Raw genomic sequence first — 56,182 nt, forward strand, 5'->3', positions numbered from 1 at the left:
TCCCCGACGGACGCCGCGCTCGCCGCTGATCTGGCGCTGCCGATCGAGGAGCTGGAGCTCACCGTTCGGTCGTACAACTGCCTCAAGCGCGAGGGCATCCACTCCGTGGGTGAGCTCGTGGCTCGTTCCGAGGCCGACCTCCTGGACATCCGTAACTTCGGTGCGAAGTCCATTGACGAGGTCAAGGCCAAGCTTGCGGGCATGGGGCTTGCGCTCAAGGACTCGCCTCCCGGGTTCGACCCGACCGCAGCCGCCGACGCCTTTGGTGCCGACGACGACGCGGATGCCGGGTTCGTGGAGACCGAGCAGTACTAAGAGCTCGGGCTCGGCGGTTGGAATGTGGCTGCGGGCCGGCTTCGGCTGGTCGCGCAGTTCCCCGCGCCCCTCTGGGGCGCGGCCCTTCCGGGCGTCTGAAAAGGCGCCCGGATCTCCGACAGGCGACCGCCTGCTCGGATACTGACCTCGGTACCTGACACGGCCGGGGCAGACACACAGGAGAGACAAAATGCCGAAGCCCACCAAGGGTGCCCGTCTGGGCGGCGGTGCCGCGCACGAGAAGCTGCTCCTCGCGAACCTCGCGAAGGCGCTCTTCGAGCACGGCCGTATCACCACCACCGAGGCGAAGGCCCGCCGTCTGCGGCCGTACGCCGAGCGTCTGGTCACCAAGGCGAAGAAGGGCGACCTTCACAACCGCCGCCAGGTGCTGCAGGTCATCACGGACAAGAGCATCGTGCACACGCTCTTCACCGAGATCGGCCCGCGCTACGAGAACCGTCCGGGTGGCTACACCCGTATCACCAAGATCGGTAACCGCCGTGGCGACAACGCGCCCATGGCTGTCATCGAGCTGGTCGAGGCGCTGACGGTTGCTCAGGAGGCCACCGGCGAGGCCGAGGCCGCGACGAAGCGCGCTGCCAAGGACGTCGAGGTCACCGAGGCTGCTGAGACCAAGGTCGACACGACCAAGGCCGACGAGGCTGCCGCCGAGGAGTCGAAGGACGCGTAAGCGTTCTGCCGGGGGCTGTTCCGTTTGCGGCTGCGGCGCCGTCGTGGCTGGTCGCGCAGTTCCCCGCGCCCCTTTGGGCGTTGGCGGGCCCGTTCCCTTCGGGGAGCGGGCCCGCTTCTGTGTTCCTGAGAGGATCTCGTTGTGAGTGATGAAGCAGCACCCGGCTACGTCCGTGTCCGCCTCGATCTGTCCTACGACGGTGCCGAGTTCCATGGCTGGGCCAAGCAGGCCGGCGGGCGGCGGACCGTGCAGGGGGAGATCGAGGATGCCCTGCGGACCGTCACGCGGTCGGGCGGGACGACGTACGAACTGACCGTGGCGGGGCGTACCGATGCCGGGGTGCATGCTCGGGGGCAGGTGGCGCATGTCGATCTGCCGGAGGCGGTCTGGCGGGAGCATCACGAGAAGCTGCTCAAGCGGCTTGCCGGACGGCTGTCCAAGGACGTGCGGGTGTGGGCGCTGCGGGAGGCGCCCAGTGGGTTCAACGCGCGGTTCTCGGCGATCTGGCGGCGCTATGCGTATCGCGTCACCGACAATCCCGGGGGCGTCGACCCGCTGCTGCGCAGCCACGTCCTCTGGCACGACTGGCCCCTCGACGTCGACGCCATGAACGAGGCCGCCGGGCGGCTCCTCGGCGAGCACGACTTCGCCGCCTACTGCAAGAAGCGGGAGGGGGCGACCACCATTCGTACCCTCCAGGAGCTGAGCCTCGTGCGGGGGGACGACGGGATCGTCACCGCGACGGTTCGTGCCGACGCCTTCTGCCACAACATGGTGCGGTCGCTGATCGGGGCGCTGCTGTTCGTGGGGGACGGGCACCGGCCCGCCGACTGGCCCGGCAAGGTGCTTGCCGCCGGTGTCAGGGACTCCGCCGTGCATGTCGTACGGCCGCACGGGCTCACCCTCGAAGAGGTGGGGTATCCGGCGGACGAGTTGCTGGCGGCGCGGAGCAAGGAGGCGCGGAACAGGCGATTCCTGCCCGGGACGTCCGGATGCGAAACCTGTTAGTTACCTGACATTTGAGGTCAGATAGCGCTCATGTCAGGACTTACCGGGCGTAAGTCACCTTGATGCCCCTTACAGCCCCCTTACCTCTCGTATATCTTTTCATCGCTCAACTATTTTGTTCGAGCTGCCCGGCCGTTGTTCGAGAAATCGACATGGGGAAGGCCGGGTAGGGGTGGGGGTCGTACGGGCCGTATCCGGGCCCGGGGGTGGGTTTTTCATGAGTTCAGTTGGTCCTGCGCGGACCGGGGGGCGGCGCAGCACGCGCCAGAACGGCAACGGTGGCGGACGGCGGAAGGCCGGGCGGGGTGACGGTGCTCCGCTGGGGCTGCTGCCGCTGCCGCCGACGGACAGGGAGAAGTACTCCTACACACGCCGGCGATTGTGGATCCTGACGATCAGTTCGCTGATCAGCTTCTGCTGCCTGGTGATGAGTCAGTTCAAGCTGGCCCAGTCCACGCCGCTGCTGTGGATCTACACGCCGCTGCTGGTCTTCACGGTCCTGTACTACCTGGTGTCGCTGCGGGTGAACGGTTTCACCCGGGACTTCGACATCGCGCACCACAAGCGGCTGGTGCACAACTGGCGGCCCGAGGTGTACCCGAGCGTCGACGTGTTCCTGCCGGTGTGCGGTGAGCCCATCGAGGTGCTGCACAACACCTGGCGGCATGTGCGGGAGATGGCCGACCGGTATCCCGGCGTCTGCGTCCCGTTCGTGCTCGACGACGGTGCCAGTCCCGAACTGGCCGCCATGGCCCGGGATTTCGGGTTCCGCTACGGCACCCGGGAGAACCGGGGCTGGTTCAAGAAGGCCGGCAACCTGCACTTCGGGTTCGGGCAGTCCGACGGCAAGTACATCCTGATCCTGGACGCCGACTTCACGCCGCGCGCAGACCTGCTCCAGGAGCTGCTGCCGTACATGGAGGCGGACCCGGGCATCGGAATCGTCCAGTCGCCGCAGTACTTCCGGGTGTTGGACTCGCAGAACTGGATCGAGCGCGGCGCGGGCGCTGTGCAGGAGCTGTTCTACCGGTCCGTGCAGGTCTCCCGGCAGGGCAGCGACGGCGCGATCTGCGTGGGCAGCTGTGCGGTGTACCGGCGGGCCGCGCTGGAGACCAACGGCGGTACGACGCTGATCGAGCACTCCGAGGACGTGCACACCGGCTTCGACCTGCGGGGCCTGGGCTGGGATCTGCGCTATGTGCCGATCGCCGTGTCCACGGGCGTGTGCCCGGACACCGCGGGTGCCTTCTTCAACCAGCAGTACCGCTGGTGCTCGGGGTCGATGAGCCTGCTCGGCAGCCGGAAGTTCTGGCAGGCGAAGATCAGGTTCTCCAGCCGCCTGTGCTACATGTCCGGCTTCTTCTACTACATCCACACGGCGCTGTTCACCTTCGCCGCCCCCGTCATCCCGATCGTGCTGCTGATCGTGATGCCGGAGAAGCTCATGGTCGAGCACCTGGCCCTGGTACTGCCCAGCATCATCTACACCACGATCATCTTCCCGATGTGGCACACCGCCCCCTACCGCCTGGAGGCCTGGGCGGCCCGCCTGATGTACGGCTGGGCCCATGTGTTCGCCATCTGGGACATCCTCCGCAAGAACCGCATGGGCTGGCAGCCCACCGGCTCCTCCGGCGCCAAGAAGAACAAGACGCGGCGCTTCTGGATCGGCATGTGGGTGTGGAGCGGCGGCACCGCGCTGATCTGGGTCGTGGGGGCGGTCTACCGCTCGTTCACCATGGACGCCCCGGACTTCGCCCTGATCCTGTCCTCCGGCCTCTTCTACGCCCTTGTCGTGGGCCGTGTCCTGGTCCAGCCCCGCGAGAAGGCGGTGGCCTGATGCGGCTGTTCACCCGCACGCGTACGACCCTGGCGGCCGCGCTGCTCAGCGGTGTGCTCGCCCTCAGCGGCTGCTCGGTCCCCGGCGAGGAGTCGGGCGGCTCCTCGCAGAACAGCGAGCAGGGCAAGGCGGATGCCGACTCGGCGGCGGGCCCCGGGACTGACGTGCCCTACGACGTCGTACCGCTGCTGAAGCCGGACAAGAAGTACTTCGGCGCCGCCGTGGACGGCGCGCCGACCTCCATGAAGAGCGTCGACACGTACACGAAGATGGTCGGCAAGCAGCCGAACCTCATCGAGTACTACGCCGCCTGGGGCGACGGCTTCGACGCCACCGGTGTGCGCAACGCCTGGCGTGACGGCGCCATGACGCTGATGTCGTGGGAGCCCTTCGACACGCCGGTCGCCGATATCGCGGCCGGCGAGTCGGACGCGTACATCAAGGAGTACGCGACCGCGGTCCGCAAGCTGAACCTGCCCGTCGTGATCTCCTTCGCCGACGAGTTCAACGGCCACTGGGAGAAGTGGGGCACGAAGGACGTGACCCCGAAGGACTACGTGGCCGCCTGGCGGCACATCCACGAGACCTTCATCGACGTCGGCGCCTCGAACGTCATCTGGGCCTGGTCGCCCAACATCGTCAACCCGGTCAAGAGCGTGAGGCTCAAGCCGTACTACCCGGGCGACGCCTACGTCGACTGGGTCGGCCTCATCGGCTACTGGACGATCGAGGAGGACAACGCCTTCGACAGCGTCTTCGGGGCGACCCGGGACCAGGTCCGCACCTTCACCAAGAAGCCGATGATCCTGCTGGAGACCGCCGCGATGGCGGGTGAGCGGCGGCGTGCCGACATCCGCAACCTGTTCGCGGGCGTGACGGCGGACGACGACATGCTCGGTTTCATCTGGTTCAACCACAAAAAGCGTGCCGACTGGCGACTGGAGGCGAGCCCGCTGGCGCTGACGGAGTTCAAGCGCCTGGCCGCCGACGACAGCTTCGGCTTCGACGTACGGAAGCCGTGATGACCTCCCGAAACGATCATTACACGCCTCAGCCCTACGATCCGTACGCCGAGGACGAGTCGGCCTCCGGCTGGTTCAACTCGAACGGGCAGCGCCCCTCTCAGCAGGGCTACGGGTTCGAAGCCGGCCAGTACGGGCACCAGCAGGAGCAGTACCAGGAGCAGTACCAGCAGCCGTACCCGGCGCAGATCCCGCAGCAGCCGCACGGGCAGCACGAGGACCAGCCGACGTACGCGCTGCGCACCGTCCAGTACCAGCAGGTGCCGGACGACGAGCCGGGTTACCACATCCCCGCGACGCCGGAGGCCGGCTGGGACATGGCGGGCAGCCGTCGGCGGGCTTGGGTGAGCCGGACCGTGCTGCTGTGCATCCTCCTCATCCAGACGGCCCTGTCGCTGCGGCTGTCCAACACGGCGTTCCAGGACGAGGCCCTGTACATCGCGGCCGGTCACGCCGAGCTCGACCATCTGCTGAACGGCGCGCCACTGCCCATCAACTACGCCGCCTACTTCTCCGGTTCGCCGCAGCTGTACCCGGTGCTCGTCGCGCTGGTCGACGGGCAGTTCGGACTCACGGGGGCACGGTGTCTCAGCCTGCTGTTCATGCTGGCCACCACCGGGCTGCTGTACTCCTTCACCCGGCGGCTGTTCAACGAGCGTGCGGCGCTCGCCGCGGCGGCGCTGTTCGCGGTGCTCCAGTCGACCGTCGTCATGGGGTACTTCGCGACCTACGACGCGATGGCGGTGTTCCTGCTCGCGCTGGCGACCTGGATCGTGGTGCGCACCGACCGCGCGCCGGTGATCGCCGTCCTGCTCGCCGCGCCCGTGGCGGTGCTCGCGGTCGGCGTGAAGTACGCGTCCGCGCTGTACCTGCCCACCATCTGTGTGCTCGCGCTGCTGACCGCTTGGCCGCACAAGGGTGCAAAATCGTTCCTGCGGATGATGCTGCTCGGCCTCGGCATCGGCGGTCTGATGCTCGTGGGGATGTACACCACGGACCTGCTCGCCGGTGTCCAGCAGACCACCACCGACCGTGACCACGGCTCCGACAGCGCCCAGTTCCTGCTCCAGCGCTCGGCGGAGTGGGGCGGGCTGATGTTCCTGACCGCTGTCGGCGGCGCCATCTCCTACGTACGGCGCAGCCGGATGAACGAGTCGCCGATCGCGCTGAAGCTGGGCAACCCCGGCTGGCGCTGGCGTGCCCTGCTCGGCCTGACGCTGTGCGGCACGGCCCTGCTCGCGCCCGCGTACCAGATCCAACTGGCCACCGTGGTCTCGCTGTTCAAGCACGTCGGCTTCGGTCTGCTGTTCGCCGCGCCGATGGCAGGCGTGGGCGTGACCCGTCTGATGGGCGCTCACTTCCGCTACCCCCAGCTCGGGATCATGCTCTGGACGGCGGTGCTGTGCCTCGGCATCTCGCAGGCGGACTGGCGCTTCGGCGTCTGGCCCGACTCCTCGAAGATGATCAGGACCATCGACACCCATGTGAACTCCAAGGGCCACTACCTCGCCTCGACGCCCGAAGTGCCCGTCTACTACCTGCGGGAAAAGACCACTCATCGCCAGTGGCAGGGCGTGTTCGCGCTGGAGTACACGGACGAGAAGGGCAAGTACCACACGGGCGACGACGCCTACCGCGCGGCGCTGCGCGAGGGCGAGTTCGACCTGATCGTCCTGGACGGACTCACCAACCCGCGGGTCGACGACGTCATCGCGGCCGCGGTCAAGGGCAATTCGCACTACCGGCTCCTCGGCAAGGTGCCCTTCAGCAACTCCAGCGGCACGGGCACGTACCGCATCTGGATCAAGACCTCCTGAGCTGTCGCCGCTCCACGGCAGAACGCTCCACGCCAAGAAAGGGGCCGTACCCATGCGGCTCACCGTCATCGGCACCGGCTACCTCGGTGCCACCCACGCCGCCTGCATGGCGGAGCTCGGCCACGATGTCCTCGGGGTCGACGTCGATCCCGACAAGGTCGCCGCGCTGCAGGCGGGCCGGGTGCCGTTCCACGAGCCCGGGCTGCCGGAACTGATCGCCAAGCACACGGCGAGCGGGCGGCTGCGGTTCACGACCGACTACACGCAGGCCGCGGCCTTCGGCGACGTGCACTTCGTGTGCGTCGGCACGCCGCAGCGCACCGGCTCCGAGGGCGCCGACCTGACGTACGTCGACTCCGCCTTCGCGGCGATCGCCGCGCACGCCGGCCCCGACGCGCTGCTGGTCGGCAAGTCGACCGTGCCGGTCGGGACAGCGGGGCGGCTCGCGGACACGCATGCCGGCGTCGAGGTCGCCTGGAACCCGGAGTTCCTGCGGGAGGGCTTCGCCGTCGAGGACACCCTGCGGCCGGACCGGCTGGTGTTCGGGGTGCGCTCGGAGCGTGCCGAAACGATTCTTCGAAACGTGTACGCGCCCGTCCTCGCCGCCGGGACCCCGCTCGTCACCGCCGACTTCCCGACCGCCGAACTGGTCAAGACGGCCGCCAACGCCTTCCTCGCCACCAAGATCTCCTTCATCAACGCGATGGCGGAGGTCTGCGAGGCCGCGGGCGGCGACGTCGGCGTGCTCGCCGAGGCGATCGGGTACGACGACCGGATCGGCAGGAAGTTCCTGCGGGCCGGCGTCGGCTTCGGCGGGGGCTGTCTGCCCAAGGACATCCGCGCCTTCGCGCACCGTGCCGACGAGCTGGGCGTCTCGCTGGCGTTCCTGCGCGAGGTGGACGCGATCAACATGCGGCGCCGCGACAAGGTTGTCGAACTGGCACGGGAGCTGTGCGGGGGAGGGGTCCTGGGGGCCCGCGTCGCCGTACTCGGGGCGGCGTTCAAGCCCGACTCCGACGACATCCGTGACTCGCCGGCGCTCAACGTCGCCGCGCGGCTGCGGCTCGACGGCGCCGACGTCACGGTCTACGACCCCGAGGCGATGGACAACGCCCGCAAAGGTGTTCCCGCTCCTCGGATACGCGCTGTCGGCCGAGGAGGCGCTGCGCGGCGCCGATCTCGTGCTGCATCTGACCGAGTGGCCGCAGTTCCGGGAGATCGACCCGCAGCGGGCCCGGTCGCTGGTTTCCCGTCCGCGGATCGTGGACGGGCGGGGGGTGCTCGACGCGGACCGCTGGACCGCGGCGGGCTGGCGGTTCCGGGCGCTGGGAAGGCCCGCGCCCGTAGGGGAGGGGCCTCGGTAGGGGCTCCTAGGGGAGGGAAAGAGAAAGCCATGACGGGACGTGACAACCACGACAGACACCCGGGCGTACCGGTCACCGTGGTCATGCCTACGTACAACGAGGCCGCGAACGTGGCGCGGATGGCCGAGCTGGTGCTCGGGCTGCCGATCGACGGGCTGCACCTGAAGATCGTCGACGACTCCAGCCCGGACGGCACCGGGAGGATCGCCGAGGAACTCGCCGAGAAGTACAACTGGGACGGCCGGCGCCGGATGAGCGTGCTGCACCGCACCGAGAAGGACGGTCTGGGGCGGGCGTACGTCGCGGGTATGAGCGCCGCGCTTCAGGAAGGTGCCGCGTACGTCGTCCAGATGGACGCCGACGGCAGCCACCCGGCGGAGGCGGTGCCGCGCATGCTGGGCACGGCGGTGGCCTCCGGGGTGGGCCTGGTCGTCGGCAGCCGGTACGTCGAGGGCGGTTCGCTGGACGAGGACTGGGGCGTGCACCGGGTGCTGCTGTCCCGGTTCGCCAACCGCTACGCCCGCACCGTGCTCGGCACGAAGATCCGGGACATCACGGCCGGCTTCAACCTGTGGTCGGCCGCGACGCTGCGGGACATCGACCTGGCCACCCTGGACAGCGCGGGCTACAGCTTCCAGGTCGAGCTGAAGTACAAGGCCGTACGGGCCGGGCACAGCGCCGTCGAGATCCCGATCCGCTTCGAGGAGCGGACGGAGGGTGTGTCGAAGATGACGCTTCGGACGCAGCTGGAGTCGGCGGTCGTACCGATCCGGCTGCGCCTGAAGCACAGGTGAGGCCGTGGGCGGCGGTCGACCGTGCGTCGGCCGCCGCTCGCCGCTACTCGCCCGCTGCCGCCGAAGCCTGGGCCTCGCCGCGCCGGCGGATCTGGCGGAACGTGAACTCCTCCAGGTTGTCGCCGGTCTGGAAGCCCGCCGTGTCCTTGTCCGTCATGTCCTTGCCGTTGGTGAAGCCGGTGATGGTGAAGTAGGCGTAACGGCCGTAGGAGTTGGACTTGGAGTAGCAGACGGCGGAGGCGCAGAAGTCCTTGATGCCCTTGCCGGACAGCGGCCGGACGATGTCCTTCTTGGTGTTCACCTGGCCCTTGACCTTCGCGGCCTTCGCCTCGGTGTCGAAGACGGCCACGCCCACCGTCACCGCGATGCCGTCCTTGACGTAGGAGACGCGCATGAAGCGGGTGCAGCCGTTGGCGCTGAGGATCTTCGGGAGCCCGCCCTCGGTGACCGCGGAGCAGTTCTTCGTGTCGTCCGTCGCGCCCTTCTTGTAGACCGTCTCACCCATGGTCAGCTGCGTGCCGGGGAAGAGGATCTGCGCGCCGAGCGGAGCGGTGTCCTTGGCCTTGCTGGAGATGAAGTCCTTCGGATCCAGCGGCGGCGGGGCGCTCGTCGGCTCGAACGACGGGGCGGTGGACTGGTTCGGCAGGTCCGCGGTCGCCGGGAGCTCGGAAGACGGCTTGTTCGAGGCCGAGTTGCCGTCGTTCGACGACACCACGGCCACGGCGACGGCAGCGCCGATCGCGACCGTGGCCAGTGCGCCGCCGCCGATGAACAGCAGCCGACGCCGTTTGTTACGGGTCTCGGACGCCTCGGCGAGTGCGGCCCAGTCCGGGGTCTGGTCGTCGGCGCCGCTGTTCCACGGCTGCTGGGATTGCGGTGTCCAGGGATCCCACTGGGACTGGGGTCCCCCCTGCTGCCCGTAGCTCATGGGGCGCATCTTAGACGGACCGAAGGCGTGCCGGTCCGCCCCAAGCGGCGCACAGGCCCCTAGCGTTCAGGCGGTGAGCGAGCACAAAAGCGACATCTCCGGGTGGTTGGTACGACGGGCGACGTGGCATCTGTGGGCGGTGCTCGGGGTCTTGCTGGGGGCCCTCGTGGTGCGTACGGCGCGGGTGACCTCGGACGGAGGGATGGACAACGCGATCGTCGTGCGGGCGGCGCGGGTCTGGCTGGGTGGGGGTTCGCCGTATGACGACCCCCACTTTCTCTATTTGCCGAGTGCGGTGCTGGCTGCGGCTCCGCAGGCGCTGATCCCGCGGGGTGTGCTGGGTGTGCTCGTGCCGGTGGTCGTGACCGGGTGTCTGGTGGGGGGCTGGGTCTGTGCGCTGCGGGTGCACGGGGTGCCGCTGCACAGCCGGTTCGCCGCCCTCGGACTGATCGGGCTCGCGGTCGGGTTCGCGCCGTTCGCGCACCTTGTTCTGCTGGGGAACTGGACCGCTACGGCTGTGCTCGCACTGCCGCTGGGGTTGTTGCTGGCGGCGCGCGGGCGGTGGGTGGCGGCGGGGGCGGTGATCGGGGCGGCGATCGCGCTGAAGCCGTTGCTGGCGCCGGTGGGGCTGCTGTTCGTCTTCGCGCGGCGGTGGCGGGGGCTGGGGGTGATGGTCGGGGTGCCGGTGGTCGCGTCCGTGGGGGCGGCGTTGCTGCTGCCGGATCCTGCGGGGTTCTTCACCCGGACTCTGCCGTTCCTTCTCGGCGGGGACGACGGCTTTGTACGGCTGTATGAGGCGTCGCCGGCTGCTGTGCTGCCGAGGGTGGGGGTGCCGGGGGTGTGGGCCGGGGGGATCGGGGTGGTCGCGGCGGGCGTGGGGGTCGGGTGTGCGTATCGGCGGTGGCGGGGCGGGGACGAGGGGGCGCGGCGGCTTGTCGAGACCGCGGTGGGGCTGATGCTCTCGGCGTTCCTCGTGTCCCGGCCGTCGTACGACCACTATCTGCTGGTCGTCGTGCCGCTGCTGGTGGCCGGGGTGCTGGGGGAGGGGGCGGTTGCCCGGGTGGTGTGGTTCTGGGTGGCGCTCGTGCCGCAGATTCCCGGGGTGACCTGGCCTTATCTGGAGGCGGTGCAGCGGCGGGCCTTTCGGGACGCGGTGACGCTGTGTGGTCTGGCGGTGACTGTCGCTTTCCGCGGCGTTCGGTCCGGGCGGGAGGTCTCGCCCCCGCCGCCCCTGCCCGTCCCGTCATCCCGGGGCTCCGCCCCTTCGGCCCCGCCAGGGGCTCCGCCCCGGGATCCCGCCGGGCACGCGGCTTCGCCCGTCGAGGAGCGGACTCGGTTGGGGGAGGGGTGAGCCTCGGCGCCGCTGGGGCGGGGGGCGTGGGCTTGTCCCGGCGTGTTGATGGTCACGTCCTGGGTGGGCGTCGGCTGCCGGTGGCCGTGGTGGGCCAGGTGTTCGGGGGTGAGGGCCCGGGCGCGGGCGGCGCAGCAGGGCCTGGTGCTCGCCTACGCTGGTCAATGGACAGCAGGGTGCGGTCGCCGGCCACCCGTTTTGACCCGGCCGTGGCGCCGCAGGTATCCTGCGTGTTCGTTGTGTATTGGCTCGCTCATTCTCACGGGAGTGGCCTCTACCTAGGTTCCCTGGAGCAGTTACCAGTGGGCGGCATACGGGCAGCGTCCCCGGCATTGTCGTCCCCAGCTGCACGATCGCTTCAGTGATGCCATGTGTCAGCACCCATCCACTGAAGAAGAAGGCTGCGAAGTGCGTACGTACAGCCCCAAGCCCGGCGATGTGACTCGCCAGTGGCACGTCATTGACGCTCAGGACGTCGTCCTGGGCCGTCTCGCCACCACCGCCGCGTCCCTTCTCCGCGGCAAGCACAAGCCGATCTACGCGCCCCACGTCGACACCGGTGACTTCGTCATCATCATCAACGCCGACAAGGTGCACCTGTCCGGTAACAAGCGGACCCAGAAGATGGCGTACCGCCACTCCGGCTACCCGGGTGGTCTGCGCTCCGTCCGTTACGACGAGCTCCTCGACAAGAACCCCGAGAAGGCCATCGAGAAGGCCGTCAAGGGCATGCTCCCCAAGAACACTCTGGGCCGTCAGATGCTCTCGAAGCTGAAGGTCTACAAGGGTGACCAGCACCCGCACGGCGCGCAGCAGCCGCAGCCGTACGAGATCACCCAGGTCGCGCAGTAAGTCCGGCCACCCCCTAAGACTGAAGAGAATCTGAGGAGAATCGTGGCCGAGACCACCCCTGAGCAGCCGGTCGAAGAGACTGAGCTCGTCGACATCGACAGCTACACCACCGAGTCCGAGGTCCCCGTCGAGGGCGAGTACACCTCGGAGTCGCTGGCGTCCCGCTTCGGTGAGCCCCAGCCGGCCGCCGGCCTGGGTCGCCGTAAGAACGCCATCGCCCGCGTCCGGATCGTTCCGGGCACCGGCAAGTGGAAGATCAACGGTCGCACCCTTGAGGACTACTTCCCCAACAAGGTGCACCAGCAGGAAGTCAACGAGCCCTTCAAGGTGCTCGAGCTCGAGGGCCGCTACGACGTCATCGCCCGCATCGCCGGTGGCGGTGTCTCCGGCCAGGCCGGTGCGCTCCGTCTCGGTGTCGCCCGCGCCCTGAACGAGGCCGACGTCGACAACAACCGCGGCCCGCTGAAGAAGGCCGGCTTCCTCAAGCGCGACGACCGTGCGGTCGAGCGCAAGAAGGCCGGTCTGAAGAAGGCCCGCAAGGCCCCGCAGTACAGCAAGCGCTAAGCGCAAGCTGCCTCTGCTCGTACTCCGGTACTCCGAACGCCCCGGCGGCACGCCACAGTGCCGCCGGGGCGTTCGTCTTATCGCCGGGCACGGGCGTATAACGGCACAAGACGTTCAAAGGCTTGTGTGATCCGATGCACCGGGCATGGAATGCCTGGGAGCGGCAGCCCCCGGTGGCCCGGTGGCCCATCGAGCGCGGGCTCCGCTTTCGGAACTGAAGTTTCCTCAGGAGGACAAGTGGGACGACTCTTCGGCACGGACGGCGTGCGTGGTGTCGCCAACGCGGATCTGACGGCCGAGATGGCGCTCGGTCTGTCCGTGGCGGCAGCGCACGTACTCGCCGAGGCGGGCACCTTCGAGGGCCACCGGCCGACAGCGGTGGTCGGGCGGGACCCGCGCGCGTCCGGGGAGTTCCTGGAGGCCGCCGTCGTCGCGGGCCTCGCGAGTGCGGGTGTCGACGTGATGCGGGTCGGCGTGCTGCCCACGCCCGCGGTCGCGCACCTCACCGGCTCGCTCGGCGCCGACCTCGGTGTCATGCTCTCCGCCAGCCACAACGCCATGCCGGACAACGGCATCAAGTTCTTCGCCCGCGGCGGCCACAAGCTCGCCGACGAGCTGGAGGACCGTATCGAGTCCGTCTACGACGAGCACCGGCACGGTGAGCCGTGGCAGCGGCCGACGGGTGCGTCGGTCGGGCGGGTGCGGTCGTACGACCAGGGGTTCGACGAGTACGTCGCCCACCTCCTCGGCGTCCTGCCCAACCGGCTGGACGGGCTGAAGATCGTCCTCGACGAGGCGCACGGCGCCGCGGCGGGCGTCTCTCCGGAGGCGTTCCGGCAGGCCGGGGCCGACGTCGTCACCATCGGTGCCGAGCCGGACGGGCTCAACATCAACGACGGCTGCGGGTCCACGCATCTGGACAAGCTGAAGGCCGCCGTCCTCGGCCACGGGGCCGCGCTGGGGATCGCGCACGACGGGGACGCCGACCGGTGCCTCGCCGTGGACCACACCGGCGAGGAGGTGGACGGCGACCAGATCCTCGCCGTGCTCGCGCTGGCGATGAGGGAGCGGTCCGAGCTGCGGTCCGACACGGTTGTGGCGACCGTGATGTCGAACCTCGGCTTCAAGCTGGCGCTGGAGCGCGAGGGGCTGAAGCTGGTGCAGACCGCCGTCGGTGACCGGTATGTGCTGGAGGAGATGAAGGAGCACGGCTACGCCCTCGGTGGCGAGCAGTCCGGGCATGTCATCATCCTCGACCACGCCACGACCGGTGACGGCACGCTGACCGGGCTGCTGCTGGCGGCTCGGATCGCCCAGACCGGGCGTACGCTGCGGGATCTCGCCGGTGTGATGGAGCGGCTGCCGCAGGTCCTGATCAATGTGCCGGACGTGGACAAGTCGCGTGTGAAGACGTCGGCGGAGCTCGCGGCGGCGGTCAGCGACGCCGAGCGGGAACTCGGCTCCACGGGCCGGGTGTTGCTGCGGTCGTCGGGGACCGAGCCGTTGGTGCGCGTGATGGTCGAGGCGGCGGACATCGAGCAGGCGCGGTCTGTGGCGGGGCGGCTGGCCGATGTGGTGAAGTCCGCGCTGGGGTAGTGGGCAGTGCCGGGTAGGGGGCGGGGGTTCTGCTCCGTCGCGAGCCACGGGTTCGTCGTGGCTCGTCGCGCAGTTCCCCGCGCCCCTAAAGGGCGCTGCTGCTCTGCCGTTGCCTTGCCCACAGCCACTTCTGCGCGAGCAGCGTGAGCGTGCCCGCCAGGACGATGCCCAGCAGGTTCAGCAGGAGCTGTTCCGTTGAGCCCCAGGCCTGCTTGTACTCGTCGTAGCTGAAGGCCACGGCGGCGTTCGCGGCGGCTGGGACCGTCGTCACCGAGATGGCGACGCCCACCAGCGCGCCCGACTTGGCCGAGGTCAGGGACAGCGTGCCCGCGCAGCCGGCGAGGACGGCCACGACGAACGAGAACCAGTCGGGCCGGTAGATGAAGTTGGTGTTGGGGCGATCGGCCTTCAGCTGCTCGTGGCTGAACAGGTTCAGGGCGTCCATGAAGTAGCTGAAGCCCACCGTCACCGCCATCGCGACGGCAAAGCCCACCAGCAGTGCGATCAGTGAGCGCAGTGCGAGCCGGGGCGTGCGCTGCACCATCGCCGTGCAGATGCCGGCCAGTGGCCCGAACTCCGGCCCGACCGCCATCGCGCCGACGATCAGGATGGCGTTGTCGAGGACCACACCGCAGGCCGCGATCATCGTGGCGAGGGTGATGAAGGCGAGGTAGGTGACGGAGAGCGTCGACTCCTCGTGCGTGGCGTCCGCGAGGTGCTCCCACAGCACCGCGTCCGCGCCCTCGCCCGGCGCCTCCTTCTCGGCCTTGTCGGCGCGCTTGGACAGCGACAGGTCGATGTTCTCGACGGCGATTGACCCCGACTCCTCGATGCCCAACTGCTGCAGATCGGTGAGGAGTTCGTCGCCCGCCTCGCGCGCCACGTCACACATGACCAGGTCCCCCGCGGGGTTGCGGGCGGCGCCCGGCAGGACGGCGAGGTGGGTCGTCCCCACCGTCCTCTCGATCAGGCGGACCACGTCGTCGGTCCGGTCGGCCGGGGTGATCAGGCGCAGATGCAGCATGACGCCTTTCTAACAGGCCCGTGCGACAGCCTCACAGCTTTCGCAGGCTCAGCCGCTGCACCTTGTGGTCCGGGCCCTTGCGGACGACCAGGGTGGCCCGGCCGCGCGTGGGGGCGATGTTCTCGACGAGGTTGGGCTTGTTGATCGTGCGCCACATCGTGCCCGCGTAGTCGAGGGCCTCATCCTCGGACACCTGGGTGTACTTGCGGAAGTACGAGGACGGGTTCTGGAAGGCGGTCTCGCGCAGCCGCTTGAAGCGGTTGAGGTACCAGCGCTCGATGTCCTCGGTGCGGGCGTCGACGTACACGCTGAAGTCGAAGTAGTCGGCGAGGCCGACCCGGGTGCGGCCGTCCTTGCCGGGGAGGGCGGGCTGGAGGACGTTCAGGCCCTCGACGATCAGGATGTCGGGGCGGCGGACCGTGAGCTTCTGGTCCGGGACGATGTCGTAGATCAGGTGGGAGTAGACGGGTGCCGTGACCTCGTCCTTGCCCGCCTTGATGTCGGCGACGAAGCGGGTGAGGGCGCGGCGGTCGAAGGACTCGGGGAATCCTTTCCGCGACATCAGGCCGCGGGCCTGGAGCTCCTTGGTGGGCAGCAGGAAGCCGTCCGTGGTGACCAGCTCCACGCGCGGGTGCTCGGGCCAGCGGGAGAGCAGGGCCTGCAGGAGACGGGCGACCGTGGACTTGCCCACGGCGACCGAGCCGGCGACCCCTATGACGAACGGGGTGCCGGACTGGGAGCCCTGTTCGCCCAGGAAGGTGTTCAGCGCCCCTCTGAGGCCGTCCGTGGCGCCGACGTAGAGGTTGAGGAGGCGGGAGAGCGGGAGGTAGATGTCGCGGACCTCGTCGAGGTCGATGACATCGCCCAGACCGCGCAGCTTCTCGACCTCCTCCGCCGTGAGCGGCAGCGGGGTCTTGTCGCGCAGCGCGCTCCACTCCGAGCGGGTGAGGTCGACGTAGGGAGTCGCCTCCGGCCTGGGCCGGTGGGCGCTCCGGGGCATCGAGGAGACCGGAGAGATCACAGTCCATTGTTACGGGAGTACGAACGGACGGTGAGGTGGGATCCGTCACGCCGCCGCGTTCTCGGGAGGAAACGGCTGCCTCCGGTCGGTACCCGGGCAAAGTGGGGAATGTCAGTGGCGTGCGTCACAGTTGTGGGAGAGGTGGGCCCAGCCCGGGATCCACCGACCTCGAGGGGGTGACCCATGACGTATGCGATCGAGGCGGAAGGCCTGGTCAAGCGGTTCAAGGACACCGAGGCGCTGGCCGGGGTCGACCTGGGGGCCCGGCGAGGCACGGTGCTCGGACTGCTGGGTCCCAACGGCGCGGGGAAGACCACCGCGGTGCGGATCTTCGCGACGCTGCTCCGGCCGGACGCAGGCCGGGCGCAGGTGGCCGGGCACGACGTGGTCCGGGAGGCCGGGGTCGTACGCGCCATGGTCGGGCTGACCGGGCAGTACGCGGCGGTGGACGAGAACCTGACCGGCACGGAGAACCTGCTGATGATCGGCAGACTGCTCGGTCTGCCACGGCGGGACGCGAAGGCGCGCGCGGCCGAGCTGCTGGAGCGCTTTCAGCTGACGGACGCGGCCGGGCGGGCCACGAAGACCTACTCCGGCGGCATGCGCAGGCGTCTGGACCTCGCGGCCAGTCTCGTCGGGCGGCCCAGCATCCTCTTTCTCGACGAGCCGACGACCGGCCTTGACCCGCACAGCCGCGGTGAGCTGTGGGACCTGCTGCGGGGCCTGGTCGCGGACGGGGCGACGGCCCTGCTGACCACGCAGTATCTGAACGAGGCCGATGTGCTCGCCGACGACATCGTGGTGATCGACAAGGGCCGGGTGATCGCCGAGGGCACGCCCGATCAGCTGAAGTCGCAGGTCGGGGGCCAGGTGCTGCAGCTGCGGCCGGTGGCGCCGGAGCATCTCGTACGGGCGCACCTGCTGGTCGCCGAGGCGGCCGGCCCGCAGACGCAGATCGAGGGCGAGATGATCACCGCCCCGGTGAACGATCCCGAGCTGATGCCCGCTGTCGTGCGCACGCTGGACCGTGAGGGGATCGCGGTGGGCGAGCTGGCGCTGCGGCGCTCGTCCCTGGACGAGGTGTTCCTGGCGCTGACCGGACACCGTGCCGAGCCGGGCGAGCCGGAGGGGAACGGCGGGGCGGCAGTACGGGACGACGACGAGAGCGAGCTGGAGAAGGCGGTGAGCCGGTCATGACCGCGGCCACCACGACCATCACGGCCCCGATCACCAAGTCGGGCCGGGTGCGACCGCTCGACGGGATGCGGCAGACCTTCACGATGGCCTGGCGGAGCCTGGTCGCCGTGAAGCACAACCCCCTCGAACTGGTCGACTACAGCATCACGCCGATCATGTTCGTGTTCCTCTTCACGTATGTGCTGGGCGGGCAGATGGCCGGGTCGCCCGAGGCGTATCTGAAGTACGCGCTGCCGGGGATCATCGTCCAGAACACCCTGTTCATGACCATGTACACGGCCATGGCGCTCAACACCGACCTCACCAAGGGCGTCTTCGACCGGCTGCGCAGCCTGCCGATCGCCCGCTCGGCGCCGCTCATCGGCCGCATCACCGCCGACCTCGCCAAGCATGTCTGGGCGCTGCTGCTGATGATCGGGCTCGGTCTGCTGCTCGGCTTCCGGATCACCGGGGGAGTGGGCGGGTTCCTGCTCGGGACGCTGCTGGTGGTCGTGTTCGCGGCGGCGGTGTCGTGGAGTGCGGTGCTGATCGGGATGCTGGCGGGGGACGCCGAGAAGGTGCAGGCCTTCGCGTTCACGATCATTTTCCCGATCACGTTCACGAGCAGCGCGTTCGTGATGGTGGACACCATGCCGGGGTGGCTGCAGGCGTGGAGCGACGTGAATCCGGTGACGCATCTGTCGGACGCGTTCCGGGGGCTGCTGCTGGGTGGGCCGGTGGCGGAGCCGGTGCTGTGGTCGCTGGTGTGGGCGGCCGGGATCGCGCTCGTGTTCTATCCGTTGGCCATGCGGTCCTATCGGGCGAAGACCTGACGGAGGTCTGCGTCAGGTGGCGGAGGCCGGCTGCGGTTCGGGCTTCGTACCCCCGTGGGAATTTCCGAATTCGGGCAGGCGGCGCGGAGTTCGGGGGCGATTTTCGTGACGATCGGACCGTAGGCTGCCGCGCATGTGCGGAATCGTGGGATACGTGGGGTCGCAGTCGGCGCTCGAGATCGTGATGGCCGGACTGAAGCGGCTGGAGTACCGGGGGTACGACTCGGCCGGGGTCGCGGTGCCGGCGGACGGGGGGCTGGCCGGGGCCAAGAAGGCCGGGAAGCTGGCGAATCTGGAGAAGGAGCTGGCCGAGCGGCCGTTGCCGACCGGGACCACCGGGCTCGGGCACACGCGGTGGGCCACGCACGGTGGGCCCACGGATGCGAACGCGCATCCGCATCTCGACAACGCGGGGCGTGTCGCCGTCGTGCACAACGGGATCATCGAGAACTTCGCCGGGCTGCGGGCCGAGTTGGAGGAGCGGGGGCATGAGCTGGCCTCCGAGACCGACACCGAGGTGGTCGCGCATCTGCTCGCCGAGGAGTTCTCGGTCTGCGCCGACCTCGCCGAGGCCATGCGGCTGGTGTGCCGGCGGTTGGAGGGGGCGTTCACGCTGGTCGCCGTGCATGCCGACGCGCCCGATGTGGTGGTCGGTGCGCGGCGGAACTCGCCGCTGGTGGTGGGCGTTGGGGAGGGTGAGGCCTTTCTCGCCTCGGATGTCGCCGCGTTCATCGCCCACACCCGGTCGGCGATCGAGCTGGGTCAGGACCAGGTGGTGGAGCTGCGGCGGGACGGGGTGACCGTCACCGGGTTCGACGGGCGGCCGGCCGAGGTGCGGTCGTATCACGTCGACTGGGACGCCTCGGCCGCGGAAAAGGGGGGCTATGACTACTTCATGCTCAAGGAGATCGCCGAGCAGCCCAAGGCGGTCGCCGACACGTTGCTGGGGCGCATCGACGCATCCGGTTCGCTGACGCTGGACGAGGTGCGCATCAGCGCCTCCGAGCTGCGGGAGATCGACAAGGTCGTCATCGTCGCCTGCGGTACGGCGTTTCACGCCGGGATGATCGCCAAGTACGCCATCGAGCACTGGACGCGGGTGCCGTGCGAGGTCGAACTGGCCAGTGAGTTCCGGTACCGGGATCCCATCCTCGATCAGCAGACCCTCGTCATCGCCATCTCGCAGTCCGGCGAGACCATGGACACCCTCATGGCGCTGCGGCACGCCCGTGAGCAGGGCGCCAGGGTGCTGGCGATCTGCAACACCAACGGGTCGACGATTCCGCGTGAGTCGGACGCGGTGCTGTACACGCATGCCGGGCCCGAGGTCGCGGTCGCTTCGACGAAGGCGTTCCTGACACAGCTGGTGGCGTGTTACCTCGTCGCGCTGTATCTGGGGCAGGTGCGGGGCACCAAGTGGGGTGACGAGATCGGCGTGGTCATCCGGGATCTCTCCCAGATCTCCGGTGAGGTCGAGCGGGTGCTGGAGACCATGGAGCCGGTACGGGAGCTGGCGCGGTCGCTGGCCGCGAAGAAGACGGTGCTGTTCCTGGGGCGGCATGTCGGGTATCCCGTGGCGCTGGAGGGGGCGCTCAAGCTGAAGGAACTCGCCTATATGCACGCCGAAGGCTTTGCGGCGGGGGAGTTGAAGCATGGACCGATCGCTCTGATCGAGGACGACCTGCCGGTGGTCGTGGTCGTGCCTTCGCCCCGGGGGCGGTCGGTTCTGCACGACAAGATCGTGTCCAACATCCAGGAGATCCGGGCCCGGGGTGCGCGGACGATCGTCATCGCGGAGGAGGGGGACGAGGCGGTGGTGCCGTACGCGGACCACCTGATCCGGATTCCGGCCACGCCGACCTTGCTTCAGCCGCTGGTGGCGACGGTCCCCTTGCAGGTGTTCGCCTGTGAGCTGGCGACGGCTCGGGGCAACGAGGTGGATCAGCCTCGGAATCTGGCGAAGTCGGTGACGGTGGAGTGAGGGGGCTTCGGGCCGGGCCGTTCAGCGTTCCGGCCCGTCGTCCCATCCGTCCGCCCGCCACGCCGCCGCCTGCGGCATGAACCTGTTCTCGGCCGCGTGTGCCGCCATACGTGCGTCTCTCTCCTTGGCCTCCGGTCCGTCCGGCAAGTGGAAGTCCCTGCCTGCCTGGGTCGAGCCGGCCTGTGTGCTGGTGGCGGTCGGGAGACGGCGGGCGGCGTAGCGGTCGAGTGCGGAGGGGACTTCGGCGGGCGCCGCGTCGGTGAGGGCGTCGCCCAGTGCGGCCGCGTCCAGGATCGCCTGGGCCGCGCCCTGCGCCTGGAACGGGACCATCGCGTGGGCGCTGTCGCCGAGGAGGGTCACCCGGCCGACGTTCCAGCGGGTGAGCGGGGAGCGGGTGTAGATGCCGTGGCGCAGTACTCGGCCCGCGCGTTCGAGGATGCTCAGGACCCGGGAGTCCCAGCCCGCGAACTCGCGTAACTGCTCTCCTGGTTCCGCCTGAGCGGTCCAGGACTCCTGTGCCGCCGCCTCCGTGGCGAACACGGCCACGACGTTGAGGAGTTCCCCGCGGCGCACCCAGTAGTGGACGAAGTGGCGGTCCGGGCCGAGCCAGACACCGAGTGGGGGGAGGCCCAGGCCGGCCACCTCGGCAAGGGGCAGCAGGGCCCGGTAGGCGGCGGTTCCCGAGAACACCGCCTCGTCCTTGCCGAAGAGCCACTGGCGGGCGGCGGAGCGGATGCCGTCCGCGGCCACCACCAGGTCCGCGCCCAGGCGCTCACCGGTCGCCGTCGTGACGTGGGCGGAGATGTCGTCCTGGGCGATGTCCACGACGGTCGTGTTCAGGCGCACCGACTCCGGGGGCAGCGCCGCCACCAGGGCCTGGTGCAGATCGGCGCGGTGAACCAGCAGATAGGGCGCCCCGAACTCGTCCTCGGCCGCACGACCCATCGCGTAACGGCAGATCTCCGACCCGTCGGACCAGGTACGGAAGCTCAGGTGGGAGGGGCGGGAGGCCGGTGCGGCGACCGCGTCGAGGACGTCCAGCCGGCGCAGCACCCGCGTGGCGTTGGGCGCGAGCTGGATTCCGGCCCCGACCTCGGTGAAGCGGGCTGCCTGTTCGACGAGCGTGACGTCCCAACCCGCCCGGCGCAGGCTCAGCGTCGCGGCCAGTCCTCCGATGCCCGCCCCGACGACGATCGCCCTCATGCGACGGCCCCACCGGGACGGCGGCACCCTGACGCCGGTCGCCGCCGCCCTGGAGCGTGCCCCTCAACTCCGTACGTCCCGCCAGGCATCCGGAATCCCCTCAGCCACGTCATGCGCCCCGACCGGCGCCCCGTCCGCCGCGAATCTCGCCGACAGGCCGTGGAGATACGCAGCCGCGCTCGCAGCATCCAATGCCGGGAGCCCCGTCGCCAGCAGTGATCCCGCCAAACCGGACAGCACGTCCCCGCTGCCGGCCGTGGCCAGCCATGGCGTACCCGTCGGGTTCACCCGGACCGGGCCGGTGCCCCCGGCGTCCGCCACCAGCGTCGTCGACCCCTTCAACAGCACCGTCGCCGCATACCGCCCCGCCAACTCCCGTACCGAAGCCAGCCGAGCCCCCTCGACCTCCTCCCGGGAGACACCCAGCAGCGCCGCCGCCTCCCCGGCGTGCGGGGTCATCAGGGTCGGTGCCGCACGGCCCCGTACCGCATCCGCGTCCGCCAGCCGCAGCCCGTCCGCGTCGAGAAGCACCGGCACGTCCGTCGCCAGCACCTCCGCGACCGCCGCCGCGTCGTCCCCGGCGCCGGGGCCGACGACCCAGGACTGCACGCGCCCGGCCTTCTTCGGTCCCCGGTCCGACACCAGCGTCTCGGGGAACCGGGCGATCACCGCGTCCCCGGCCGGACCGACGTACCGTACGGCCCCCGCCCCGCCCCGCAACGCCCCCGCCACCGCCAGGACGGCCGCACCCGGATAGCGCGCCGAGCCGGCCGCGATGCCCACGACACCGCGCCGGTACTTGTCCGTCTCCGCCGCCGGCGACGGCAACAGCAGGTCCACGTCCGCGTGTTGCAGCGCCTCCAGTTCCACCGCGTCGTCCGGCAGCGCCAGGCCGATGTCGACCAGGCGCACCACACCGGCGTAGTCCCGCGCCGGATCGATCAGCAGGCCCGGCTTGTGCGTGCCGAAGGTGACGGTGAGGTCGGCCCGTAGTGCCGTGCCGCGTACCTCGCCCGTGTCCACGTCCACGCCGCTCGGCAGGTCCACGGCGACCACCGCGGCCCGGGAACGCCGGGCGGCGGCGGCCAGCGGGGCCGCGTCCGGGCGCAGCCCGCCCTTGCCGCCGATCCCGACGATGCCGTCCACGACGAGATCCGCGTGCTCGATCAACTCCTCGGCGCCCTCGACCCCGGTCGCCCGGCCGCCGGCCCGCCGCAGCGCCGCGAGGCCCCCGGCGTGCGCCCGCTCGGGATTCAGCAGCACCGCCGCAACTCCCGCCCCGCGCCTGGCCAGTCGGGCCCCGGCATACAGGGCGTCGCCGCCGTTGTCGCCGCTGCCGACCAGCAGCACGACCCGGCTGCCGTACACCCGGCCCAGCAGATCCGCGCAGGCCACGGCGAGTCCAGCCGCCGCCCGCTGCATCAGCGCACCGTCCGGAAGCCGTGCCATCAGCTCCCGTTCGGCCGCCCTTACCGTCTCCACGCTGTACGCAGTCCGCATACGACCGAGTCTTCCGTACGCGGCGCGGCTCGTCGCATCCATGGACGCACTGGCGTGCCTTTGGCCGGCCGGGCGCGAGGGCCGGCGGGCTCAGCCCTCCGCCACCACCACCGCCGACGCCACCCCGGCGTCATGGCTCAGCGACACGTGCCAGGACCGCACGCCCAGTTCGGCCGCCCGTGCCGCGACCGTCCCCGCCACCCGCAGCCGGGGCCGGCCGCTGTCCTCGACGTAGACCTCGGCATCCGTCCAGAGCAGGCCCGCCGGTGCGCCCAGCGCCTTCGCGAGGGCCTCCTTCGCCGCGAAACGGGCCGCGAGCGAGGCGATGCCCCGGCGTTCGCCGCTCTGCAGCAGCAACTCGCTCTGCAGGAAGAGTCGTTCGGCCAGGCCGGGCGTGCGTTCCAGTGCCGCGCCGAACCTGTCGATCTCGGCCACGTCGATGCCGACCCCGATGATGCTCATGCCGAGCACCCTACGTTCGGTCGCCCGTTCCCCAGTCCGGTCTCCCGCGCCTCGTTAGGGTGACCCCGCCGCGCGGCGCCTCCCGCCGGGCAGGCCCTCACGCTTCTCTGTGCGCATGATCAGCGGACGTATCGCAAGCCGGAGCATCGCTGTGTTGCTCGCAGGCGCCACCCTGCTGCCCGTCGGCAGCGCCTCGGCCGACCCCGTACCCCCGGCTTCCGGGCCGGAGGCCGAACTCGTGCCCGGCGTACCCGACCTGCTCCAGCTTCGGCCGACCGACACGCCCGACCAGGCGCTGCCCCCGGAGGTGTACAAGCCCACCCCGGAGGAGGACGCCGTCGAGCCGAAGGACGCGCCGGACGAGTCGAACGACCTCGTGGAGTACATCCCTCCGATGGACGCCCTCGAGGGCGTGAAGTGCAGCCACGAGACGGGACCGCATCAGCGGCAGGTCGAGCGGTGGCTGAAGCGGCGCGTGGACGGCCTTCAGTCGCCCGCCGACTGCCGGGCCATCCGCGCATTCCAGATCAAGCACAAGATCAAGCCCGCCATCGGCTTCGCCGGACCTGTGACTTGGGCCACCATGCAGCTGGTCTCCGCCCGCAAGAACCCCAATGCCGCCAAGAAGTGCCCGGTACGGACGTACCGGATCGCCTGTGTCGACCTCGACCGGCAGCTGGCCTGGGTGCAGAAGGGCAAGAAGGTGGTGTTCGGGCCCGTGTCCGTCAGGAGCGGGCGCAAGGGGTACGAGACGCGGGTCGGGTCGCACCGCATCTACTGGCGGCACAAGAACCACGTGTCGAGCCTCTACAACAGCCCCATGCCCTACTCCCAGTTCTTCAGCGGCGGCCAGGCGTTCCACGGCGTCTACGGCAACATCTTCACCGCCGTCGGCTCCATGGGCTGCGTCAATCTGCGCCTGGACGAGGCCAAGAAGCTGTGGCGCGTGCTGAAGAACAACGACCAGGTGTACGTGTGGGGGCACCGGCCGGAGGCGTGACCCGCGGGCGCGGGTCCGGTGGCCGGGGGCACGGGTCCCGGCTCGGCGGCGTTGTCGTACCCCTCTGAGACACTGGGGGCGCCATGACAGAAACAGCTGCCCTGCGGACCGCCCCCATGCGCGCCCGCGCCGAGATCGATCTGGCCGCCCTGCGGGCCAATGTGCAGGCCTTGCGTGCCCACGCGCCGGGCGCGGCCCTGATGGCCGTCGTGAAGTCGGACGCGTACGGCCACGGGGCCGTCCGGTGCGCCCGCGAGGCCATAGAGGCGGGCGCCGCCTGGCTGGGGACGGCCACGCCGGAGGAGGCCCTCGTGCTGCGGGCCGCCGGGGTGGACGGCGTACGGATCATGTGCTGGCTGTGGACACCCGGCGGGCCCTGGCGCGAGGCCATCGAGGCCGACCTGGACGTCTCCGTCAGCGGGATGTGGGCCCTGCGCGAGGTCACCGAGGCCGCCCGGCAGGCCGGCGCTCCCGCGCGCGTGCAGCTCAAGGCCGACACCGGGCTCGGCCGGGGCGGCTGCCAGCCCGGTGACGACTGGACCGAGCTGGTGCGGGAGGCTCTGCGGGCCGAGGCCGACGGGCTGATCCGGATCACCGGGCTCTGGTCGCACTTCGCCTGCGCCGACGAGCCCGGGCATCCGTCCATCGCCGCCCAGCTCTCCCTGTTCCGCGAGATGGTGGCCTACGCCGAGGCGCAGGGTGCCCGGCCCGAGGTGCGGCACATCGCCAACTCGCCCGCCACGCTCACCCTCCCCGACAGCCACTTCGACCTGGTGCGCACCGGGATCGCCACTTACGGCATCTCGCCCAGCCCGGAGCTGGGCAGCCCCGCCGACTTCGGGCTGCGGCCCGTGATGACGCTCTCGGCGTCCCTCGCACTGGTGAAACATGTCCCGGGCGGTCACGGCGTCAGTTACGGCCATCACTACGTCACCCCGGGCGAGACCACCCTCGGCCTCGTCCCCCTCGGCTACGCCGACGGCGTCCCGCGGCACGCCTCCGGCGCCGGGCCCGTCCTGGTCGGCGGCAAGTGGCGGACGGTCGCGGGGCGGATCGCGATGGACCAGTTCGTCGTCGACCTCGGCGGGGACGAGCCGGCGGCGGGCGCACAAGCCGTGCTGTTCGGGCCCGGTGACCGCGGTGAACCCACCGCCGAGGACTGGGCGCAGGCCGCGGGGACCATCGCGTACGAAATCGTCACGCGGATCGGAACGCGCGTTCCACGCGTCTATAGGAATGCGTCCATGTGATGCGTCTTCGTGATGCGGCTATGTGACGCGGGCAATGTGATGCGTCCATCCGAATGCGGTTATGTGAATGGGGAACGAGGCGGGTAACCCGTAGCGGGACACCCGCACCACTCGGTACCCACGTCACACCGAGACACCGGGCACGACCCGGCGAAGAGGAGCGGTACGTGAGCGAGAGCAGCGCGGAGGTCGTCGCGGCCGTCGCCTCCGCCACGGGGGCGGCCGCGAACTGGCGCAGGGCGACCGGGTTCGCCGGCGCCGCGATAGGTGTGATCGCGGCCGGCGCGGCCGCCGGTGTCGCCATAGAGCGGATGACCGTGGGCCGCGGCATGCGGCAGAAGGCCCGGCTCGCCCTCGACTCGGCGGGACCGTACGGCTCGCTGCGCGGCATGCCCGGCAAGGCGTACGCCGACGACGGCACCGAGCTGTACTACGAGGTCGACGACGTCGACCCCGAGGCCGCACCCGCCCTCACCCCGCGTCGGCGACGGCTCTTCGGGCGCAAGGCACCCGCCCCGGTCACCGTCGTCTTCAGCCACGGCTACTGCCTCAGCCAGGACTCCTGGCACTTCCAGCGGGCCGCGCTCAGGGGCGTCGTGCGCACCGTGCACTGGGACCAGCGCAGCCACGGCCGGTCCGGGCGCGGCGTCGCCCAGACGGAGGAGGGCAAGCACGTCGACATCGAGCAGCTGGGGCGCGACCTGAAGGCCGTCATCGACGCGGCCGCGCCCGAAGGGCCGCTCGTGCTGGTCGGACACTCCATGGGCGGGATGACGATCATGGCGCTGGCCGACCAGTTCCCGGAGCTGATCCGGGACCGGGTCGTGGCCACCGCCTTCGTCGGTACCTCGTCCGGGCGGCTCGGCGAGGTCAACTTCGGGCTGCCCGTCGCCGGAGTGAACGCGGTCCGCCGGATCCTGCCGGGCGTGCTCAAGGCGCTGGGGCAGCGGGCCGAGCTGGTGGAGAAGGGGCGCCGGGCCACCGCCGACCTGTTCGCCGGGATCATCAAGCGGTACTCGTTCTCGTCCCGGGACGTCGACCCGGCCGTCGCCCGGTTCGCCGAGCGGATGATCGAGGGGACGCCGATCGACGTGGTCGCGGAGTTCTACCCGGCCTTCGCCGACCACGACAAGACCGAGGCGCTCGGGCTCTTCACGGAGATGCCGGTGCTCGTCCTGGCCGGTGTGGGCGACCTCGTCACGCCCAGCGAGCACAGCGAGGCGATCGCCGACCTGCTGCCGGACGCCGAGCTGGTCCTGGTGCCGGACGCCGGGCACCTGGTGATGCTGGAGCACCCGGAAGTGGTCACCGACCGTATGGCCGACCTGCTCACCCGCGCGGGTGCCGTGCCGGCAGGAGCTACCGTAAGTGGCTATGGAAGCACCAGCAGCACCGCACAACGCGGGTGACCTCGACCTGACCGTCACTTCTCCCGAGCAGATGCGGGAGCTGGGCCGGCGGCTCGCAAAACTGCTGCGCGCCGGTGATCTCGTGATGCTCAGCGGGGAGCTCGGCGCGGGCAAGACGACGCTGACCCGGGGGCTCGGCGAGGGGCTGGGGGTCAGGGGCGCGGTCACGTCGCCGACCTTCGTGATCGCCCGTGTGCACCCCTCCCTCGGTGACGGTCCGCCGCTCGTCCACGTCGACGCCTACCGGCTGTCCGGCGGCCTGGACGACATGGAGGACCTCGACCTCGACGTCTCGCTGCCCGAGTCGGTGATCGTCGTGGAGTGGGGCGAGGGCAAGGTCGAGGAGCTGACCGAGGAACGGCTTCAGCTCGTGATCCACCGGGCCGTGGGCGACACGACGGACGAGGTTCGGCACGTCACGGTGACGGGGCTGGGCGAGCGCTGGGCCGCGGTGGATCTGAGCGTGCTGTCGGCCTGAGCGTGCCGTGGGCCTGAGGGCGCTGTCGGCCTGAGCCGGACCGGGTGCCGGTCGGGCGCCTGATGAACATTCCGACAAGACGTCGGCAAGATATTGCGTTTGCGGTCTTGTGCGTGGTCACATGGTATCCAGTCCGTGGTTAGGTCTACCTAACTACGTCCGCCCCCGGCCCCAGGAGGCGTCCATGTCGGCATCCGAGAACAAGGCGCAGAGCGAGGCGCGGCCGCGGCCGTACGCGCCGGTCGCCGGGGTGTCCATGCGCGATCTGCTGGCGGCCGGCGCCGCTGCGAACGTGATCTCCACCCCGCCGCGTCTCCCTGACCCGGGGACGACCCGCGAGCCCGCCGATCACGGGCACCGCAACGCCGCTTAGCGGATCACGACAACCGTCCGGCCGATCGTCGCGAAGTCCCACATCGCGTTGCCGTCGGCCCGCGTTTCGCGGATGCCGCCCGTCTTCACGGTCGGAGCGGGCTGGGGCGCCGGGCCGTCGACGGCCGTGCTGAAGCCGATCGTGACGTTGTCCACGCTGGTGAAGCGGACGACGTGCTCCACGGCGAGGCCGTCGGTGCCGGTGACCGCGTTGGAGCGGGAGCTGACGGTGTAGGCGCCCGGAGCCGGGTCGACCGATCCGGGGGCCACACGGAACGTGCGCTTGACCTTCTCGCCCGTGTCGACCAGCCACACCCGGTCGTCGTCCACCGAGTAGACGACCCGTTTCCCCGCGCCGGACCCGGTGGGCAGCGCGTCGGGGTCCTTCCCGTCGCGGGGCGCCTTGGAGGTGCTCACCCTGGGAACGCTGTCGGCGACCGGCCGGCCCAGGTCGGCCGGGATGTTCGAGTAGGCCTGGAAGGCGAGGAAGCCGACGGTCGCAAGGGCAGCCGCGGTCAGCCCCGCCACGATTCCGGAGCTGCTGCCTGCCATTGGCCACCTCAGCGTTCGCGTCGTACCTGGTGATCGATTCCGACCGTAGCAGTCGTCAAGCGGCCGACCGGGACGGCGCTTCCCGGGGCGTGGGCGCCGTAGGCTGTTTGCGTGCTCTTGCTCGCTCTGGATACCGCCACCCCCGCCGTCACCGTCGCGCTGCACGACGGTACGGACGTAATCGCCTCGTCGAGCCAGGTGGACGCGCGCCGGCACGGCGAGCTGCTGCTGCCGGCCGTCGACCGGGTCCTCGCCGAGGCCGGTGTGAAGCTCGACGCCGTCACCGGCGTCGTCGTAGGCATCGGACCCGGCCCGTACACCGGGCTGCGCGTCGGCCTGATGACCGCCGACACCTTCGGGCTCGTCCTCGGCGTCCCCGTGCACGGCGTGTGCACGCTGGACGGCCTCGCGTACGCCGCCGACATCGAGAAGGGCCCGTTCGTCGTCGCGACGGATGCCCGGCGCAAGGAGGTCTACTGGGCGCAGTACGCCGACTCCCGCACGCGGCTGACCGACCCGGCCGTGGACCGGCCCGCCGACATCGCCGACCAGGTCGCCGGGCTGCCGGCCGTCGGCGCGGGCGCGCTGCTGTACCCCGACACCTTCCCCAGCGCCCACGAGCCCGAGCACGTGTCGGCGGCGGCCCTCGCGGCGCTGGCCGCCGAGCGGCTGGCGGCGGGCGAGGAACTTCCCGCGCCCCGGCCGCTGTACCTGCGCCGGCCCGACGCCCAGGTCCCCAAGAACTACAAGGTGGTCACCCCCAAGTGACCGAACCCGTGACGCCGACTCCCGCCGCTGCCGCCGGATCCGTGCTGCGCGAGATGCGCTGGTGGGACATCGACGCCGTACTCGGCCTGGAGAAGGAACTCTTCCCCGAGGACGCCTGGTCCCGGGGCATGTTCTGGTCCGAGCTGGCCCACTCGCGCGGGCCCGGGGCGACCCGGCGTTACGTCGTCGCCGAGAACGGTGGACGGCTCGTCGGATACGCCGGCCTCGCCTCCGCCGGAGAACTGGCCGACGTCCAGACCATCGCCGTCGCCCGCGACCACTGGGGGACGGGGCTCGGCGGCCGTCTCCTCACCGAACTGCTGCGGGCCGCGACCGACTTCGAGTGCGCCGAAGTGATGCTGGAGTGCCGCGTGGACAACGTCCGGGCGCAGAAGCTCTACGAGCGCTACGGCTTCGAGGCCATCGGCTTCCGGCGCGGCTACTACCAGCCGGGGAACGTGGACGCCCTGGTGATGAGACTGACCGACCCTGCAAACTCCGTACAAGGAACCGAGATCAATGGCTGACTCGCGGGACGAACCCCTAGTACTCGGCATCGAGACCTCCTGCGACGAGACCGGCGTCGGCATCGTCCGCGGCACCACCCTGCTCGCCGACGCCGTCGCCTCCAGCGTCGACGAGCACGCCCGCTTCGGCGGCGTCGTGCCGGAGGTCGCTTCCCGGGCGCACCTGGAAGCCATGGTCCCGACCATCGACCGCGCGCTGAAGGAGGCGGGCGTGAGCGCCCGCGACCTGGACGGCATCGCGGTGACGGCCGGCCCCGGCCTGGCGGGCGCGCTGCTGGTCGGCGTATCGGCGGCCAAGGCGTACGCCTACGCGCTGGGCAGGCCGCTCTACGGCGTCAACCACCTCGCCTCGCACATCTGCGTGGACCAGCTGGAGCACGGGGCGCTGCCGGAGCCGACGATGGCACTGCTGGTGAGCGGCGGCCACTCGTCGCTTCTGCTGTCGTCGGACATCACCTCCGACGTCCGCCCGATGGGCGCCACGATCGACGACGCGGCGGGCGAGGCCTTCGACAAGATCGCCCGGGTGCTGAACCTGGGCTTCCCGGGCGGTCCGGTCATCGACCGGTACGCGCGCGAGGGCGACCCCGGGGCGATCGCGTTCCCGCGCGGACTGACCGGGCCGCGCGATCCGGCGTACGACTTCTCCTTCTCCGGTCTCAAGACGGCGGTGGCCCGCTGGATCGAGGCCAAGCGGGCGGCGGGCGAGGAGGTGCCGGTGCGCGATGTCGCGGCGTCCTTCCAGGAGGCGGTCGTCGACGTGCTGACCCGCAAGGCCGTCCGCGCGTGCAAGGACGAGGGCGTCGACCACCTGATGATCGGCGGCGGTGTCGCGGCGAACACCCGCCTGCGGGCCCTCGCCCAGGAACGCTGCGAGCGGGCCGGCCTCCGGCTGCGGGTACCCCGGCCGAAGCTGTGCACGGACAACGGGGCGATGGTCGCGGCCCTCGGCGCGGAGATGGTGGCCCGGAACCGGCCGGCGTCCAGCTGGGACCTGTCGGCGGACTCCTCGCTGCCGGTGACGGACCCTCATGTGCCGGGCACGCCGTCTGCGCACGACCACGGCCACGACCATGTGCACGAGGTCAGCAAGGAGAACCTCTACTCGTGACGGTCGCGCTGATGTGGGAGGCGCGGGCGGTCCCCGGCAGGGGCGAGGCCCTGCTCGCCTGGGCCCGGGCGCAGGAGCTGGCCGCACGGCCCCTGCGCCGGGAGACCTTGCGCGCACCGCAGGACCGGGTGCTCGTCATCACGTGGTGGGATGCGGCGTACGACGCGGAGCTGCCCGAACTGCCCGAGCCCGACAGGGAGTTGGTGACTCGGACGGTGCATCGGTGGCGGTTCGAGTCGGTGGATGCCCGGCCGGGCCCGGTGTGAGTCCGGCGGGGCTCCGGCGCGGCGCCTGCGTCACCCCGGCCCCGACACCTCCGCCTCGCACCGAAGCCGCCGACCCGCCCCCACCTCCCGTACGGGGCCGGTGAGGTGCAGCCGTGCCGTATGCCGTACGTCCGAGCTCGACGCCGCCAACCGCAGTTCCAGAACCCCCGGTTCGACGATGCGGCGCCCCGAACGGTCGGTGAAGGACGACAGGTCCGCGTGGAAGCGGAAGGTCACCCGGCTCGCTTCACCCACCCCCAGGTCGACCCGCTGGTAACCGATCAGCCGCACATCCGGCCGTGTCACCGACGCCACCGGATCGTGCAGGTACAGCTGGACCACCTCCGCGCCCGCCCGGTCGCCGGCGTTGCGGACCGTCACCGACACCTCGTAGGAACCGTCCGTGCCGATCTCCGCCGGGTCGTCCCCGCCCGTGAAGCCGCCCCACGAGAATGACGTGTACGACCCTCCGCGCCCGAACGCGTACAGCGGCGTCGGGTCGAGATTGCTCACCTCTCCCGCCAGCCCCAACGGCGGCTGGAGGTACGTCCACGGCTGCCCGCCCGGCTCCCGCGGCACGCTCACCGGCAGCCGTCCCGACGGGTTGACCCGGCCCGACAGCGCTCCCGCCACCGCCGGTCCGCCCTCCTCCCCGGGGAAGAACGCCTGGACGACCGCCGCGAGCCGCCCCTGCCAGGGGCCCAGGGCGTACGGCCGACCGGTCAGCAGCACCAGCACCACCGGGACGCCGGTCGCGATCAGCGCGTCCAGCAAGTCACCCTGAGCACCCGGCAGCCGCAGGTCCGTCACATCGCAGCCCTCGCCCGACGTGCCCCGCCCGAACAGGCCTGCCCTGTCGCCCAGCACCGCCAGGCACACGTCCGCCTCCGACGCCCGTGCCACCGCCTCCTCGAAGCCTGCCGTGTCCGGGTCGGAGACCGCGCAGCCCTCGGCGAACGTCACCTTGGCGTCGGGGAGTTCGGCGCGCAACGCCTCCAGGAGCGTCGGGATCTCGATGCCCATCGGCACCTCGGGGTGGTGCGTAAGGACATGGGACGGGAAGGAGTAGCAGCCCAGCATCGCCAACGCGTCCGCCGCGCGCGGGCCCACGACTGCGATACGGGCGTCGGAGGAGAGGGGCAGGACGCCGTCCGGGTTGTCCAGGAGCACCACCGACTCCTCGGCCACGCGCCGGGCCAGGGCGCGGTTCGCAGCCGAATCCAGGTCGAGGTCCGCTGCCTTCGGCTCCGGCGTCCAGTCCTCGTCCAGGAGACCCAACTCGCACTTCTGGAGCAGGACCCGGCGGGCCGCCCGGTCCACCAGTTCCTCCGCGACCTCGCCCGACCGGACGGCCTCCAGAAGGGGTTTCCCGTAGCACTTCAGGGTGGGGAGTTCCACGTCGATGCCGGCCGCCAGCGCCGCGTGCGCCGCCTCCCCCGCACCGCCCGCCACTCGGTGCAGCGTCTCCAGGAAGCCGATGCCGAAATAGTCGGCGACCACCGTGCCCGTGAAACCCCATTCCGCCCGGAGGAGTTCGGTCAGCAGCGCCGGGTCCGCCGACGCCGGCACTCCGTCCGTCTCGTTGTACGCCGCCATCACCGACCGGGCCCCGCCCTCGCGCAGCGCCATCTCGAAGGGCGGGAGTGTCACGTCCGCGAACTCGCGGATGCCCGCCCGTACGGGTGCGAGGTTGCGGGCGCCCGCAGAGGACGCGTACCCGGCGAAGTGCTTGAGTGTGGCGATCACGCCGGCCGACTCCAGACCCCGGACGTAGGCCGTGCCGATCGTGCCGGTCAGGTACGGGTCCTCGCCGATGGTCTCCTCGACGCGGCCCCAGCGCGGATCGCGTACGACGTCCAGGACGGGGGCGAGGCCCTGGTGGACGCCGGCCGAGCGCAGGTCCTGGCCGATGCGGGCGGCCATCTCCTCGATGAGCGGGGGGTCGAAGGTGGCTCCCCAGGCGAGGGGTACCGGGTAGGCCGTGGCCTGCCAGGCCGTGAAGCCCGCCAGGCACTCCTCGTGGGCCACCGCCGGGATGCCGAAACGGCCCGCCCCGGCGATACGGCGCTGGGCGCGGGCCAGTGCCCGCGCGGCCGGCGCCGGGGCGACGGGAGCGGTGCCGAAGGAGCGGGTGAGCTGGCCGAGGCCATGGGTGATCAGCTCGGCCCAGTCGTAGTCGGCGGTCATGTCGTGCTGGTGCGGGGCGACTCCCTCGGCCCGTGCCTCGCCGTCCGTGGCGGCGCCCACCCACACGCCGTACAGCTGGGCGGTCTTCTCCTGCAGGGTCATCCGGGAGAGGAGGTCGTCGACGCGGGCGGCGGCGGGCAGGGCGGGGTCGCGCCAGGGGGCGGTGGTCATGAAACTCCTGTCCGGGCGGTGGTCATGAAACTCCTGGCCGGGGCGGCGGCTGGGAGGCCCTCACATCAGCCTCTCGCGAATGTTTCGCTATTCACCTCGAATGTTCCGGGAACCTAGGCGCGGTGAGAAGGGTTCGTCAAGAGGTCGCGCAGGGATACGATCGCCGCCATGACACCCTCGGAGCCCGCCGAAAGCCGGACCACAACGCGTGAAACCCGGACGACACCACCGTCGACCGGCCGGTCCACCCAGACCGCGACGCTCGCCGAGATCGCCCGCGAGGCCGGCGTGTCCGCGCCGACAGTTTCGAAGGTCCTCAACGGACGCGCCGACGTCGCCCCGGCCACCCGCACCCGCGTCGAGGAACTGCTGCGCGCCCACGGCTACCGCCGACGGCGGGCCGAGGCGAGCCGCTCACCCCTGATCGACCTGGTCTTCCACGAGTTGGAGAGCGCGTGGGCGATGGAGGTCATCCGGGGCGTGGAGAACGTCGCCCGCGACGCGGGGCTGAGTGTCGTGCTGAGCGAGAGCGCCGGGCGGCTCACCCCGGGCAGGACGTGGGCCGACCAGGTCGCCGCCCGGCGCCCGCACGGCGTGATCCTCGTACTGTCCGGGCTCGACGAGTCCCAGCGTGCCCTGCTGACCAGCCGTTCGATCCCGTTCGTGGTGATGGACCCGGCGGGCGACCCGGGCGCCGACGTGCCGTCCATCGGGGCCACCAACTGGCAGGGAGGGCTGGCCGCCACCCGGCATCTGGTCGAGCTCGGGCACCGCAGGATCGGCGCGATCACCGGGCCGTCCCGCATGATGTGCAGCCGCGCGCGCATCGACGGCTACCGCGCCGCTCTGGAGACGGCCGGGCTCCCGGTCGAGCCGGACCTGATCCGGCCCGGCGACTTCCACCACGAGACCGGCTACCGGCAGGGCCTGGAACTGCTGCGCCGCCCGGACCGGCCGACCGCCGTCTTCGCCGGCAACGACCTTCAGGCGCTCGGGCTGTACGAGGCCGCACGCGAGCAGGGGCTGCGCATTCCGGAGGACCTGAGCGTGGTCGGCTTCGACGATCTGCCGATCGCACGCTGGGTGGGGCCGCCGCTCACGACCGTACGGCAGCCGCTGACGGAGATGGCCGAGGCGGCGGCGAAGCTGGTCCTCGACCTCGCGCGGGAGGAGGGTGCGCCGGTGGCGACGCGGGTGGAGCTGGCGACGAGCCTGGTGGTGCGCAGCAGTACGGGGGCGCCGCCGGCGGCTTAGCCCCATGCTCGTCGAAGCCAGTCGGTTGGTCGACCGAAACTTTCGGATGTGCTTCGACGGGTCCTCCTGGAAGTCTGAGAATTTCCGAAGAAAAGGCGCTCTGCCGCTCCTGCCCGTAATAATTCGGACGTACGTTCCTGCCTGTGACGGGACTTGGGGCGAACGGGCGTGCAGCGGACGGGGACTTGGGCGGACGGGCGAGTCGGCGGCCGACGGCGCTGAAGGCGGCCGGACTCGTCTTCGCGGGCGCCCTGGTGCTGGGCGCGGCTGCCGTGAGCTGGGCGTACTGGCACCTGAACCACAACATCAAGAGCGTCGACATCGACAGCGCCCTCGGCGACGACCGCCCCCTGAGCGGCCGGACGACACCGGTCCCGTCGGCTTCCGCCTCCGCGCTGCCCACCGGCTCCCTGAACATCCTCGTGCTGGGCTCGGACTCGCGCACCGGCGAGGAGAACAAGAAGCTGGGCGGCGGCAGCAGCACCGGCGCCCGCTCGGACACGGCGATGGTGGTGCACATCGACGCCGGCCGCACCGGGGCGACCGTCGTCAGCATCCCGCGCGACACCCTGGTCACCCGCCCGTCCTGCCCGCTGCCGTCGGGCGGTTCGACGGAGGTGGCGTACAACGCGATGTTCAACAGCGCGTACGCGCTCGGCGGCCCCGTCTGTGCGGTCAAGACGGTCGAGTCGCTCACGAACGTCCGCATGGACCACTACATCGAGATCGACTTCTCGGGCTTCGCGAAGCTGGTGGACGCGCTGGGCGGCGTCACCGTCACTACGGACGAGGACATCGACGACGAGGACAGCCACCTGACCCTCGACGCGGGCACGCATCACCTGGACGGCACCCGGGCGCTGGCCCTCGCGCGCACCCGGCACGGCATAGGCGACGGCAGCGACCTCGGCCGTATAGGCCTGCAACAGCAGCTGGTGACGGCCCTGCTGGACCAGATCTCCGCCACCGACCTCCTCGCCGACCCGGCCCGCCTCTACCGTGTCGCCGACGCGGTGACCGGCAGCCTGACGACCGACACGGGTCTGGACTCACTCGGCGAGCTGACGGGCCTCGGGCAGAGCCTGCAGGGGCTGTCCTCGGACACCGTGCGGACGGTGACGATGCCGGTGGTGCCGGCGCCGTCGGACCGCAACCGGGTGGTGGCTCGGGAGCCGGAGGCGGGGGAGCTGTGGGAGTCGCTGCGGTGACAGCAAAAGATCTTCGAAAAAAGTCCGGGGAGCGTGTCGATCCGGCAGCCTCCCGTTCGACGCAGGGGTGAGAGCCGGGAAGGACCCGGTCATCGCCCCTGAGGAGTCACCATGCCGCGCTACCTGTCGCTCGTCCGGATCGACGAGTCCACCGCCCCCGCCGAGGGCCCGAGCCCCGAGATGATGCAGCGCATGGGGGAGCTGCTGGAGGAGATCACCAAGGCCGGCGTCATGCTCGACACCGCCGGTCTCACCCCGTCGGCGCAGGGCACCCGCGTGCACTGGGACGGCGCGAACGTCTCCGTCACCGACGGGCCCTTCACCGAGTCGAAGGAGGTCATCGGCGGCTACGCGATCACGCAGTGCAAGGACAAGGCCGAGGCGCTGGAGTGGGCCTCGCGGTTCGTGAAGGTCCACGGGGAGGGCTGGCAGGTCACCTGCGAGTTGCGGGAGATCGCCGAGGGCTGATCCGCCCTCCTTGGATACCCGGCCGTACGGGTGTTGCATGGTGGGCTGTGACCCCGCAGCCCACCGCAGACCCGCACGGCGCCATCGAGACCGTCTTCCGCATCGAGTCTCCTCGCGTGATCGCCGCCGTCGCCCGGGTGGTCCGCGACGTCGGGATCGCCGAGGAACTCGCGCAGGACGCGCTGGTCGCCGCGCTGGAGCAGTGGCCCCGCGACGGCGTCCCCGACAACCCGGGCGCCTGGCTCATGGCCGCCGCCAGGCACCGCGCCGTGGACCTGATCCGCCGCCGCGAGAACTACGCCCGCAAGCTCGCGCAGATCGGCCGCGACCTGGAGACGACGGCACCGCCCGAGGAGCCGTCCGCCCTCCACGACCCCGACGACATCGACGACGACCTGCTGCGGCTGGTCTTCACCACGTGCCATCCGGTGCTGTCGCCGCAGGCCCGCATCGCCCTCACCCTGCGTCTCCTCGGCGGGCTGACGACGCCGGAGATCGCCCGGGCGTTCCTGGTTCCGGAGGCCACGGTCGCCCAGCGGATCGTCCGCGCCAAGCGCACCCTGGCGACCAGGAACGTCGCCTTCGAGGTGCCGTACGGCCCCGACCGCGCGGCACGCCTCGGCTCGGTCCTGGACGTCATCTACCTGATCTTCAACGAGGGGTACGCCGCCACGGCCGGCGACGACTGGCTGCGCCCGTCGCTGTGCGAGGACGCGCTGCGGCTGGCCCGCGTGCTGTCGGGACTGATGCCCAAGGAGCCCGAGGTGCACGGCCTGACCTCCCTTCTCGAGTTCCAGGCGTCCCGCACCGCGGCCCGCACCGGCCCGTCCGGCGAGCCGATCCTCCTCAAGGAGCAGAACCGAGGCCGCTGGAATCGCATGCTCGTCGCCCGCGGCATCGCAGCGCTGGACCGCGCGGGCGCCACCGCCACGGGAGCGCCGGGGCCGTACGCCCTCCAGGCCGCGATCGCCGCCTGCCACGCGCACGCGTACACCTACGAGGAGACCGACTGGAAGACCATCGCCACCCTGTACGGCCTGCTGTCCGCCCGCTCCCCGTCCCCCGTGGTCGAGTTGAACCGCGCGGTCGCCGTGTCGATGGCGCAGGGGCCGGAGCCCGCGCTGGAGATCGTCGACGCGATCGCCTCCGAACCGGCGCTGCGGGACTACCACCTGCTGCCGAGCGTGCGCGGCGATCTGCTGCTGCGTCTCGGCCGTACGGCGCAGGCGCGGGCCGAGTTCGAGCGGGCGGCGCGACTGACGCGCAACGAGCGGGAGCGCGAGATGCTGCTGAAGCGAGCGGCCGGCGACGAGGGCGACGAGGTCTGACTACGCGGGCCGCCCGACCAGCATCGTCGGCGCCCCCGCCACCCGGGTCAGGAACACGGTCGCCGCGTTGTGCCCCTGAGGCTTGACCTTCTTGCGCAGCTCCTCCGGCTCGACCGCCGACCCGCGCTTCTTCACGGTCAGGATGCCGACCTCGCGCTCCCGCAGCAGTGCCTTCAACTTCTTCACGTTGAAGGGGAGTTGATCGGTGATCTCGTAGGCGGCGGCGTAGGGCGTCGGCCGCAGCTCGTCCGCCGTGACGTACGCGATGGTCGCGTCGATCAGGCCGCCGTCCAGTTGCTGGGCGACCTCGGCGACCAGGTGGGCGCGGATGGCGGCGCCGTCCGGCTCGTACAAGTACCGTCCGACCGGCCGGACTTCGGGGTCGGGGAGGCCTCGGGAGAGCAGGGAGCGCGGTCCCGGCAGCAGGGTGGCCCGAACGGCCCCGGGACCGGTCCCGAACCACAGCACCGCTTCCTTCACGTCCCCGCCGTCCGAGATCCACTCGGCCTCGGCCTCCGCCGGGATCGCCTCGTGCGGGATGCCGGGCGCGATCTTCAGCGCGGCACGGGGTGCCTTGCGGGCCGTCTCCACGGCCCAGGACAGCGGCGGCGAGTACGCCTCGGGATCGAAGATCCTCCCGCGGCCGCCCCGACGGGCGGGGTCGACGAACACGGCGTCGTAGCCGGAGACGTCCACCTCGGTGACGTCCGCCTCCCGCACCTCGATCAGGCGGGTCAGGTCGAGGACCTCCGCATTCGCCCGTGCCACGGCCGCCGTCACCGGGTCGCGGTCCACCGCCAGCACCCGTATCCCGGCCCGCGCCAACGCGATCGCGTCGCCCCCGATCCCGCAGCACAGGTCGGCGACCGAGCCCACCCCCAGCTCCTTCATCCGGTCGGCCCGGTACGCCGCGACGCTCGCCCGCGTCGACTGCTCCACGCCGTTCGGCGTGAAGTACATCCGCCCCGCGTCCACCGCCCCGAACTTCGCCACCGCCCGCTGCCGCAGCCGCGCCTGCCCGAGCGCCGCCGACACCAGCTCGGCGGGGTGCTCGCGGCGCAGCCGGGTGGCGACGGCGAGTTCGTCGGCGGGGTCGGTGTCGCGTACGGCGTCGAGGAGGGCGCGGCCCTCGGGGGTGCGGAGGGAGAAGAAGGCGGCGAGGTCGTTCACCGGGTCATTGTCCGCCAGCCGGCGGACCGGCCGCTCACTGTGGGCCAGTCGGTGGATGGTGCGTCTCGCCACGGCGGTGTCGGCCCGGCTTCGGGCCGGGCGCCTGCCAAGATCCCGCACCATGCGACTAGTAGTACAAAATGACAAAAGTAGCCCCAATGGGGCATCCGCAGGGCGGTGTGGCCGGGCGGCGGCAGGTTCACGGGCCCGCGGAGCAGTCGCCGTGCTCGCCGTCGCCGCCATCGCCGCGGGCTGCGCACCGGCGGGCACAGGCGCATCCGGGCCCGCACACCCCACCCCGAGCCGGCAGCCCCTCAAGGCGCCGCCCCCGGCCACCAGTGCGGGCCCGCACGCCGGGAACACCCCCGGCGCGCACCCGAAGAAGTTCAAGTCGGCGCAGTCCGTCGCCGCCCGAGCCGCCGCCGCAAAACGCTGGGGCCTGCCGAGAATCCCGCTCACGCCCCCGCCCCCACCCGCCACCAAGCCGAAGATCACCACGCGCGAGGGCTTCGAGGTCGACGGGCACGAGGAACTCGGTCTCCCGCCGGTGTTCACGACCATCCCCACCAAGCAGCGGGTCGTCTTCCTCACCATCGACGACGGCGCCGAGAAGGATCCCGTCTTCCTGCGGATGATGGACGACCTGCAGGTGCCGTACACCGCCTTCCTCAGCGACTACGTGATCAAGGACGACTACAGCTACTTCAAGCGGATGCAGCGCAGTGGCGTGGCCCTGAACAACCACACCCTCCACCACCCCTACCTCCCCGCCCTCTCCTACCGCCGCCAGCAGTACGAGATCTGCGGCATGCAGGAGATCATCGAGGAGCGCTACGGCAAGGCCCCGCTGCTCTTCCGCCCGCCCTTCGGGAACTACGACAAGGACAGCCTGCGCGCCGCGAAGTCGTGCGGCATCGAGTACGTCCCGCTGTGGAACGAGGAGGTCTTCGTCGACCACTGGGAGTACCGCGAGTGGGACCAGAAGATCCGATCGGGTGACATCGTCCTCACTCACTTCCGGGGCAGGGGGGACTGGAAGGGCACAATGCCCGACATGATCCGCCGGTTCCTGAACAAGGTGACGGCCGAGGGGTTCGCGGTGGCCCGGCTCGAGGACTACCTGTGAGGCGGACGCCCGGTCTGTGGGCCGTGGCGCTCCTGGTGCTGGCTTCCTCAGTGCTCGCCGGGTGCGCGCAGCCGACCGGCCCGGTCGGCCCCGGCGGGGCGAAGCCGGGCGACAGGGCGGCCCACAGCACACGGTCGGCGGACAGCCCGACGCACACGACACAGCCGTACCGCCGCTGGGGCCTGACCACCCCACTCGCCGCGCCACCGCCCCCGCCCGGCCGTCGGCTGCGGCTCGGGCCGCCCGGCGGCCACCCACTGCCCGTCGTGCATCGCGCGCCCACCCGTGACAAGGTCGTCTTCCTCACCTACGACGACGGCGCCGAGAAGGACCCCCGCTTCGTCGACATGGTCCGTGAACTACGGCTGCCCGTCAGCATGTTCCTCACGGACAGCGTGGTGGGCCCGGGCTACGGCCACTTCGCGCGCCTGCGCTCGGTGGGCGCGTCGATCCAGAACCACACCCTCGACCACGCCGCCCTGCGCAGTCTGCCGTACGCCGGCCAGCGCGCCGAGATCTGCGGCCAGCAGAACAAGCTCCGCGCCCGCTTCGGCATCCGCCCCCGCCTCTTCCGCCCGCCCTACGGCACGTACGACACGACCACACTCCGTGCCGCGGCCCACTGCGGGGTGACGGCGGTCGTGCTGTGGCGGGCGGCCATGGAGGGCGACGGCGAACTGACGTACGCGCACGGCCCCGGACGGCTGCGGGCCGGGGACATCGTGTCGGTCCCGTCGGCCGAGCCGGCGGGGCTGACGCTGAGAGAGCGGACGACGAGGCTGCTGCGCGAGATTCAGGAGCGGGGCCTGACGGTGGGCCGGTTGGAGGACTACATCTGAGGGCCAGGCGTCTGAGGGATCCTTTTGGCGCCGGTCCAGGCAAATTCAGCCCGTCCGGCGTTTGAGGACGAGGCCGTCCAGGCCGATGGCGGGGGTCTGGGGGCGGCAGCCCTCAGGCGGCCACGGCAACACCGTTCACCCAAAGCGCGCCCGGTCACCCGAACGCGGCACAGCAAGCGCAGCGAATTAGCAGTCCGCTTGACCGAGTGCTAATCGCGGTCATAGTCTCGGGTCTGGCACTCCCCACTGGAGAGTGCCAACTACGCGACGGGCAGGTCCGGCACCCGCGACGACGGATCCACCTGGTCGCCACCTCAGACAGTTAACCCCGTGAGATCTCCGAAGGGGGAGGTCGGATCGTGACGACCACCAGCTCCAAGGTTGCCATCAAGCCGCTCGAGGACCGCATTGTGGTCCAGCCGCTCGACGCCGAGCAGACCACCGCCTCTGGCCTGGTCATCCCGGACACCGCCAAGGAGAAGCCCCAGGAGGGCGTCGTCCTGGCCGTGGGCCCGGGCCGCTTCGAGAACGGCGAGCGCCTGCCGCTCGACGTCAAGACCGGCGACATCGTGCTGTACAGCAAGTACGGCGGCACCGAGGTGAAGTACAACGGCGAGGAGTACCTCGTCCTCTCGGCTCGCGACGTGCTCGCGATCATCGAGAAGTAAGACACCTCAAGCATTTTTGCTTCCAGCTGCGCCCCTGGCCCCCGCGACCACATAAGAAGCCGGGCGCCCGGGGCGCAGTGTCTTTTTAACCCACAGATTCGAGAGGGCTCCCGCTGTCATGGCGAAGATCCTGAAGTTCGACGAGGACGCCCGTCGCGCCCTCGAGCGCGGCGTCAACAAGCTGGCCGACACGGTCAAGGTGACGATCGGCCCCAAGGGCCGCAACGTCGTCATCGACAAGAAGTTCGGCGCGCCCACCATCACCAACGACGGCGTCACCATCGCCCGTGAGGTCGAGGTCGAGGACCCGTACGAGAACCTCGGCGCCCAGCTGGTGAAGGAGGTGGCGACCAAGACCAACGACATCGCGGGTGACGGTACGACCACCGCCACCGTGCTCGCCCAGGCGCTGGTGCGCGAGGGCCTGAAGAACGTCGCCGCGGGTGCTTCCCCGGCGCTGCTGAAGAAGGGCATCGACGCGGCCGTGGCCGCGGTCTCCGAGGAGCTCCTCGCGACCGCCCGCCCGATCGACGAGAAGTCCGACATCGCCGCCGTCGCCGGTCTGTCCGCCCAGGACACGCAGGTCGGCGAGCTCATCGCCGAGGCGATGGACAAGGTCGGCAAGGACGGTGTCATCACCGTCGAGGAGTCCAACACCTTCGGTCTGGAACTGGACTTCACCGAGGGCATGGCCTTCGACAAGGGCTACCTGTCGCCGTACTTCGTGACGGACCAGGAGCGCATGGAGGCCGTCCTGGAGGACCCGTACGTCCTCATCAATCAGGGCAAGATCTCCTCCATCGCGGACCTGCTGCCGCTGCTGGAGAAGGTCATCCAGGCCGGTGCCTCCAAGCCGCTGCTGATCATCGCCGAGGACGTCGACGGCGAGGCCCTGTCGACCCTGGTCGTGAACAAGATCCGCGGCACCTTCAACGCGGTCGCGGTCAAGGCCCCCGGCTTCGGTGACCGCCGCAAGGCGATGCTGCAGGACCTGGCCGTCCTCACCGGCGCCACGGTCATCTCCGAGGAGGTCGGCCTCAAGCTCGACCAGGCCGACCTGGACGTGCTGGGCAGCGCCCGCCGCGTCACCGTCACCAAGGACGACACCACGGTCGTCGACGGTGCCGGCGACTCCGCGGACGTCACGGGCCGCGTCGCCCAGATCAAGGCCGAGATCGAGAACACCGACTCCGACTGGGACCGCGAGAAGCTCCAGGAGCGCCTCGCGAAGCTGGCCGGCGGCGTGTGCGTGATCAAGGTCGGCGCCGCCACCGAGGTGGAGCTGAAGGAGAAGAAGCACCGTCTGGAGGACGCCATCTCCGCGACCCGCGCTGCGGTCGAGGAGGGCATCGTCTCCGGTGGTGGCTCCGCTCTGGTCCACGCCGTGAAGGTCCTCGAGGGCAACCTCGACAAGACCGGCGACGAGGCCACCGGTGTCGCGGTCGTCCGCAAGGCCGCCGTCGAGCCGCTGCGCTGGATCGCCGAGAACGCCGGCCTGGAGGGCTACGTCATCACCTCCAAGGTCGCCGAGCTCGACAAGGGCCAGGGCTTCAACGCCGCGACCGGTGAGTACGGCGACCTGGTCAAGGCCGGCGTCATCGACCCGGTCAAGGTCACCCGCTCCGCCCTGGAGAACGCCGCCTCCATCGCCTCCCTCCTCCTCACGACCGAGACCCTGGTCGTCGAGAAGAAGGAAGAGGAGGAGCCGGCGGCCGGTGGCCACGGCCACGGGCACGCCCACTGAGCCCAGCAGCTCACGCGCGCTGAGCCCAGCGGCTCATACGCACGCAGAAGGCCCCGGTCCCGCACTCCCGTGCGGGACCGGGGCCTTCCCCTTCGCGGGCTTCACTCGCCGAGTACCCCCAGTTGCTCCAGGAGACCCGCCCGGTCGTAGAGCCAGCGGCTCTCGCGGATCCTGCCGTCCCTGAACCGCTGCCAGGTCATGCCCTGCATGGCCACGTCCTGCCCGGTCGGCAAGATCCCCAGGAACTCGGCCTTGTGCCGCGCGACCCACGTCCACCGGGTGCACACCTGGTCGCCCTGGGCCATCTGGTCGTCGATCCGGAAGGTGAAGTCGAAGGCGCCCCGCCACCCCGCATACACCTCGCGCATGCCGTCGACACCCTGCACGGGCCGCGGATACGACGGATCGTGATCCACATAGTCGTCCGTGAGGTGCTCACCGATCCGCTCCGGCGCCATCCTGCCCATGGCCTCGAAGAAGGTCCGCGCCGCCAGGACGTTCAGCTGCTCGTCGCGCACCACGTCCAGATCGGTGAAGGTGGGCGGCTCGTCACAGAGCGCCACCATCTCCTGGAAGATCCTGCCGGTCTCGGGCAGATCGGAGTTCCGCATGGCCTCGTCGTACGACGGAAACTCCACGATCTCGATGAAGTGCGACGCGTCGGACCGGTCCTTCCCGATGACGTCGTGCGTCGCCGTCCGCTTCCCCTTGGTCTGTTCGACCCACCTGTCCATCAGCCGGTTCATCTCGTCGAAACGGCTGGTCCTGCAGTCGATGAGCTGTACGAAGGTCATGGCGTCGTGGCCTCCCGGTCATGCTGGGTGCGGCTGGACACCACCATTTTCCCACCGCGGCGGCCCGGGCGCCCGGCCCTGCCCAGCGCGCCTACTGCGGTCCGTACTTGCGCCCCGTCCGCGAGCTGATCCCCCCGAGCACCCCCCGCGGCACCAGCTTCGCCGCGCCCAGCAGGACCTTGTAGCGAGGGTCCGGAATCGACACCGTCCTGCCCTTCGCCAGATCGTGGAGCGCAGCCGCGACCAGCTTGTCCGCGTCCAGCCACATCCACCCCGGGATGTTGTCCGTGCCCATCCCGGCCCGCTCATGGAACTCGGTCCGCACGAACCCCGGGCACAGCGCCATCAGCCGCACCCCGCTCCCGGCCAGATCCCGGGCCGCGCCCTGCGTGAACTGCACGACCCAGGCCTTGGACGCGCCGTACGTGCCGCGCGGTACGAAGGCCGCCACGGAGGCGACGTTCACGACACCGCCCCGCCCCCGCTCCCGCATCGCCTCCGACGCAGCCGACGTCAGGCGCAGTACCGCCTCGCAGTGCACCTTGAGCATCTTCAGCTCGTCGGCCATGGAGACGTCGAGGTAGCGGCCCTTGTTGCCGAAGCCGGCGTTGTTGATCAGCAGGTCGACCGGGTTCCTGCGGTCGCCGAGGCGGGCGGCGACAGTCTCGATGCCGGTGTCCTCTGCGAGGTCGGCCGTCAGGACCTCCGCTTCGATGCCGTGCCGGTCGTGCAGTTCGGTCGCCTGCTCGTGCAGCCGCTTGGTGTCCCGGGCCACGAGCACCAGGTTGTGTCCGTCGGCGGCCAGCCGCCGTGCGAAGGCCGCGCCGATGCCCGCGGTCGATCCCGTGATGAGAGCCGTTGTCATGGCGCAAGGTTAATGACCCGGAGTCTGCGCGTCCGCTCTCTGCACAGGGCCTCCCAGTCCGTGAAGCCCTGGCGAATACCAGGCAGGTGAGCCGCGGTCAGACCCCGTGCTGCGACACATACTTCCGAGCCGCCGCCAGCGACTCCGGATGCAGCGTGTCACCCGCCGCCAGCAGCCGCGGCAGCAGCTTCCGCTCCGTCGTGACGGCCCGGAACTGCAGCGCCACCGTCACGTCGTGATCCGGGCGGTGGATGATCTCCATCGCGTCGCCCGCCCGGATCTCACCCGGCTCGATCACCCGCAGATACGCGCCCGGCGCGGCCTTCGCCGTGAACCGCTTCACCCACTGCGTCTCACCCAGATGGCCCTGAAAGGTACGACAGGGAATCCGGCCGCACGTCACCTCCAGCACCACCTCGGGCCCGATCCGCCAGCGCTCCCCGATCAGCGCACCGGACACGTCCAGGCCGGACGTCGTGAGGTTCTCGCCGAACACGCCGTTCGCCAGCGACCGCCCCAGCTCGCGCTCCCAGTCGTCGAGGTCCTCGCGCGCGACCGCGTACACGGCCTGGTCGTCGCCGCCGTGGTGCCGCTTCTCGCACACCGTGTCCCCGGCCAGCCCGCTCCCCCCGACGCCCTTCGGCCCGGGCGCCGCCACCAGGACCGGCCCCGCCGCCGGCTGCTTGTCGATGCCGGTCACACCGTCGGCGTGATCCGTGTACGGCACCGCCTTCGCGCGGCCCAGATTCACAGACAGAAGCTTCATGACGGCACGGTAAGCGACGTACGTCCAAAGTGTCGACGCATTATTCGGCGCGTACTCCAAGGTTCGCTTATGCTCGATTGTGTGCTCGAAGCCCGTCACCTCCGTGTCCTGCGCGCCGTCGCCACCACCGGTTCCTTCTCCGCGGCGGGGCGCGAACTGGGCTGCACCCAGCCCGCTGTCAGCCAGCAGATGAAGGCACTGGAAGCAGCCGTCGGCACACCCCTGCTGATCCGCACCGGACGCGAGATGCGGCTGACCCAGGCCGGCGAGGCGCTGGTGCGGCACGCCGCCGGGATCCTGGCGGGACTCACCGCCGCCGAGGAGGAGGTCGCCGCCATCGCCGGGCTGCGGGCCGGCCGCGTGCGGCTCGTCTCCTTCCCCAGCGGCAGCTCCACCCTCGTCCCGACCGCCCTCGCCGCCCTGCGCGCCGCGCACCCCGGCACCCGGGTCTCCCTGGAGGAGGCCGAGCCGCCGAAGTCCGTCGAGCTGCTGCGCGAGGGCGACTGCGACGTGGCCCTCGCCTTCCGCTACGAGGGCGCGGCCCAGGAAGGGGAGTGGGACGACCTCGTCGTACGTCCGTTGCTGACGGATCGTCTCGTCGGCCTCGTACCGGAACGGCACCGGCTCGCGCGCACCGCGTCCTCCGGCTCGGTCGCCATCGGGGAGCTCGCGTCCGAGCCCTGGATCGCCGGATGCCCGCGCTGCCGAGGGCAGTTGATCGAGGTCTGCGAGAGCGCCGGCTTCACGCCCCGTATCGACTTCGCCACCGACGACTATCCGGCGGTCGTCGGCCTGGTCGGCGCCGGCCTGGGCGTGGCCGTCCTGCCCCAGCTCGCCGTCGAGTCAGTACGGCCGCGGGGGGTGCGCATGGTGACGCTGGAACCGGCGGTCCGGCGGGAGATCGTCGCGCTCACCCTGCCCGACCTCGCGCAGGTGCCGGCCGTCGCGGCGACGCTGGAACAGCTGGCGCGGGCCGCCGCCCGCTAGAGCCTGCTGCGCCGAAGAAGAAGGGCACGCGTGCGCGTGCCCTTAGGTGCAGAAACGTTCCTTCAATGGTGTGAGCCGGATTCGCCGCCGGCCGTCGAGGCCGAGACCAGCCGGTTGCGTGCCCGCCCCATGAGTTCCTCGCGCTCGTCCTCGGTCAAGCCGCCCCAGACGCCGTACGGTTCGCGCACCGCCAGCGCGTGTGCCGCGCACTGCGCGCGCACCGGGCACCTCATGCAGACCTCCTTGGCCGAGTTCTCTCGAGCGCTCCGAGCCGCACCGCGCTCGCCCTCCGGATGAAAGAAGAGCGAACTGTCCACCCCGCGACATGCAGCCAGCAGCTGCCAGTCCCACAGGTCCGCGTTCGGTCCGGGAAGGCGGGAGAAATCTGCCATTGCGTGACCCCTTGTAGCCGTTCTGGGCGGATACGGTGTCTACGACCGTACATCTACGATCTAAGAAGATGAAAATATGACTCATTGCGAATCTAGCCCCAAACGCCGTGAAACGGGAAGAAAAAGGGCTGAATGGGGCATGGGTTGTGATGAAACATTGAGGGTCCGTCGTGCATGTCTGCCTCGTGTCCGCCCCCTCACGTAGAGTGCCGAAGACGGCACATGGCCCCGTAACTCTTTCGAGTGACCGTCGTTGAGAGGGCGGAGGCGGTTGAAGGAACAAGCGCTCGGGCACGCGTCCGAAGCGGTCGACCGCACAGGTGACGATTTCGTACCAGCCTGGAGGCTCAAGGTGACGTGCATCAGCTGCGGAGGGCGGCCATGACATCCGTCCTCGTCTGCGACGACTCCCCGCTTGCCCGAGAGGCGCTCCGCCGCGCGGTCGCGACCGTGCCCGGCGTCGAGCGCGTGACGACGGCGGCCAACGGCGAGGAAGTCCTCCGCCGCTGGGGCGCCGACCGCTCGGACCTGATCCTGATGGACGTACGCATGCCCGGTCTGGGCGGCGTCGAGACCGTGCGGCGGCTGCTGTCCGCCGACCCCGGTGCGCGCATCATCATGCTCACCGTCGCCGAGGACCTGGACGGCGTGGCCCTCGCGGTCGCCGCCGGTGCCCGCGGCTATCTGCACAAGGATGCCTCGCGTGCGGAGTTGCGCGCCACGGTGACGCAGGCGCTGGCCGACCCCACGTGGCGGCTCGCCCCGCGGCGGCTGCGGTCCGCCGAGATGGGTGCGGCGCCGACGCTCACGGCGCGTGAGATCCAGGTGCTCGAGGGTATGAGCCATGGTCGTTCCAACGCGGAGATCGGTCGGGAGCTGTTCCTGTCCGAGGACACCGTGAAGACGCACGCCCGGCGGCTGTTCAAGAAGCTCGGCGCCTCGGACCGGGCGCACGCCGTGGCGCTCGGATTCCGGTGGGGTCTGGTTCGCTGAGAGCTCGGTCCTGCGGGCCGTTGCTGTGTACGGGTCGTTTGTGGCCGGTCGCTCCCACGCGGCGGAGTCGCACAATGTCTCGCCCCGCGCCCCTTTTGGGGGCGCGGTTGCGGGGCGGGTCAAGGGGTCCTGTCGGCGCCCGGTGCTCGTTTCGCCGCGGATGCCGCATCCTTGAGAATGTGGAGTCTCTCGGGGACGAGTCGGTCGAGCGGAAGGGGAGGGCGCAGGGGATGAGTTCTGCCGCACCTGCTCATAACGCTTCGGTGCACAACGTCGGACACGATGCCACGGACCAAACGGCCGCAAGGCACCATGGACCGATGCGCGAGGACGAGGCAGCTCATGCCCACGGGGCGATCGGAGCACTCGTCCATCGCGCCGTGGACGGGGACGAGCAGGCCACGCACGATCTGCTCGCGCACGTCCACCCCCTGGCCCTGCGCTACTGCCGCACCAGGCTGTCCCGGCTCCCGGGCGATGCCCGGCACTTCGTCGAGGACCTCGCCCAGGAAGTCTGCGTCGCCGTCCTCCTCGCGCTGCCGCGCTACAAGGACACCGGCCGCCCCTTCGAGGCGTTCGTCTTCGCCATCGCCGCGCACAAGGTCGCTGACCTGCAGCGGGCGGCGATGCGGCACCCCGGTTCCACCGCGGTTCCGTCCGACGAGATGCCGGAACGCCCGGACGACTCCCTCGGCCCGGAGGAGCGGGCGCTGCTCAGCAGCGACGCCGAGTGGGCCAAGAAACTGCTGGCCAACCTGCCCGAAAACCAGCGGGAGCTGTTGCTGCTGAGGATCGCGGTGGGGTTGACCGCGGAAGAGACGGGTCAGATGTTGGGAATGTCACCCGGCGCCGTCCGGGTTGCCCAGCACAGGGCGCTGAGCAGGTTGCGCGCGCTGGCCGAGCAGTAGCGCTCGTCAGTGCTCCCTTGAGTGCGCCCCCAAATGAACAGGGCTCACTCCGGTTCCGTACGAACATACGAAGCCCGGGGTCGGCCGCAACCGTGGAATTTGCGCCCCATGCTTCCCGTTAGCATGGACATCCGCACCGATCAAGGCCATTTGGGGAAGGTGTCATGACTGCCAACGTCGACGGAGTGCCCGGTAAATTCGCAACCCTCGGGCTGACCTACGACGACGTGCTGCTGCTGCCGGGTGCATCCGAGGTGCTCCCCAACGCGGTCGACACCTCGTCCCGCATCTCCCGCAACGTCCGTGTGAACATCCCGCTGCTCTCGGCGGCCATGGACAAGGTGACCGAGTCCCGCATGGCGATCGCCATGGCCCGCCTGGGCGGCGTCGGCGTGCTGCACCGCAACCTGTCCGTCGAGGACCAGGTCAACCAGGTCGACCTGGTGAAGCGGTCCGAGTCCGGCATGGTCACCGACCCCATCACGGTGCACCCCGAGGCGACCCTCGGCGAGGCCGACGCCCTGTGCGCCAAGTTCCGCATCAGCGGTGTCCCGGTCACCGACCCGGCCGGCAAGCTGCTCGGCATCGTCACCAACCGCGACATGGCCTTCGAGACGGACCGCGACCGTCAGGTGCGCGAGGTCATGACGCCGATGCCGCTGGTCACGGGCCATGTCGGCATCTCCGGCAGCGAGGCGATGGAGCTGCTGCGCCGCCACAAGATCGAGAAGCTTCCCCTGATCGACGAGGCGGGCGTCCTCAAGGGCCTCATCACGGTCAAGGACTTCGTCAAGGCCGAGAAGTACCCCAACGCGGCCAAGGACGCCGAGGGCCGGCTGCTCGTCGGTGCCGCCGTCGGCGCCAGCCCCGAGGCCCTGGAGCGCGCCCAGGCACTCGCCGGGGCCGGCGTGGACTTCCTGGTCGTCGACACCTCGCACGGTCACAACAGCAACGCCCTGAGCTGGATGTCGAAGATCAAGTCGAGCGTGGACGTCGACGTGATCGGCGGCAACGTCGCCACCCGCGACGGCGCCCAGGCGCTGATCGACGCCGGTGTCGACGGCATCAAGGTCGGTGTCGGACCGGGCTCCATCTGCACCACCCGCGTCGTCGCCGGCATCGGTGTCCCGCAGGTCACCGCCATCTACGAGGCCTCCCTGGCCGCGCGCGCCGCGGGTATCCCGCTGATCGGCGACGGCGGCCTGCAGTACTCCGGTGACATCGGCAAGGCGCTCGCCGCCGGCGCCGACACCGTGATGCTGGGCTCGCTGCTGGCGGGCTGCGAGGAGTCTCCGGGCGAGCTGCTGTTCATCAACGGCAAGCAGTTCAAGTCGTACCGCGGCATGGGCTCCCTCGGTGCCATGCAGTCCCGCGGCCAGGGTCGGTCGTACTCCAAGGACCGCTACTTCCAGGCCGAGGTGGCCTCCGACGACAAGCTCGTGCCCGAGGGCATCGAGGGCCAGGTGCCCTACCGCGGCCCGCTGGCCAACGTGCTGCACCAGCTCGTCGGCGGCCTGCGCCAGACCATGGGCTATGTGGGCGCCGCCACCATCGAGGAGATGGAGTCCAAGGGCCGCTTCGTGCGGATCACCTCCGCCGGCCTCAAGGAGAGCCACCCGCACGACATCCAGATGACGGTCGAGGCGCCGAACTACAGCCGCAGCAAGTAGTCGGCAGACTCCTTCGAGGGCGGCCCCGGGTGCACCGGGGCCGCCCTTGTCGTACCCGTCGGCGATACTGGAAGACGCTGAACGCATCAGGGAAAGGCCATAGACGTGACTGAGATCGAGATCGGGCGCGGCAAGCGCGGGCGCAGGGCGTACGCCTTCGACGACATCGCCGTCGTCCCCAGCCGCCGTACGCGGGACCCGAAGGAGGTCTCGATCGCCTGGCAGATCGACGCCTACCGCTTCGAGCTGCCCTTCCTGGCCGCCCCCATGGACTCGGTTGTCTCCCCGGCCACCGCGATCCGCATCGGCGAGCTCGGCGGCCTCGGCGTGCTGAACCTCGAGGGCCTGTGGACGCGGTACGAGGACCCGCAGCCGCTGCTCGACGAGATCGCCGGGCTGCCCACCGAGGCCGCCACGCGCCGTCTCCAGGAGATCTACGCCGCTCCCATCAAGGAGGAGCTGATCGGGCAGCGCATCAAGGAGGTGCGCGACGCGGGCGTGGTCACGGCCGCCGCGCTCTCCCCGCAGCGCACGGCCCAGTTCTCCAAGGCGGTCGTCGACGCGGGCGTGGACATCTTCGTCATCCGCGGTACGACGGTCTCGGCGGAGCACGTCTCCGGTTCGCACGAGCCGCTGAACCTGAAGCAGTTCATCTACGAGCTCGACGTCCCGGTGATCGTCGGCGGCTGTGCCACGTACACCGCGGCCCTGCACCTGATGCGCACCGGCGCGGCGGGCGTCCTGGTCGGCTTCGGCGGCGGCGCCGCGCACACCACGCGCAACGTCCTGGGCATCCGGGTGCCGATGGCCACGGCGGTCGCGGACGTGGCGGCGGCCCGCCGTGACTACATGGACGAGTCCGGTGGCCGGTATGTGCACGTGATCGCCGACGGCGGTGTCGGCTGGTCCGGCGACCTGCCCAAGGCGGTCGCCTGCGGTGCGGACGCCGTGATGATGGGCTCCCCGCTCGCCCGCGCGACCGACGCGCCGGGCCGGGGCCACCACTGGGGCATGGAGGCGGTGAACGAGGAGCTGCCGCGCGGCAAGAAGGTCGACCTCGGCACCGTCGGCACGATCGAGGAGGTCCTGACGGGCCCGTCCCACACTCCGGACGGCTCGATGAACTTCTTCGGTGCGCTCCGGCGGGCGATGGCCACGACCGGGTACAGCGAGCTGAAGGAGTTCCAGCGGGTCGAGGTCACGGTCGCGGACTCGCAGCACCAGCGCTAGCCGCTGCGCGGTTACGTCAACGTCAGGGAAGGGCCGGTCACTCCGAGTGGGGTGACCGGCCCTTTGCGTGCCCCATCACAGCCGATGCGCCGCCCCCGTGGGCGCCGCGCCCCGCGTGTCCAGCAGCAGCTGTGCCTTCACGGACAGGCCCTGCAGGTCGTACGTCCGATGCTGCTGGAGCAGGATCGTCAGGTCGGCGTCCGCGACAGCCTCGTACAGGGCGTCCGCGCGCGGGACCGGGCGGTCCAGGACGTTCCAGGACGGGATGTGCGGGTCGTGGTAGCTGACGCAGGCGCCCAGCTCCATCAGGCGGATCGCGACCTCCTGGGCGGGCGTGGACTGCTGGTCGGCCAGGTCGGGCTTGTAGGTGACGCCGAGCAGGAGGATGCGGGCGCCGCGCGCGGACTTGCCGTGCTCGTTGAGCAGGGTGGCGGCGCGCTGGACGACGTAGCGGGGCATCTGGCTGTTCACCTGCTGGGCCAGTTCGACCATGCGCAGGGTGCGGCCGGCGGGGCCGGCGAGGTCCTGGGGAACGGCGTGGCCGCCGACGCCCGGCCCGGGGCGGAAGGCATGGAAGCCGAACGGCTTGGTCTCCGCGCAGCGGATGACGTCCCACAGGTCGACGCCCAAGTCGTGGCACAGGACGGCCATTTCGTTGACCAGGGCGATGTTGACATGCCGGAAGTTGGTCTCCAGCACCTGCACCGTCTCCGCCTCGCGCAGTCCACGCGCGCGTACCACCTTGTCGGTGAGACGGCCGTAGAAGGCCGCGGCCGACTCGGTGCACGCGGGCGTGAGGCCGCCGATCACCTTGGGGGTGTTTGCAGGCGTGAAATCGCGGTTCCCGGGGTCGACGCGGCTGGGGGAGTAGGCCAGGTGGAAGTCGCGGCCGGCGCGCAGTCCGGAGACCTCTTCCAGGAGGGGGCGCAGGACGTTCTCGGTCGTGCCCGGAGGTACGGGCGACTCCAGGATGACGGTGGTGTGCGGGCGCAGCCGCGTGGCCAGGGTGCGGGCTGCCCCCTCCACCTGGCTCAGGTCCAGCCCGCCGTCCGCGCCGCGCGGGGTCGGCGCGCAGATGACGGCGGTGCGCACACGGCCGAGCTCGGCGGGGCTGGTGGCATGCCGGAAGCCCCCCGAGAGCATCCGGCGCAGTTCGGCGGGGCTGAGGGAGCCGGCCTCGGGCCCGGTCCGGTAACCGAGCGTGGGGATGCCGGCCGCGACGGCGGCCTTCGCCAGGGGCAGGCCGTGCAGGCCAAGTCCGATGACGGCGAGATCTGAGGGCATGGCGTGGGCCGTCCTTCCCAGTAACCGAAGCGGGGCAGGTGCGCAAGCCCTGTGGACAGATCGAGGGAGCGCAATGTCAGACTAGGAGTAAATATGACCGATTTGCGGCATTGAATGATCGCGTTTCCGTGAGTGTTGTCCACAGGCTGGGGGCGAGTGGTGGCTGAAGCCGGGCAACCCGGTCAGAATTTGGGCATGAGGGGGTATGAACCGGGCTTCGCCCGACGGGTGCGGCCTACGCGATAGATCAGCGGGAGGCAGCGGTGAGGACAGCGACACTGGGGCCGGCGGAGCGCGCCGAGTCACTCGCATCAATGGCCGAGCGGGAGCTGGACCTACTGGTCGTGGGCGCCGGAGTGGTGGGCGCAGGCACCGCCCTCGACGCGGCGACCCGCGGACTGTCCACCGGCCTGGTCGAGGCACGTGACTGGGCGTCCGGCACCTCCAGCCGGTCCAGCAAGCTGATCCACGGCGGCCTGCGCTATCTGGAGATGCTCGACTTCGCGCTCGTGCGCGAGGCCCTGAAGGAGCGCGGTCTGCTGCTGGAGCGGTTGGCGCCGCACCTGGTCAAGCCGGTGCCGTTCCTGTACCCGCTGCAGTACAAGGGCTGGGAGCGCCTGTACGCCGGCTGCGGCGTCCTGCTCTACGACGTCATGTCGATGGCCCGCACCCATGGCCGGGGCCTGCCCATGCACCGCCACCTGAGCCGCGGCAACGCCCTGCGCGTCGCCCCCGCCCTGAAGAAGGACGCGCTGGTCGGCGCGCTGCAGTACTACGACGCACAGATGGACGACGCCCGCTATGTCGCCACCCTGGTGCGTACGGCGGCGGCCTACGGCGCGAAAGTTGCCAACCGCGCGCGTGTGGCCGGGTTCCTGCGCGAGGGCGAACGCGTCGTCGGGGCCCGCGTGCAGGACGTCGAGGGGGGCGGCGAGTACGAGATCCGCGCCAAGCAGATCGTCAACGCGACTGGTGTGTGGACCGACGACACCCAGTCGATGGTGGGGGAGCGCGGACAGTTCCACGTCCGCGCCTCCAAGGGCATCCACCTGGTCGTGCCCAAGGACCGCATCCACTCCTCGACGGGCCTGATCCTGCGCACCGAGAAGTCCGTGCTGTTCGTCATCCCCTGGGGCCGGCACTGGATCGTCGGCACCACCGACACCGACTGGGACCTCGACAAGGCCCACCCGGCCGCGTCCAGCGCGGACATCGACTACCTGCTGGAACACGTGAACTCGGTGCTGGCGGTGCCGCTGACGCGGGACGACGTGGAGGGCGTGTACGCGGGACTGCGGCCCCTGCTCGCCGGAGAGTCGGACGCCACCAGCAAGCTCTCGCGCGAGCACACCGTGGCCCACCCCGTGCCCGGACTGGTCGTCGTGGCCGGCGGCAAGTACACGACGTACCGGGTGATGGCCAAGGACGCCGTGGACGCGGCCGTGCACGGGCTCGACATGCGGGTCGCCGAGTGCGTCACCGAGGACATTCCGCTGCTGGGCGCGGAGGGATACCGGGCGATGTGGAACGCACGCGCGCGGATCGCGGCGCAGACGGGAATCCATGTGGTGCGGGTGGAGCACCTGTTGAACCGGTACGGGTCGCTGGCCGAGGAGCTGCTCGAGCTCATCGCCGCCGATCCCGCGTTGGGCGAGCCCCTGCAGTCCGCCGACGACTATCTGCGCGCCGAGATCGTGTACGCCGCCTCGCACGAGGGGGCCAGGCACCTGGACGACGTGCTGACGCGGCGGACGCGCATCTCGATCGAGACGTTCGACCGTGGGACGCGGTGCGCGCGCGAGGCGGCCGAGCTGATGGCGCGGGTGCTGGGCTGGGACAAGGACCACATCGAGCGCGAGATCCAGCACTACGAGAAGCGGGTGGAGGCCGAGCGGGAGTCGCAGCGGCAGCCGGACGACCTGACGGCGGACGCGGCGCGGCTGGGGGCGCCGGACATCGTGCCGCTGTAGCGCTCCGGGGAAGGGGCCGGCGGCGGTCGCCGGTTCCGGGCGATGCGGGCAGAGCATCGGCGGGACCGCGGAACGTCACCCGAACGGGCTACGGAGGCCGGGATATCTGCTCGGATCTCGGCCGTTCATCAGGTGCGGGGGCAGAACTCGGCAGCGAGCAGTCGGCGTTCGAGACCGGGATCTGCGATCGCCGTCGTGTTCACCCGGAAGGTCAGGACACGACGTCCGCCGACGGTGGCCGCGGAGCGCACGTAGCTGCCGGATATGCGCCCGTTGTGCCCCCATACGACGGTGCCGCACGGCAGCTTCACGGGGAAGAGCCCCATGCCGTACGAGCCATGCGCGGCACGGGTGTCGAGCATCTCGCGCAGCCCGCGCGAGGGCAGCAGGCGGCCGTCGAGCAGCGCGGCGTAGAAGCGGTCGAGGTCGGCGAGCGTGGTCACCAGCTCGCCGGCCGCGCCGGCCACCCGCGGGTCGAGTGCGGTGACATCGGTCCCGTCGGCCGCGTAGGCGCGGCCGTGCGGGGAGGGGAGCGAGGTGCGGGAGCCAGGGAAGGAGGTGCCGGTCAGACCCAGCGGAGCGATGACGCGGCGTTCGGCCTCGGCGGCGTAGGAGCGGCCGGTGACCTGCTTGATGACCAGGCCGAGCAGGACGTAGTTGGTGTTCGAGTAGGAGTAACTGCCGGGGTGGGCAGGGGGGTGGGTGAGCGCGATGCGGACGGCCTGAAGCGGAGTGGCGGGGACGATGCCCCCGGAAGCGGCGGCGAAGTCGTACAGGCCGCTGGTGTGGGTCAGCAGGGAACGAAGGGTCAGCGCGCGCCCGTCGTTGCCCGCCCCGCGCACCAGTCCCGGCAGGTGCTGCTCCACCGTGTCGGAGAGGGACAGGCGCCGCTCGGCGGCCAGTTGGAGGACGACCGTCGCGATGAAGGTCTTCGTGATGCTGCCGGCCCGAAAGTGGTCGGTGCGGGCGATGCCCTGCCCGGCCCGGGCATAGCGGGTGCCGCCGTCCTCGCGGGCCAGCAGGGCCGCGGCGGGGGCCTTGCCCCGGGTGACCAGCAGGGACAGCAGGGCGTTCGCCGCCGGTGC

At 70.6% G+C, this 56,182-nt stretch carries 52 protein-coding genes and 1 pseudogene (1 of these 53 cut by a window edge); 38 read left to right on the top strand and 15 right to left on the bottom strand.

The genetic code is table 11. From position 1 onward, the window contains the following. From ACZ7M7_RS07935 to ACZ7M7_RS07970, 8 genes and pseudogenes are all read left to right on the top strand, one after another. Positions 1-315 (top strand): DNA-directed RNA polymerase subunit alpha C-terminal domain-containing protein (locus ACZ7M7_RS07935; RefSeq protein ID WP_351579901.1); only part of this gene is annotated, 315 nt, incomplete at its 5' end. 190 nt (positions 316-505) lie between these two features. Continuing rightward, positions 506-1,006: a 50S ribosomal protein L17 gene (rplQ, locus tag ACZ7M7_RS07940; RefSeq protein ID WP_383612037.1), complete on the top strand. Its 501-nt coding sequence runs from the start codon at positions 506-508 to the stop codon at positions 1,004-1,006. Between the two features lie 141 nt (positions 1,007-1,147). Beyond that, the gene (truA, locus tag ACZ7M7_RS07945; protein WP_383630014.1) at positions 1,148-2,014 is read left to right on the top strand and encodes a tRNA pseudouridine(38-40) synthase TruA; all 867 of its coding nucleotides are present in this window, start codon (positions 1,148-1,150) and stop codon (positions 2,012-2,014) included. A 424-nt stretch (positions 2,015-2,438) separates the two neighbouring features. Beyond that, positions 2,439-3,854: a glycosyltransferase family 2 protein gene (locus ACZ7M7_RS07950; protein WP_383612055.1), complete on the top strand. Its 1,416-nt coding sequence runs from the start codon at positions 2,439-2,441 to the stop codon at positions 3,852-3,854. Next, positions 3,854-4,876 (top strand): glycoside hydrolase family 26 protein, encoded by a 1,023-nt coding sequence (locus ACZ7M7_RS07955; protein WP_472114039.1) that lies wholly within the window; start codon positions 3,854-3,856, stop codon positions 4,874-4,876. The genes ACZ7M7_RS07950 and ACZ7M7_RS07955 overlap by 1 nt, the downstream gene beginning before the upstream one ends. After that, a complete protein-coding gene (locus tag ACZ7M7_RS07960; protein WP_472114042.1) occupies positions 4,876-6,693 on the top strand; it encodes an ArnT family glycosyltransferase in 1,818 nt (605 codons plus the stop codon). Before ACZ7M7_RS07955 ends, ACZ7M7_RS07960 begins: the two co-directional genes overlap by 1 nt. 52 nt (positions 6,694-6,745) lie before the next feature. Continuing rightward, a pseudogene (locus ACZ7M7_RS07965) lies at positions 6,746-8,057 on the top strand (UDP-glucose dehydrogenase family protein). An 83-nt stretch (positions 8,058-8,140) separates the two neighbouring features. Next, on the top strand, positions 8,141-8,851 hold the full coding sequence (locus ACZ7M7_RS07970; RefSeq protein WP_472115173.1) for a polyprenol monophosphomannose synthase: 711 nt from the start codon (positions 8,141-8,143) through the stop codon (positions 8,849-8,851). Between the two features lie 43 nt (positions 8,852-8,894). Here the strand turns inward: ACZ7M7_RS07970 and ACZ7M7_RS07975 are convergent, their stop codons facing one another. After that, on the bottom strand, positions 8,895-9,779 hold the full coding sequence (locus tag ACZ7M7_RS07975; protein ID WP_383612020.1) for a hypothetical protein: 885 nt from the start codon (positions 9,777-9,779) through the stop codon (positions 8,895-8,897). Between the two features lie 73 nt (positions 9,780-9,852). On the opposite strand from ACZ7M7_RS07975, the gene ACZ7M7_RS07980 reads away from it, so the two are divergent. The 4 genes from ACZ7M7_RS07980 (at position 9,853) to glmM (ending at position 14,142) form a co-directional block, all read left to right on the top strand. Beyond that, complete coding sequence (locus tag ACZ7M7_RS07980; RefSeq protein WP_472114045.1) at positions 9,853-11,130, top strand: glycosyltransferase 87 family protein; 1,278 nt, start codon at positions 9,853-9,855, stop codon at positions 11,128-11,130. A gap of 408 nt (positions 11,131-11,538) precedes the next feature. Then, the gene (gene rplM, locus ACZ7M7_RS07985; RefSeq protein WP_030950652.1) at positions 11,539-11,982 is read left to right on the top strand and encodes a 50S ribosomal protein L13; all 444 of its coding nucleotides are present in this window, start codon (positions 11,539-11,541) and stop codon (positions 11,980-11,982) included. Between the two features lie 42 nt (positions 11,983-12,024). After that, complete coding sequence (gene rpsI / locus ACZ7M7_RS07990; protein ID WP_383612015.1) at positions 12,025-12,546, top strand: 30S ribosomal protein S9; 522 nt, start codon at positions 12,025-12,027, stop codon at positions 12,544-12,546. A gap of 237 nt (positions 12,547-12,783) precedes the next feature. Continuing rightward, positions 12,784-14,142: a phosphoglucosamine mutase gene (gene glmM / locus ACZ7M7_RS07995; protein ID WP_383630024.1), complete on the top strand. Its 1,359-nt coding sequence runs from the start codon at positions 12,784-12,786 to the stop codon at positions 14,140-14,142. Between the two features lie 85 nt (positions 14,143-14,227). Here glmM and ACZ7M7_RS08000 read toward each other — a convergent pair whose 3' ends face one another. Beyond that, positions 14,228-15,166 (bottom strand): DUF389 domain-containing protein, encoded by a 939-nt coding sequence (locus ACZ7M7_RS08000; RefSeq protein WP_472114050.1) that lies wholly within the window; start codon positions 15,164-15,166, stop codon positions 14,228-14,230. A 31-nt stretch (positions 15,167-15,197) separates the two neighbouring features. Next, complete coding sequence (gene coaA, locus ACZ7M7_RS08005; RefSeq protein WP_472114053.1) at positions 15,198-16,166, bottom strand: type I pantothenate kinase; 969 nt, start codon at positions 16,164-16,166, stop codon at positions 15,198-15,200. A 204-nt stretch (positions 16,167-16,370) separates the two neighbouring features. Between coaA and ACZ7M7_RS08010 the strand changes: the two genes are divergently transcribed. The 3 genes from ACZ7M7_RS08010 to glmS all read left to right on the top strand — a co-directional run bounded on the left by ACZ7M7_RS08010 (position 16,371) and on the right by glmS (position 20,177). After that, positions 16,371-17,384, top strand: a complete 1,014-nt coding sequence (locus tag ACZ7M7_RS08010) for an ATP-binding cassette domain-containing protein (protein ID WP_472114056.1) — start codon at positions 16,371-16,373, stop codon at positions 17,382-17,384. After that, on the top strand, positions 17,381-18,196 hold the full coding sequence (locus ACZ7M7_RS08015; protein WP_383612003.1) for an ABC transporter permease: 816 nt from the start codon (positions 17,381-17,383) through the stop codon (positions 18,194-18,196). The genes ACZ7M7_RS08010 and ACZ7M7_RS08015 overlap by 4 nt, the downstream gene beginning before the upstream one ends. A 133-nt stretch (positions 18,197-18,329) precedes the next feature. Then, positions 18,330-20,177 (top strand): glutamine--fructose-6-phosphate transaminase (isomerizing), encoded by a 1,848-nt coding sequence (gene glmS / locus ACZ7M7_RS08020; RefSeq protein WP_383612001.1) that lies wholly within the window; start codon positions 18,330-18,332, stop codon positions 20,175-20,177. A 21-nt stretch (positions 20,178-20,198) separates the two neighbouring features. On the opposite strand, the gene ACZ7M7_RS08025 is transcribed toward glmS, so the two are convergent. From ACZ7M7_RS08025 to ACZ7M7_RS08035, 3 genes are all read right to left on the bottom strand, one after another. Continuing rightward, positions 20,199-21,380 (bottom strand): FAD-dependent monooxygenase, encoded by a 1,182-nt coding sequence (locus ACZ7M7_RS08025; protein ID WP_472114060.1) that lies wholly within the window; start codon positions 21,378-21,380, stop codon positions 20,199-20,201. A gap of 63 nt (positions 21,381-21,443) precedes the next feature. Beyond that, positions 21,444-22,880 (bottom strand): NAD(P)H-hydrate dehydratase, encoded by a 1,437-nt coding sequence (locus tag ACZ7M7_RS08030; protein ID WP_472114062.1) that lies wholly within the window; start codon positions 22,878-22,880, stop codon positions 21,444-21,446. Positions 22,881-22,970: 90 nt separating this feature from the next. Continuing rightward, on the bottom strand, positions 22,971-23,342 hold the full coding sequence (locus ACZ7M7_RS08035) for a holo-ACP synthase (RefSeq protein ID WP_472114064.1): 372 nt from the start codon (positions 23,340-23,342) through the stop codon (positions 22,971-22,973). Positions 23,343-23,457: 115 nt separating this feature from the next. Here ACZ7M7_RS08035 and ACZ7M7_RS08040 point away from each other — a divergent pair, with 115 nt between their 5' ends. The 5 genes from ACZ7M7_RS08040 to ACZ7M7_RS08060 all read left to right on the top strand — a co-directional run bounded on the left by ACZ7M7_RS08040 (position 23,458) and on the right by ACZ7M7_RS08060 (position 27,852). Then, positions 23,458-24,342, top strand: coding sequence for a L,D-transpeptidase family protein (locus ACZ7M7_RS08040; RefSeq protein WP_383611990.1), 885 nt, complete (start codon positions 23,458-23,460; stop codon positions 24,340-24,342). Positions 24,343-24,425: 83 nt separating this feature from the next. Continuing rightward, on the top strand, positions 24,426-25,592 hold the full coding sequence (alr, locus tag ACZ7M7_RS08045; RefSeq protein ID WP_472114067.1) for an alanine racemase: 1,167 nt from the start codon (positions 24,426-24,428) through the stop codon (positions 25,590-25,592). 167 nt (positions 25,593-25,759) lie between these two features. Next, on the top strand, positions 25,760-27,001 hold the full coding sequence (locus ACZ7M7_RS08050) for an alpha/beta fold hydrolase (RefSeq protein WP_383611984.1): 1,242 nt from the start codon (positions 25,760-25,762) through the stop codon (positions 26,999-27,001). After that, on the top strand, positions 26,967-27,479 hold the full coding sequence (tsaE, locus tag ACZ7M7_RS08055) for a tRNA (adenosine(37)-N6)-threonylcarbamoyltransferase complex ATPase subunit type 1 TsaE (protein WP_383630032.1): 513 nt from the start codon (positions 26,967-26,969) through the stop codon (positions 27,477-27,479). Before ACZ7M7_RS08050 ends, tsaE begins: the two co-directional genes overlap by 35 nt. Positions 27,480-27,663: 184 nt before the next feature. Continuing rightward, on the top strand, positions 27,664-27,852 hold the full coding sequence (locus ACZ7M7_RS08060; RefSeq protein ID WP_427840356.1) for a hypothetical protein: 189 nt from the start codon (positions 27,664-27,666) through the stop codon (positions 27,850-27,852). Here the strand turns inward: ACZ7M7_RS08060 and ACZ7M7_RS08065 are convergent. Further along, the gene (locus tag ACZ7M7_RS08065) at positions 27,849-28,403 is read right to left on the bottom strand and encodes a hypothetical protein (protein ID WP_383611975.1); all 555 of its coding nucleotides are present in this window, start codon (positions 28,401-28,403) and stop codon (positions 27,849-27,851) included. The genes ACZ7M7_RS08060 and ACZ7M7_RS08065 overlap by 4 nt on opposite strands. Positions 28,404-28,514: 111 nt before the next feature. Between ACZ7M7_RS08065 and tsaB the strand changes: the two genes are divergently transcribed. The 4 genes from tsaB to ACZ7M7_RS08085 are packed head-to-tail and all read left to right on the top strand — an operon-like array spanning position 28,515 to position 31,075. After that, entirely contained in the window at positions 28,515-29,171 is a 657-nt protein-coding gene (tsaB, locus tag ACZ7M7_RS08070) for a tRNA (adenosine(37)-N6)-threonylcarbamoyltransferase complex dimerization subunit type 1 TsaB (RefSeq protein ID WP_472114072.1), read from the top strand. Next, complete coding sequence (gene rimI / locus ACZ7M7_RS08075; RefSeq protein ID WP_451174703.1) at positions 29,168-29,698, top strand: ribosomal protein S18-alanine N-acetyltransferase; 531 nt, start codon at positions 29,168-29,170, stop codon at positions 29,696-29,698. Before tsaB ends, rimI begins: the two co-directional genes overlap by 4 nt. Beyond that, positions 29,691-30,809 carry a tRNA (adenosine(37)-N6)-threonylcarbamoyltransferase complex transferase subunit TsaD gene (tsaD, locus tag ACZ7M7_RS08080; protein ID WP_472114075.1) on the top strand — a complete coding sequence of 373 codons (1,119 nt, stop codon included), beginning with the start codon at positions 29,691-29,693 and terminating at the stop codon, positions 30,807-30,809. The genes rimI and tsaD overlap by 8 nt, the downstream gene beginning before the upstream one ends. After that, complete coding sequence (locus ACZ7M7_RS08085) at positions 30,806-31,075, top strand: hypothetical protein (protein WP_472114077.1); 270 nt, start codon at positions 30,806-30,808, stop codon at positions 31,073-31,075. The genes tsaD and ACZ7M7_RS08085 overlap by 4 nt, the downstream gene beginning before the upstream one ends. Before the next feature lie 30 nt (positions 31,076-31,105). Here the strand turns inward: ACZ7M7_RS08085 and ACZ7M7_RS08090 are convergent, their stop codons facing one another. Further along, entirely contained in the window at positions 31,106-33,433 is a 2,328-nt protein-coding gene (locus ACZ7M7_RS08090) for a beta-xylosidase/alpha-l-arabinosidase (protein WP_472114079.1), read from the bottom strand. A 168-nt stretch (positions 33,434-33,601) separates the two neighbouring features. Between ACZ7M7_RS08090 and ACZ7M7_RS08095 the strand changes: the two genes are divergently transcribed. From ACZ7M7_RS08095 to ACZ7M7_RS08110, 4 genes are all read left to right on the top strand, one after another. Further along, positions 33,602-34,687 carry a LacI family DNA-binding transcriptional regulator gene (locus ACZ7M7_RS08095; RefSeq protein WP_472114082.1) on the top strand — a complete coding sequence of 362 codons (1,086 nt, stop codon included), beginning with the start codon at positions 33,602-33,604 and terminating at the stop codon, positions 34,685-34,687. A gap of 137 nt (positions 34,688-34,824) precedes the next feature. Continuing rightward, entirely contained in the window at positions 34,825-35,895 is a 1,071-nt protein-coding gene (locus tag ACZ7M7_RS08100; protein ID WP_472115176.1) for an LCP family protein, read from the top strand. A 111-nt stretch (positions 35,896-36,006) separates the two neighbouring features. After that, the gene (locus ACZ7M7_RS08105; protein WP_383611956.1) at positions 36,007-36,363 is read left to right on the top strand and encodes a YciI family protein; all 357 of its coding nucleotides are present in this window, start codon (positions 36,007-36,009) and stop codon (positions 36,361-36,363) included. A gap of 47 nt (positions 36,364-36,410) precedes the next feature. Next, on the top strand, positions 36,411-37,691 hold the full coding sequence (locus ACZ7M7_RS08110; protein WP_383611953.1) for an RNA polymerase sigma factor: 1,281 nt from the start codon (positions 36,411-36,413) through the stop codon (positions 37,689-37,691). On the opposite strand, the gene ACZ7M7_RS08115 is transcribed toward ACZ7M7_RS08110, so the two are convergent. Continuing rightward, positions 37,692-38,861: a THUMP-like domain-containing protein gene (locus tag ACZ7M7_RS08115; RefSeq protein WP_383612050.1), complete on the bottom strand. Its 1,170-nt coding sequence runs from the start codon at positions 38,859-38,861 to the stop codon at positions 37,692-37,694. A gap of 121 nt (positions 38,862-38,982) precedes the next feature. On the opposite strand from ACZ7M7_RS08115, the gene ACZ7M7_RS08120 reads away from it, so the two are divergent. From ACZ7M7_RS08120 to groL, 4 genes are all read left to right on the top strand, one after another. Next, entirely contained in the window at positions 38,983-39,987 is a 1,005-nt protein-coding gene (locus ACZ7M7_RS08120; protein ID WP_472114086.1) for a polysaccharide deacetylase family protein, read from the top strand. Beyond that, the gene (locus ACZ7M7_RS08125; protein WP_472114089.1) at positions 39,984-40,826 is read left to right on the top strand and encodes a polysaccharide deacetylase family protein; all 843 of its coding nucleotides are present in this window, start codon (positions 39,984-39,986) and stop codon (positions 40,824-40,826) included. The genes ACZ7M7_RS08120 and ACZ7M7_RS08125 overlap by 4 nt, the downstream gene beginning before the upstream one ends. 359 nt (positions 40,827-41,185) lie before the next feature. After that, the gene (gene groES / locus ACZ7M7_RS08130) at positions 41,186-41,494 is read left to right on the top strand and encodes a co-chaperone GroES (RefSeq protein WP_003998759.1); all 309 of its coding nucleotides are present in this window, start codon (positions 41,186-41,188) and stop codon (positions 41,492-41,494) included. A 118-nt stretch (positions 41,495-41,612) separates the two neighbouring features. Continuing rightward, the gene (groL, locus tag ACZ7M7_RS08135) at positions 41,613-43,238 is read left to right on the top strand and encodes a chaperonin GroEL (RefSeq protein ID WP_383611944.1); all 1,626 of its coding nucleotides are present in this window, start codon (positions 41,613-41,615) and stop codon (positions 43,236-43,238) included. 101 nt (positions 43,239-43,339) lie between these two features. On the opposite strand, the gene ACZ7M7_RS08140 is transcribed toward groL, so the two are convergent. From ACZ7M7_RS08140 to ACZ7M7_RS08150, 3 genes are all read right to left on the bottom strand, one after another. Beyond that, positions 43,340-44,032: an ester cyclase gene (locus tag ACZ7M7_RS08140; RefSeq protein WP_383611942.1), complete on the bottom strand. Its 693-nt coding sequence runs from the start codon at positions 44,030-44,032 to the stop codon at positions 43,340-43,342. A 91-nt stretch (positions 44,033-44,123) separates the two neighbouring features. Next, positions 44,124-44,897 carry an SDR family NAD(P)-dependent oxidoreductase gene (locus tag ACZ7M7_RS08145; protein WP_383611940.1) on the bottom strand — a complete coding sequence of 258 codons (774 nt, stop codon included), beginning with the start codon at positions 44,895-44,897 and terminating at the stop codon, positions 44,124-44,126. Positions 44,898-44,994: 97 nt separating this feature from the next. Next, entirely contained in the window at positions 44,995-45,663 is a 669-nt protein-coding gene (locus ACZ7M7_RS08150) for an MOSC domain-containing protein (RefSeq protein ID WP_383611937.1), read from the bottom strand. Between the two features lie 81 nt (positions 45,664-45,744). Here ACZ7M7_RS08150 and ACZ7M7_RS08155 point away from each other — a divergent pair, with 81 nt between their 5' ends. After that, positions 45,745-46,650, top strand: a complete 906-nt coding sequence (locus tag ACZ7M7_RS08155) for a LysR family transcriptional regulator (protein WP_383611934.1) — start codon at positions 45,745-45,747, stop codon at positions 46,648-46,650. Positions 46,651-46,712: 62 nt separating this feature from the next. On the opposite strand, the gene ACZ7M7_RS08160 is transcribed toward ACZ7M7_RS08155, so the two are convergent. After that, entirely contained in the window at positions 46,713-47,042 is a 330-nt protein-coding gene (locus ACZ7M7_RS08160; protein ID WP_383611931.1) for a WhiB family transcriptional regulator, read from the bottom strand. Positions 47,043-47,423: 381 nt separating this feature from the next. On the opposite strand from ACZ7M7_RS08160, the gene ACZ7M7_RS08165 reads away from it, so the two are divergent. The 4 genes from ACZ7M7_RS08165 (at position 47,424) to ACZ7M7_RS08180 (ending at position 51,843) form a co-directional block, all read left to right on the top strand. Continuing rightward, the gene (locus ACZ7M7_RS08165) at positions 47,424-48,035 is read left to right on the top strand and encodes a response regulator transcription factor (RefSeq protein ID WP_003948568.1); all 612 of its coding nucleotides are present in this window, start codon (positions 47,424-47,426) and stop codon (positions 48,033-48,035) included. Positions 48,036-48,355: 320 nt separating this feature from the next. Next, positions 48,356-48,943: a sigma-70 family RNA polymerase sigma factor gene (locus tag ACZ7M7_RS08170; RefSeq protein ID WP_328424507.1), complete on the top strand. Its 588-nt coding sequence runs from the start codon at positions 48,356-48,358 to the stop codon at positions 48,941-48,943. A gap of 164 nt (positions 48,944-49,107) precedes the next feature. Next, positions 49,108-50,613, top strand: coding sequence for an IMP dehydrogenase (guaB, locus tag ACZ7M7_RS08175; RefSeq protein ID WP_472114095.1), 1,506 nt, complete (start codon positions 49,108-49,110; stop codon positions 50,611-50,613). 105 nt (positions 50,614-50,718) lie between these two features. Continuing rightward, positions 50,719-51,843, top strand: a complete 1,125-nt coding sequence (locus ACZ7M7_RS08180) for a GuaB3 family IMP dehydrogenase-related protein (RefSeq protein ID WP_328879858.1) — start codon at positions 50,719-50,721, stop codon at positions 51,841-51,843. Positions 51,844-51,918: 75 nt separating this feature from the next. On the opposite strand, the gene ACZ7M7_RS08185 is transcribed toward ACZ7M7_RS08180, so the two are convergent. Then, complete coding sequence (locus tag ACZ7M7_RS08185) at positions 51,919-53,127, bottom strand: nucleotide sugar dehydrogenase (protein ID WP_472114099.1); 1,209 nt, start codon at positions 53,125-53,127, stop codon at positions 51,919-51,921. 263 nt (positions 53,128-53,390) lie between these two features. On the opposite strand from ACZ7M7_RS08185, the gene ACZ7M7_RS08190 reads away from it, so the two are divergent. After that, positions 53,391-55,097 carry a glycerol-3-phosphate dehydrogenase/oxidase gene (locus ACZ7M7_RS08190; protein WP_383611922.1) on the top strand — a complete coding sequence of 569 codons (1,707 nt, stop codon included), beginning with the start codon at positions 53,391-53,393 and terminating at the stop codon, positions 55,095-55,097. Between the two features lie 128 nt (positions 55,098-55,225). On the opposite strand, the gene ACZ7M7_RS08195 is transcribed toward ACZ7M7_RS08190, so the two are convergent. Next, positions 55,226-56,182 carry the 3' portion of a serine hydrolase domain-containing protein gene (locus tag ACZ7M7_RS08195; protein WP_472115179.1) on the bottom strand. Its footprint extends 135 nt past the window's final position, so only the last 957 of its 1,092 coding nucleotides appear in the window; its start codon lies off the right edge, out of view — the gene reads right to left on this strand; it ends in the stop codon at positions 55,226-55,228.

The sequence above is a fragment of the Streptomyces sp. NPDC111606 genome (assembly GCF_055656945.1).

Excerpts from the sequence above, each read along its gene's own strand:
- rplQ (WP_383612037.1), top strand. The coding sequence starts at position 506 with ATGCCGAAGCCCACCAAGGGTGCCCGTCTGGGCGGCGGTGCCGCGCAC.
- ACZ7M7_RS07955 (WP_472114039.1), top strand. The coding sequence starts at position 3,854 with ATGCGGCTGTTCACCCGCACGCGTACGACCCTGGCGGCCGCGCTGCTC.
- ACZ7M7_RS07960 (WP_472114042.1), top strand. The coding sequence starts at position 4,876 with ATGACCTCCCGAAACGATCATTACACGCCTCAGCCCTACGATCCGTAC.
- ACZ7M7_RS07970 (WP_472115173.1), top strand. The coding sequence starts at position 8,141 with ATGCCTACGTACAACGAGGCCGCGAACGTGGCGCGGATGGCCGAGCTG.
- ACZ7M7_RS07975 (WP_383612020.1), bottom strand. The coding sequence starts at position 9,779 with ATGAGCTACGGGCAGCAGGGGGGACCCCAGTCCCAGTGGGATCCCTGG.
- ACZ7M7_RS08000 (WP_472114050.1), bottom strand. The coding sequence starts at position 15,166 with ATGCTGCATCTGCGCCTGATCACCCCGGCCGACCGGACCGACGACGTG.
- coaA (WP_472114053.1), bottom strand. The coding sequence starts at position 16,166 with ATGCCCCGGAGCGCCCACCGGCCCAGGCCGGAGGCGACTCCCTACGTC.
- ACZ7M7_RS08010 (WP_472114056.1), top strand. The coding sequence starts at position 16,371 with ATGACGTATGCGATCGAGGCGGAAGGCCTGGTCAAGCGGTTCAAGGAC.
- ACZ7M7_RS08015 (WP_383612003.1), top strand. The coding sequence starts at position 17,381 with ATGACCGCGGCCACCACGACCATCACGGCCCCGATCACCAAGTCGGGC.
- glmS (WP_383612001.1), top strand. The coding sequence starts at position 18,330 with ATGTGCGGAATCGTGGGATACGTGGGGTCGCAGTCGGCGCTCGAGATC.
- ACZ7M7_RS08025 (WP_472114060.1), bottom strand. The coding sequence starts at position 21,380 with ATGAGGGCGATCGTCGTCGGGGCGGGCATCGGAGGACTGGCCGCGACG.
- ACZ7M7_RS08030 (WP_472114062.1), bottom strand. The coding sequence starts at position 22,880 with ATGCGGACTGCGTACAGCGTGGAGACGGTAAGGGCGGCCGAACGGGAG.
- ACZ7M7_RS08035 (WP_472114064.1), bottom strand. The coding sequence starts at position 23,342 with ATGAGCATCATCGGGGTCGGCATCGACGTGGCCGAGATCGACAGGTTC.
- ACZ7M7_RS08040 (WP_383611990.1), top strand. The coding sequence starts at position 23,458 with ATGATCAGCGGACGTATCGCAAGCCGGAGCATCGCTGTGTTGCTCGCA.
- alr (WP_472114067.1), top strand. The coding sequence starts at position 24,426 with ATGACAGAAACAGCTGCCCTGCGGACCGCCCCCATGCGCGCCCGCGCC.
- tsaE (WP_383630032.1), top strand. The coding sequence starts at position 26,967 with ATGGAAGCACCAGCAGCACCGCACAACGCGGGTGACCTCGACCTGACC.
- ACZ7M7_RS08060 (WP_427840356.1), top strand. The coding sequence starts at position 27,664 with ATGTCGGCATCCGAGAACAAGGCGCAGAGCGAGGCGCGGCCGCGGCCG.
- ACZ7M7_RS08065 (WP_383611975.1), bottom strand. The coding sequence starts at position 28,403 with ATGGCAGGCAGCAGCTCCGGAATCGTGGCGGGGCTGACCGCGGCTGCC.
- tsaD (WP_472114075.1), top strand. The coding sequence starts at position 29,691 with ATGGCTGACTCGCGGGACGAACCCCTAGTACTCGGCATCGAGACCTCC.
- ACZ7M7_RS08090 (WP_472114079.1), bottom strand. The coding sequence starts at position 33,433 with ATGACCACCGCCCCCTGGCGCGACCCCGCCCTGCCCGCCGCCGCCCGC.
- ACZ7M7_RS08095 (WP_472114082.1), top strand. The coding sequence starts at position 33,602 with ATGACACCCTCGGAGCCCGCCGAAAGCCGGACCACAACGCGTGAAACC.
- ACZ7M7_RS08105 (WP_383611956.1), top strand. The coding sequence starts at position 36,007 with ATGCCGCGCTACCTGTCGCTCGTCCGGATCGACGAGTCCACCGCCCCC.
- ACZ7M7_RS08120 (WP_472114086.1), top strand. The coding sequence starts at position 38,983 with ATGCGACTAGTAGTACAAAATGACAAAAGTAGCCCCAATGGGGCATCC.
- groL (WP_383611944.1), top strand. The coding sequence starts at position 41,613 with ATGGCGAAGATCCTGAAGTTCGACGAGGACGCCCGTCGCGCCCTCGAG.
- ACZ7M7_RS08140 (WP_383611942.1), bottom strand. The coding sequence starts at position 44,032 with ATGACCTTCGTACAGCTCATCGACTGCAGGACCAGCCGTTTCGACGAG.
- ACZ7M7_RS08145 (WP_383611940.1), bottom strand. The coding sequence starts at position 44,897 with ATGACAACGGCTCTCATCACGGGATCGACCGCGGGCATCGGCGCGGCC.
- ACZ7M7_RS08150 (WP_383611937.1), bottom strand. The coding sequence starts at position 45,663 with ATGAAGCTTCTGTCTGTGAATCTGGGCCGCGCGAAGGCGGTGCCGTAC.
- ACZ7M7_RS08160 (WP_383611931.1), bottom strand. The coding sequence starts at position 47,042 with ATGGCAGATTTCTCCCGCCTTCCCGGACCGAACGCGGACCTGTGGGAC.
- ACZ7M7_RS08165 (WP_003948568.1), top strand. The coding sequence starts at position 47,424 with ATGACATCCGTCCTCGTCTGCGACGACTCCCCGCTTGCCCGAGAGGCG.
- ACZ7M7_RS08170 (WP_328424507.1), top strand. The coding sequence starts at position 48,356 with ATGCGCGAGGACGAGGCAGCTCATGCCCACGGGGCGATCGGAGCACTC.
- guaB (WP_472114095.1), top strand. The coding sequence starts at position 49,108 with ATGACTGCCAACGTCGACGGAGTGCCCGGTAAATTCGCAACCCTCGGG.
- ACZ7M7_RS08185 (WP_472114099.1), bottom strand. The coding sequence starts at position 53,127 with ATGCCCTCAGATCTCGCCGTCATCGGACTTGGCCTGCACGGCCTGCCC.